This is a genomic window from Micromonospora chokoriensis, from assembly GCF_900091505.1.
GTDB classification, from domain to species: domain Bacteria; phylum Actinomycetota; class Actinomycetes; order Mycobacteriales; family Micromonosporaceae; genus Micromonospora; species Micromonospora chokoriensis.
In genome coordinates, this window is sequence record NZ_LT607409.1 from 686,706 (window position 1) to 744,376 (window position 57,671).

Below are 57,671 nucleotides of genomic sequence, written 5' to 3' on the forward strand. Positions count from 1 at the left end.
ACTACCCGGCTCGACCTGCGTCGGCGCTTCGGGACGGCGTATGAACACTGAACCCACTGTCGATGACTACTCCCTCGCCGTCGACGTCTTCATCGAGGCCTTCTTCGGCCCCGCCAATCCGGTGTGGTCGGACCGCGATCCGAACTCGGTCATCGGCCGCCGCCTGGCGCCGTACCTTCAGGTCCTTCGGCACGGCAGCGGCGTCCCTATCGTCCTGCCGCGGCAAAACCCGCAAACGCGCCAATGGGTCGCCTACGTCATCCCGCGGGATGCGCGTCACGCCGGCGCAGTGTCCGAACTGCTTCAAGCATTTGTCGGTCCTACCTACGCACGCTTCGACGGCCTACCCACGCAACTGGCTGACGAGGACCCGATCGACCAAGCCGTAGTGCGTTTCGCTGGCCACCGCCTTATATTCGTCATCGAAAGCCCGCGAGCCGTCGAAAAAAGGATGTGGGATGCCCTACGCCTGCTGCAACAGACCCTCGCTGTACGGCCGCACCGATCGTGGCATGCACCAGTTCCGGTAGGGCGACTCCTGGCACAGTTTGAGATCGCACTGGCCTCAGGTGCCAACGCCGCCTCGGCCGCGATCCTCGACCGGCTCACCGCGACCGGTGGGCTGAACGCCACCAACCTCAGCCATCTGCGGATCAAACGGCTCGCAAAGCTCGGACGAAGCAGCGAAATGCTGCGGTTGCCCGATCTCGTCGACGTGGCCACCACGAGGCCACCCGCCCCCGTACGGGACGCGATCCTCGGCGCGGTCTACGCGACGGCACTCGCTGAGCCGCTATCCACCGGCGACTTGGAAACGGCAAGATCGCGCCTCATCCACGCAGGAACCATGGTGCCAGCCCTGATGGAAGGGCCCCTTACTGACCTCAGACCACAAGCGCTAACGGTGCTCGCCATGGCCGCCTGGGTCGCCGACAGCACACCCATTGGCGAACTCCTCCGCCAGAGCCCAGAAATGCTCGCCGCGGTGGAGCAGTTGGCTCCCGACCTCGCTGCTCATTACCGGGAACCCGCGCCCACGGCCAAAAGCGACGGCCTGCCCGATGGCGACCAGCCTGAGTCGGCCGATACCCCAGCCGGCCCCAAGTCCTGGCTGGAATGCGTCACCAGACTTGCCGATAATGACGCAAATCGCGAGATCCTCGACCAGGAGTTCTGGCGTTCCTGGGCCCCGGCGGCCGACGCCGACAACGACATAGCCGCAGCCCTCCAGCAACTCGACGACGAAGCGGCCGGACGCGTCTGGCACCTGGTCGGCGCCTTCGTCGATTCGGATCAGTACCGCCGACCAGCCGCCGAAACAGCCCGTGAGTTCCTCAGCAACGCCCTCACACACAACCGCTTCAGCCCAGGTGATCTCGCGGGCATCGTTGCGCTGGCCGAGATATTCCTCCGGGCGAGCCCAGACGCTGAGACATACGCACGGCTGCTCGACGACCTGGCCGCCGAAGCGACCCGGTGGGTCGGGCCCGACCGCGCCACCGTCGTGCTCGACCTGGCCGACCTCCTAGCTAGCGCCTCCTGCCCAGACGAGGAAGCCAGGCTTCGGCTTGCTTATCAACTTCTACGGCCGCTCTCCGACCATCCCAAGCGGCTCGACGCCGATCAGTTGACCTTCGCGGCGCGGCTGAGTACAGAACTAGGCGCAAGACTGACCTGGCCTCAACAGGATGACCTAGGCACGGCCAGCAATTTGCCTGACATACCGGCACAAGATCTGCTGTTGTACTCCCTTGACGAAAAGGTCCTCGACCGCGTGCGCGCGGAACTCCAACTGCAAGCCCCCCAGGTCAGCGTTACCGTAAGTCACGACCACGTCGGCAGCCGGCAGCTCAAACAGTGGACCCGGAGGGCCGACGCCATCGTCCTTGCCACCCGATGCGCAACTCACGCTGCGACCGGGTTCATTCGCGCCCATTGCAGGCCAGACGCCATAGTGCGAGAAGCAGACGGGAGCGGATCAGCTTCGCTGCTACGCGCCGCCACGATAGCTATGACCCGCCGGTGAGAAGGTCCGTGATACCCGCCGGTGAGAAGGTCCGTAATAATCGAGTACGTCGTAACTGGCCAGCGCCCCGCAAACGTGAACTGGAAGTGCGAGGAACGGCGCTCCTCCTGACCCATTGCCTTCATCCGAGCAGAGTCGGCTGGGGCCCCGCCTTCAGGGCGATTCACCACCAGCGGCTCCTGACCTTGATCTCGCGTACGGGTATCTCGGAGGGGTGTAGGGGACGTTCGACGACGGGACGCATCGTGTGGGGTGTGATGCGGTCGCGTTCGTGTTCCTCCGCGAACCGGGCAGCCTGCTCGTGTTCGCCGAGGTTGTCCAGGGCCCTGAGGAGGTCGGTTACCAGGATGTCGAGGCGGTGGGTTTCGGCTTCGGCGGCGAGGAACCGTTCGTGGTGGGTGACTGCCCGGTGGCCGCACCACTGGCGTAGTAGTTCGTGACGGGGCCGGTCGTGGCGGCGGTACCAGTCGTACTCCCATTCCGGTGTCGTCGATCGGCTGTCGCGGCCGACGCGGTAGTCGTCGCCGAACTTGCATTTGTGGCGGGACTGGGCTTCCTGCTCGATGACGAGGTCGAGGACCTGGGTCGGATGGGCGCGGCAGGCGGCCTCGACCAGTTGGAGGGTGCCGGCCGGTGACAGGATGGTCCGGCCGTCGTGGTCGAACCATTCAGCCGAGGCGAGGATGTCGTCGACCGGGCCGTTGATGATCTCGCTCAGCCGGGCCCTGTCGTGGATGTCGGTGGCGCATGACACCGGGGACCAGAGCAGTTCGGCTACGTCATCGCTGATCAGGAGGCTGAAGATCTCCTCGACGCAGGCTTCCTCTGTGTGGTCGAGGCTCAGGTCGTCGATGCGTTGCCAGTTGGCCATCAGCGTGTCGAAGGTCCCGACCTCGTTCCACGGCACCCGCAGCCGTGATCCGGGGACCTTCTCGACCCGTTCGTCGGGGTCGTCGAGGAATCTGATCTCGAGGCGGGCGCTGGTCTTCTTCGGCTCGATTGCCAGGATGCGGACGCGTTCGGACGGTGCGTGGTCCGACTGCCGGTACGCCCATTCGTCGCCGACGGTGAAGCGGGAGGGGTCGATTCTCATCCAGCCGTCCTTCGGGTAAGCGTCGCTTGTTGCGTGGTACCGGGTCGTGGTGGCGGTTCGCGCCGCGATGGCGGCAGGTCCCGGCGCAGGCTCGTGCGCATCCGGCCGGAGTGTGGTGACGGTTGGATGCACGTCAGGCGCCGCGGTCGCGCAGCCCGTGGTGCCACGATTCCGCTTGTCGGCGGATGTCGGCGTGGGCCTGCCGGTCGTGATCAGGGCGGTGCTCCTTGCGTGGTCCGTGAGGGCTCCAGTCACCGAGGAACGGGCGCAGGTCGTCGGGTCCGGGTTCGGGCTTGTAGTTGATGTCGGCCAGCACGCGGGGATTATGGGTGGGGTCGATCCGGTCGGCGGCGGCCCTGCCCCACGCGACCCAGCTGGCGAGGTACCCGCCGACGGTCCTTCCCTCGGCCGCCTGTTCGAGGGCGGTGCAGAACGCGCGGATGCCGGCTGCGGTGGTCCACGCCTGGTAGGCGTGGCGGAAGGTTTCCGCGCGGATGGTGTCTGCGGCTCGGACGCGGGCGTCGGCCATCGCGGCGTGCCATTGGGCGAGGGTGGCCTCCTCCTGCCGTCTGCGCTCGGCCGCGGCTTCCTCCTGCCGCCGCCGGTGCTCGGCCGCGGCTTTCTCCCGCGCGGCTTCGGCTGCCCGCCGTTGCTGTTCGTCGGTGGTGACGCCAGCCTCGAACTCTTGGATGATCTGCGCGACGCGCTGTTCCAGACGTACGCGGGCGGTGTCGGTCCAGGTGTCCCGCTTGTCGTGTCCGGCCCGGGCGATCTCCAAGCGGAGCCTGCCGGAGTCGACGACGTCGAACTCCGCGGGTTTCATCCACGGCCGCAGGCGCAGCACCTTCAGCTCCTCGGCGGTGGGTTCGTGCGGGACCTGGTCGCGTTCCTCGGTCAGGGTGACCGTGCGTCGAACCTGCCCGGCCTGGAGGAACACCTGCGGGTGTTTCGCCTTGGTGTTGACCCCGAGCCGGTGCCCACGCCGGGCCGCCTCGCTGGCGAGCTGCCGGATCAGCAGCAACGCCCGGGGCAGCAAGCCCGGGCTGACGGCGAGGTTGGTCGGATCGGCTTCGAGAGCGCTGAACGCCAGATGCGGGTCGGTGGTGACACGTCGGGTGTTGAGCCGGATCCGGTTCCAGTCGGTCTCGTCCGGACCGGCACCGGCGTACAGGCGGATGACGATGTCCCCGGCGTCACGGCCAGTGTGGCGCAGATGGTGACCCGACGGCACAAGCCCCTGCTGCTTGAACGCGTGAATGCTCCGCCGGTACCGGGCACGCGTTCCACTGTCGGGACTCTCGATACGGACCATGCCGCCCTCGTGCTGTAGGCGGTCGAGCAGTTCGCGAGCTGATCGCAGCAGCTCCGCCGACGAAGCGCCGCCGGCGATGCCGCCGGGTGCCGGCGTCTCGGAACGCGGGAGGGAAGCGCGGTGGTCGGGATGATCGGGATGGTGGCCATGCTCAAGGTAGAAGCGACCGGCGTCGGTCGAGCACGCCCTCCACACCCCTGCCTTGCGTGTCACCGTCACCAGGTTCCGGTCCTGAAGCGCACGCGCCGACCGCCGGTACTCGACGCCGTCCGAGCCGCTGAGGTCATCGCCGCCGTGGATCCGGCGAAGCAGGTCGAGCTGCCGCTCATTGAGCGAATCCCATCGCTGCACCACACGACAGTAAGGGGCACGGCGTACTCAATGGAGCTGGACACGGCCAAATAAGGCAGCCCGGACCAAAGAACGAACCAAACTGTCGGCGCCGCCTGAAACTGACCCGTGGTTTCGGAACCCCCCGAACGAAGGGGCCAAGGTTAACCCGCGTTGACACCGAACAGGATCGGGCTGCCTGCGATCTACGAGCCTGTAGACGGGTGGCCCCTCGACTCTTTTGGTCGGGAGAAGCGGGCGGGCTCGTCGTGCGCGATCAGGCTGTGCGGTGTGATGAGCGGGGCGACGCTGGATGCAAGTGCGGCGCCGACCTCTGCGGTGGAGGTGGTCAAGCCTTCGTGAAAGTGCGCCACTGCGCGTCCCGCCCCGGCTACGAGGTCGGCGAGTTGGATCGACGGATGATCCCATGAGTCACCCCGTGCCAGCCCTCGCGGCCTGACGCCAGCCCAGACGAATCGAAAGTCTGGGTGACCCGCCGTCATGGCCATCCACAAGATGTCGATGCGGTCGTCGGTCATAACCTTGTGGGCGTCCATGAGCAGGCTGGCCGGGCCGATCTGCCGTGACCACTCGTTGAACACTGCGGGCATCGTCGGGATCAACGGTTCCATCGGTCCGGTTCAAGCATCGTCTTCTGCAGTTCATCAGCCTGCGCGCGGCACCGTAGCAGCATGATCAGGATGTCCGTGACCGCCCGGCGTTGCGATCGGCGCTCGGCAGCATCGAGTACCCGGAACAACTCGGCTACCTCGACCAACGCCTGTCCACGGTTGCGGATGCCGGCGAAGCGGACGAACATTCTGATCACTTCGTCGAACATGGGCGCCCCAAGCGCCCGCGGGCCCTCTTCGATTAGCTTCTGTGCGTACCGGCGAGCCTGATCATCCGCATGCAGGTCGATCCCGTTCTTGTACGCATGCTCTTCAAGCAGCAGGTCAATGATCTTAGCCGCGACAAAGAACCGCTTGTCGATCATGAAGATGCTCGCCCTGCCGGCAAGCATGCCCCCGGGCTCCAGCGCCGTCGCGAGTACCTTAAGCCGCCGCTGGTTACCGCCCCGGGCGAAGTGGCTGAACTTCAGCTCACCAGCCTGCTTGATACCGGCGTCGCGGCGCAGCAGGTCCAGCACCATGCCGGCGTCGCCGTCATCGATGGCAACCGAACCGATGGTCATGTACGGCTCAGTGGGCTGAAAAAGCGCCTCGCCATCCCAGCCGGACTCGTCTGCGGCGATCCACCGGCCGTCCGACCCGCCGTCCGTCGTTGGAGCGCTGCGGGAGTACTTGACGTAATCAGCACCAGAAAGGCCACCTCGCGTGGCTGAGATACCGGGGACCGAATGGACGGAAGGGCTGCCATCGGGGCCGGTCGCATCTGCCGTGCCGGGCGAAACTGCCACGCAGGCCATTCTCGGGCCTCGGTGCAGCATTGAACATCCCCAAAACGCGGAGCAACCTTGCCGAGGAGCAGTAGTCAAGCGGGAAACATCTGCTGGGCAGCACTGCTAAAGAGGTTGAAAGGCCGAGGTTCGAGCTATCTCGGTGGTTCGGGTTCGAGGGTCATGCCGGTGCTGGCGAGGAAGCCGGCGAGGAGGTCGGTCTGTTGCTGACAGGCGCGGAGTCGACGTTTGACGAGTTCAGCGAGGTGGTCGACGCCGTGGGCGGCGGTGTTGGTCAGGCCGCGTTTCATCCAGCGCCAGACGCCTTCGGCGGGGTTGAGGTCCGGGGCGTAGGCGGGTAGCCGGATCACGGTCAGCCACGGCCGGACGGCGATCAGAGCGTGCATACGGTGGCTGACGTGGGTGTTCAGGTTGTCCCAGATCAGCACGATCGGTGCCTGCAGGCGCTGGTGGGCCTGGTCGAGGAAGGCGACGTAGTCGTCCTCGCTGAAGCTGCCACGCTCGCCTTTGCGACCGTGGTGCAGCCGGGTTCGCCACATCAGCCGGCCTCGCTGTCCGGGCTTGAGGCCGACCAGACTGGCGATCGAGACCCGGCCGGAGCCCTTGCCGGGGACCTCGACGAGCGGTGTGTCCGCGCCGGGCCCACGTCCTGGCCACCGGCGGTCGCATGACCTGCGCTGCCTCGTCCTGGAAGCAGATCCAGGCGCCCCGCGCCGCCGCTAACCTCTTACCGACGGCCACCGCCCGCGATGCCAGCCGGCGATCGCTTCCGGAAGGCGTTCGATCGCCCGACGAGTGGGAACCTGCTGGCTGCACCCAAGGCGATGCAGCAGATAGGACAGGCCGCGCAGCGTGTAGGACACGCTGAAACGGCGTCCGATCACCTCCGCCACCCGGGCGAGGGTCCAACGGGCATCGTCCCAGCCGTGCACGACCGGACCCTCATCGAGCACCTCGGCCAACTGTCTCAGCTGCTCAACGGAGAGTTTGCAGTCCGAGCCGTCCGGCCCGACCGACGCCAGCGCCTCCGTTCCGCCAGCAGTCCACTGCCGCCGCCACAGACGCACCGACTTCTCGGAAACCCGCAGCTCAGAAGCATCTGCGCGGTTGGTACGGACTCCTCGAACATGGTCGCGGCCTGGATCCGGACCTTCTCACGCCGAACCCGGGCTGCCGCATTCATGCCACCACCAGCCGGATACCTCATACCACCGGCTTACCGAACCCATCGACGGTCACGTCCGCGCTGGTGGTGTAAGAGACGGCCATCGCGGGATCCGGTTTTGATGTTAGGCGGCGATCGGGCTGGGATCGGCGTGGTCGGTGTCGTGTTGGTCCGGCTCGACGATGACGAGGCGGGCTTTGGCGAGAAGTTCCAAGCCCATGTAGCGGCGTCCTTCGGTCCATTCGTCGGTCTGCTCGGCGAGGACGGCGCCGACGAGGCGGATGATCGCCGCCCGGTTCGGGAAGATCCCGACGACGTCGGTGCGCCGGCGGATCTCCTTGTTCAGCCGTTCCTGCGGATTGTTCGACCAGATTTGGCGCCAGATCTCACGCGGGAAGCCGGTGAACGCGAGCAGGTCGTCGCGGGCGGCGTCGAGGTGCTCGGCTGCGGCCGGGAACTTCGCCTCGATCGTGGCGACGACCCGGTCGAACTGGGCTCGGACAGCGTCGGCGTCGGGCTGGTCGAAGATCGTCCGGACAAGGGTGGCGATCCATGGCTGGGCCGACTTCGGAACCTTCGTGAGCAGGTTGCGCAGGTAGTGGGTGCGGCAGCGTTGCCAGGCGGCGCCGGGCAGGGCGGCGCCGATCGCGCCAACAACACCGCGGTGGGCATCGGAGATGACCAGCTGAACGCCGGACAGGCCGCGGGCGGTCAACGACCGTAGGAACGCCAACCAGCCGGCGCCGTCCTCATCCGAGGCGACATCCACGCCGAGGACTTCGCGTTGACCGTCGGCGTTGACCCCGACCGCGACCAGCGCGTGGACGTTGACCGTCCGCCCATGCTCGCGGACCTTCATCGTCAACGCGTCCATCCACACGAACGGGTAATGCGCGGCGTCCAGCGGCCGGTTACGAAACGCCTCGACCTGGGCGTCCAGGTGCGTGGCCATCTCCGACACCTGCGACTTCGACAACTGCTTGACGCCGAGTTGCTCCACCAGCTTCTCCACCCGGCGGGTCGACACCCCGAGCAGGTAACTCGTGGCCACCACGGAGACCAACGCCTGTTCGGCCCGACGGCGGTGCGTCAGCAACCAGTCCGGAAAGTAACTGCCCTGCCGCAGCTTCGGGATGGCCAGGTCGATCGTGCCGGCCCTGGTGTCCCACTCTCTCGGCCGATAACCGTTGCGGGAGTTGACCCGCTCGTCGCTGCGCTGCCCATAGCCGGCGCCACAGATCGCGTCCGCTTCCGCGGACATCACCGCCTGCACGAACGTCTTGATCATCGCCTGCAACACGTCCGGCGACGCGCCCTCGATCTGCTCGCGCAGCAGGTCAACAGGGTTCACACTCTCAGATGCGGCCATCGCGTTCTCTCTTCCTTCTCTGACTTGGTCGTCTTGAAGGATCGACGCGATGGCCGTCTCTCATCTACGCAACACGCCCATCACGGGCAAGTCGTACACCACTTCCCTGGACGCAACCCCATCGGCGACCCAGATCACGCCAACACGTCGACGGACATCAACCTTTTCAACCTCTGTAGCGCGTCCCTGCCTGGCGACACTCATCCAGGCCAACGCCGTCGATAGTGCTGGCGGTACACGTCCTCCTCGCCGTGGCGGCCTGGCGCCTTGCCTCGCGTACTGGACCACCGCTCGTGCGGTCCGGCGAGGACACGCGGGTGAAGGGCGTGCGGTAGTGATGCGAGTTGGTTGGTTGGTGCAGTCGTGTCGCCCCTTCGCACTGAACAACCCGGTCAAACTTGCGTTCGAGGAGCACGCGGGCCATCTCATGGGGAAGAGCATGAGTGGCGGTACCCCTGGGGACCTGCTTCGTGAAGAGGGCCAGCGGGACCGCAGCCCGGATCCGGCTCCAGGTTGGCGACGGCATCGCCTTCGCCACCACCGGTCACCTCGCCGCATATGCCGGGCTCGCAGCGGTGACCGGAAGATCGGGCAGCAGCATCCGCGGTGAACACCCACCCCACGCCGGGACAAGGACCCCAAACGCGCGTTATTCCTCGCCGCGTTCGCCGCCCTAGCCGATCCCGTAAGCCGGGCCTACTACGACCGCAAACGCGCCGAAGGCAAAGTGCCACAACGCCGCCCTCATCGGCGTCGCCCGACGCCGCTGCGACGTCCCGTTCGCCATGCTCCGCGACAAGATCCCCTACTATCCCGCCCAGCCAGAACCATCGCCGCTTGGCGGAACCCAGGGAGAAACCCCCATGATTTGCGTTGCCAAGCGGCAGATGTGCCGTGATACGATTCGCGGCTTGCTTGAGCCGGAGGGAGGGGGATCGGATGGCTAAGGAACGGGAAGGTCGTACCGAAATCCGCGCCAAGCTGCAGGCTGCCGGCTATCGGCTGGTCCAGCTTGATCCCAAGGTCGACCGTTACTCCAACCGCCGCCTTGACGCACTCGCGTACGCCGCGAACGCTGACGGCGACCTCGTCCCGTGGCTCGCCGTTGAGGTTAAGAACGGCGCAAACGTCAAGCCGGCGGTGATGCTCTCACAACTGCGCAAGTGGCGTGAACTGCTCGGCACGGTGGAGCACTACGGGGTTATCAACGGCCAGTGGTTCCGTGCCGACCGCAGTATGCGTTCAATGGATCCGGTGGATGGTCCGGTGAATCCCGCCTACGGTGACTTTGGGTTCCTGACGGATCCTTCACTGGCCACATCACTCTTAATGGATCGTCTATGGTTCGAGGCGGAGAAGGCCCGCGACAAAGGTCATCCCGTCGACTTCTTCTTCCCGCCGGCCGACTTGCTGGCGGAGACACCGGTGCCCGGGATCGAAACCGCCGGCGGCGATTTCCTTCCGGTCCGTCACGACGTGCTTTGGCAGGCTCGGCGTCGAGCACTAGCGTCGTTCGCGCTGAGGGCGCCGCACCCCGGAGAGCACACGACCGCTCCGGTGATCGCCGACGCTGTCGGTAGCCTCACAGGCAAGAAGCTCGGCGGCACAGTCCTTGATCCCTTCTGCGGCACAGGCAACTTTCTCTGGGCCGCGATGGATCGCGCACGGGAACTGGACGGCCCGGTCGAATTTGTTGGTCAGGAGATCAACACCCAGCTAGCCCAGCTTGCCGAGCAAATCGCTCGGACTGCGCCGGCGCGGGCCAGGATCACCACTGGTGACTCTTACAACATGGAGCTCCCCGAGGCGGACATCATCGTGACGGCCCCGCCATTCGGACGCCTTCAGCAGCCATGGACCCTGCTGAGTGGGGTGCCCGCGCGGGAGCTTGAGGTTGCAGCGATCGACCTGTGCCTGCGCAAGCTGCGCCCCGGTGGTCGCGCGGTGTTCCTGCTGCCCAACAACATCACCTTCAGCCAGCCGCTGGAGTCGTATCGCCGATACCTTGCAAGTGAGTACCGCGTCGGTGCCTTGATCGGCCTCCCGGCGGGTGCGCTCGAGGGCACCATCATCCGCGTTGTGCTGCTGGTGATCGACCGTGCCGAGCCAGGGGAGACGTTTGTCGCCCAGCTTGGCGAGGACTGGGCGGCTCAGCTTTCTGAGTCCGGCGCTGCCATGAACGCGGCGCTTGAGCACCTAGACGGCGAGTAGATCGCCATGTTCACCAGTGTGATTCTCGATTTGCGGCTCGAGCGGAACTGGGAGCCTGGTCGCCTCACCGCCGAAGCGTTCCGCTGGCCCACCGCTGAGCAGGCGGTCCCGCTCCGCGGCCTCGCGACCCGTCTCGCCCCCCGGTCATTTGCGGCCTCCGGATCACCGGTGGTGACCCCTGCGAGCGTTGACCCTGTGAGCGGCGGTATCCGGCGACGAAGCAAGAAGTACCAGGGTTCCGTCTTCCAGGTTGGTGCCGAGCTACGTGCCGGAGACGTGTTGGTGCCTCGCGTCGGCCTAGGCCCGGCCGTGCTGGTTTCTGAACACCTCCGCGGCGCGCTAGTTGCCGCGCGCTTCACAGCACTGCGTCCGCTCGACTCGGAGTTCGGCTTGTGGCTTTGGGGCGTGCTGAGCAGCGAGAGCGGGCGTCGCCTGCGGGCCAATCTTTCGCAGGGTGCGGCCATCGCTGCTGTCGAACCGTCGTCGCTTCTTGATGCCATCGTCCCAGTCCCGTCGGTGGAACGATTGCGCCGGGTTAACGGCCCTCTCTGTGCCGTTGAGGACTCGACCCACGTCGACGAGGAAGAGGCGGTCGAGACCTGGTGGCAGACGACAGATCTGCGCGCGACCGAGTGGCGCATGGCGCTCGCGACGCCAGACCCGTCGATCCTGACCGCAGGCGAGCCGCTGGCGGACTTCTGCGGCGAGATCCTGCATGGCAGGAACACCCGCGGGCTCGCCATTGAGGAAGAGGCACCAGGCTACTTGCCCGTCGCCGACATTACGATGCTTGGCGGAAAGGCTCCCCGTCGGTGGGTGCCGGAGGAAGAGGGGAACCCTACGGTCGCGCAGCCGGGTGATCTCCTGGTGGCGGCCCTCGGGAATCTGCCGCACGCTCGCATTGCCGATGCTCGTGTGGTCGCTGACACCAACGTCCTGGTACTCCGGCTGCGAAATCCCTCGCATGGTCCCGCGTTGGCGCACTACCTCAACGGGCAGGATGCGTACCGGGTGCGACAGGTGTTCACCGTCGGGGCGACGGTCCCGTGGATTTCTGCGACCGACCTTGGGCGCATCCCGGTGCCTGCGGCGGCTCTGGAGCCGGGCGAAACGCCGGCGGTCGTCCTTCCGCTGGCCCAGCGTCTGGAGCTGCTCCTGTGGGAGAGCTGACCTGCCAGCTCTCGCCGCTGGTTTTCGCCGAGCTCTATTACCTGCTGTTGGCGGACGGCAACCTCGGTGGCGAGCTCGGCGAACGCCTCGGGGAGATCGGATGCGACCTGGAGTGGCTCGAGGCCCGGGCACAGGACTACGACGCCAAGTGGTGCTTCGATGCGCCCTCGCTCGAGACGGAGGCTGCCGACGACTTGGCCTTGCCCGTGGAGCACTCCGTACTCGCCACCTGGCTGCTCGCCGGCCTCCGAAACACCGGGTTGTCCGATGAGCTCTCCTCGAATCTCGTAGACGCGGTCCAGCGGCGCATGGACGCCGATGCACCCCAGCTGGACGTTCGTCCCCAGTCACTCTCACCCATCATTCGCGGGTGGACGCTCGGCATGGTGGCCGGCACGCTCGATCCGGCATTGCCGATGGTGCTGGCCTGGTATCCGGCGGACCCGCACATCAGAGCGGCCTATAAGGGACTTGTTGAGCAGGTCCTACACCTTCAGGACATCCCCGAGCCCTGGCCGGAGCTGGCAGGCACCGCGCTCTACGTGCGGACCGGCGGCCTCGCCGAGGCGCTCCGGCCCGCCCCCGAACCGGCCGCGGGTGGGCGAAAGCGCGGCCTCCAATACTCTATCGACCTGCTTATGGTCGAAGCCAAGCCGCAAGCGCCACCCCATGTGTGGGACCGCCTTCGAAGCAACTGGATGAACTGGGTCACCCGGCGGAACACTCTCACGCATGTCAAACCAAGCGAGGACTCCACCTCGACGTTCGAGGACCACGCGGCTCAGGTACGTACCTGGTATGAGATTTACCCAACGGTTCTTGGGATCACGCAGTTCACCTGTCAGGAGGTCTCGCTCGAGCTCCAAGAGACCATCCCGCCCAGTCTGCGTACTAGCGACCCGTGGGAGTACCTGCAATACGACGTGAAGACCACGTGGGACTGACGGGCGGATTCTGGCGGACGAGGGAACCCGCATGGACAAGGGAGGTTATTACTGCAGGGGGCACCGGGAAGCAATGCAAAGTCCTTCCCCAGCACTTGGTCGGGGCTATCGCTGTCGCGAAGTCGGCGTCAGTATAAATTCGGCAAGCCTAGCTACCGCAGGAGCCGAGCAACGGTCAGACCGCGGATCCCGCGCAAGCGAGCACAGCAAGCTCATATGCGACCAGCGCACGAGAGGCGACAACCAGGAAAGCCGCAGATAATCGGCCATGCGGGCGCATATAGAGCATCGTCTTAGGAAACCGATGCTCTATCCCCTGAGCTACGGGGGCGCGAGGGCCCAGTCTAGCGACCTGGGGGTCGACCTGGGGTGGCAGGGAGTGGCCCACGTTCCCCGGACCGCCGTTGTCCCAGCCCAGGACCACAGCCGGAGCACACGAACCCCGGTTTGCGACCGGCGGTCGACGCGGTGACCCGCGTTGGCCGCGGTTCGCCCTGGTTGGCATCCGCTGGAGGAGTCTCTACGCGAGTTCGCACAGCGCCACCTCTGCCAATCTTGGCTGTTGGGGCTGGTAGGGGGTCTTGTCGCGGATACAGGCCCAGAGGACGTTGAGGCGTTGTCTGGGCAGGGCGGCGGTGGCTTGGCGGTGGGTCTTTCCTTCGGCTCGTTTCTTGTCGTAGTAGGCGCGTGATCGTGGACAGTGGGTCAGGGCGGTAAAGCTGGACATGCTGAACACCCGGCGTAGGCCCCGGTGGTAGCGGTGCGGTCGGATCTGGTGACCCTGCCTGCGTCCGGAGTCGCGGGAGATCGGGGCGAGCCCGGCGTGGGCGGCGAGCGCGGCGGCGCTGGGGTAGGTGGTGAGGGTGCCGGCGTGGGCGAGGAACTCGGCGGCGAGGGTGGTGCCGATGCCGGGCAGGCTGGTGACGATCTTCCCCAGCTCGTGCTCGGCGACGATGCCGGCGATGGTTTCCTCGATGGCGACGATGCGGCCGTTGACCGCTTCCAGGTCGGTAGCCATCTGCGCCACGATCCCGGCCGCAGTGGCCTCCCCGGCGACGGCGACGGTCTGCGTCCGCGCGGAGGCGAGGACCTTGGCGGTGAGTGCCTTGGCGGCCCGGACGCCGTGCTGGCGTAGGTGGGCCAGGATGCGGGCCTCGCCGGCGCGGCGCAGCCCGGCGGGGGTCTGCCACTGCGTGAGGAGCCGCAGCGCGCCCTTGCTGCGCAGGTTCAGCGTCTTCTCGAGCGCGGGGCTGATCATGGCCAGCAGGTCTTGGATGCGGGCGGTGAGGCGGACCCGGTCGGCGACCAGGTCGAGGCGGCGGGAGACGAGCAGCTTCAACTGCTGCTGCACCCCGTCCGCGAGGGTGAGGGTTGGTAGGTCGGCGCGCATGCGCAGGGTCTGGGCGATGACGTAGGCGTCGTGGGCGTCGGTCTTGCGTTCGCCGTGGAACGCCTCCGCCATCCGCGAGGTGACCATGCCGCTGACGTAGCGGACGTCTGCACCGCGGTCGAACAGGACCGCCAGCAACAGCGACGCCGGTCCGCCGCGCAGGTCGACGGCCCAGCTGATCGGCTTGCGGCGCTTACCGAGCCGCCCGACGATGCCGGAGATTGCGTGCTGGTCGTTGGGGATCTTTTCGGACATCACCACGGTGCCGTCGCCGTCGATGACGTACACGTGGTGGTGGGTCTTGCCGACGTCGACGCCGGCCCACAGGCTGCCCATCGGGCATCACCCTCTTCGGTTGTCTGGTCAAGGGGCGTGGACCCGCCGCGGTTCAGTAGCCACAACTTCGAAAGAGGGCGATCTGTCGCAAGTCTCCATCCAGTGCTGATACAGCGGTCGTCAGCGAGGGCCGGGGCGTCCTACTCCAAGCTGACCATGACATCGGCAGCACACACCCAGACAGTCACCCGGCCCACCGGGTCCACACGGCAAACGACACACCTCGATGTCCGGTCGCGGGTTCCGACGGGACACCCGGAGCCACCACGGCCGACGTCCGGGGCGTCGCGCCGAGGACGCCGGGGCAGTCCATGATCTTGCGCGCGTCGGTGATGATCGTCGGGCGGCGAACCATGCCGTCAGGTTTCGAGGCCTGCGAGGTTGAGGCGTTCGAGCAGGCTGGGCTTGCGGGCGTGCGCCGCCCGTAGCTCGGCCAGCCCGTGTTGGAACGACGAACTGTCCCCGTCGCGTTCGCTGAGGTCGTGCAGGTCGACGAGGAGTTGAACGGCGGTGTCGTACTCGCGGGGTTTCTTCGTGGCGATGAGTTCGTCGACTCGCTGCCAGACGGCGGGTTGGTCGACTGCAAGGGTGTCGAGGTGGCGTTGCCGGGCGGCTGCGGCGGAGCGTTCCCGACTGACCTGGTCGCGTTCGCGCTGCTCGGCGTCCCGTCGTTCCCGTTCGGCGCGCAGGTCCGCAGCGGTGGCGAGCAGTTGCCCAGCGGTGCGGGCGGCTGCCGGGGTGGGGGTATCGGTGGGGTGTGCGGCGCGGTAGCGGCGCAGCAGTTGGCTGCGTAGATGGCTGTCGCCACCGGTGATCAGGTCGCTCAGGATGGCGTCCTTGTCCCGCGCGGGCAGTCCGACGACCCAGGTCCGTAGTTGCGCGGCGGTCGGTTCGCTGGCGGCGGGCGGTGCCGACCCGGTCGTTGCGGCCGCGATCAGGTCGGGGTCGATGCGCAGAAACTCGGCGACGGCGGTGAGAGACGCGTCGAGGGTTCCCATGCCGGCGGGGACGGGCGGTTCCGGCTCGTCGTCGGCGATCTCCTCGGACGGTATACAGCGCAGCCAGGCCAGGTACAGCAGACGCAGATCGCCGGCGGCGAGGCCCGCCCGGACCGGGATGATCGAGGTGAGCAGGCCGTGGCCGTCGAGGTCCCACTCGTCGGTGCCGTCCTCGTCCTCGTCGTGGAGGTCGATGATGACGTGCTCGCCGGCGGTCCACGCGGACGCGCTGTCACCCTGGCAGTACTGGGCCACCGTGCCGGAGTCGAGCACGTGTTTCGGTAGCCGGAGCATGAGCCGACGGCTGCCCCAGTTCGCCAGGTACAGATGCGCGTCGAAGTACCGTTCCATCAGCTTTCGCGGGTCGGCCTTGAAGTTGCCCCACTCGTAGGTGTTGGCGAAGCTGGTGGCGGTAATGTTGGCCCGGGTCGACAGCGACCGCAGCTCGGCCCGCTCCCGGCCGGTGAGGGGCCGGTCGACGGCGCTGAACTCGTAGTACTGGTACTCGCTCACCGTGCCTACCGTCCGGCCCAGTGGCGGTAGGCGTCGATCCATGCGGCACCTTCCGGCGCCGGGGTGGGTAGCGGCAGGTCGAGAAGGCCGACCCGTTGCCGGTGGCGGCCTCGGGCGCAGACCGCGACGATGCTGTCCGCTGCCAACTCGATCTTGCCTACGGTGACCTCGACGCCGAGGACGGTGGTGGTGAACGGCACCGCCAGATGCTCCTCGAGCATGGCGAACAGGCCGGTGCGCTCGTCCTCGTGACCGTCCGTGTCGACGGTGGCTTCCCCGATCATCGCCTCCAGCGCGGCGTTGCCCTTCGATGCCATCGGCGGAGGATAGCGGACCGGCGCCGGGGTGTTCGGGGCCCGATGCGCGAGGATGGTCGGCATGGGTTCGGTGGCCGAGTTCGTCGAACTTCGGCGGGAGGTGGAGCGGTTACGGGCGGAGAACGCCCGGCTGGCACGTCTGCTGGAGCTGCGCGGCCAGGACACGTCTGCGGTGCCGGAGCAGTTGTCCGCCCCGGTTGAGCCGCCGGGACTGGTCACCATGGCATCGCCGACCCGGGACAAGCTGGCGTTGTTCGCCGACCGATTCCGGGCCCGAGTCGACGTGTACGCCGTGGGGTGGAACAACGCCCGTACCGAAGGCTGGCCCTCGACGAGCCCCGCAACACCCAGATCGCCGACGATGTCGCCGCGGCCCTGACCCGCGGTCGCAACTGTCTCGTGATGACCCGCCGGGTCGTCCAGGTGGAGGCACTCACCGCGCTGCTCGCCGCGCGCGGACATCAGGCGCTTGTGCTCCAAGGCGCGATGAGCACGCGCGAACGGCGGACCATCGTTGACCGGCTCGACGGCGCCAAGACCGGTGAGGGCCTGCTCGTCATCGGCACCACACCGTTCATCGGCGAAGGCTTCGACGCTCCCGCCCTCGACACGCTCTTCCTCGCCGGCCCGATCTCCTACGACGGCCTACTCGTCCAATGCGCCGGCCGCGTCATCCGCGCCGCACCCGGCAAGGACCTCGCCGAGGTCCACGACTACCACGACCTGGCCACCCCCATCCTCGCCGCCTCACTCCCACGCCGCATGCCCGGATACCGCACCCTCGGCTTCACCAGAACATGAGCGCATCCCATCGTGATCACCATGACTGGTCCGCCGGCTCCAGAGATATGACGAAAGCCAAGCGTGTTGGGCCAAGCCTAGTAGGCTAACGACCATGGGCCGGTTCTCCGAGGATGAGCTGCACGCGGTTGTCTCCCGGTACGAGGCGACGCGGGCGCAGGCGCTGACCGAGCGGGACGAGCAGCTGCGGGCGTTTCACGCGGCCGGCTGGCGGCCGGTGGATCTGCAGCGGGTCACCGGATACAGCCGGGAGACGATCCGTCAGGCGTTACGGCCGGAGGTCCGGCGGGCGACCAACATCAGCCGACGCCGGACATCACCCCAACCGCCGGCGGACTACCGCCCCTACGGCGACCGGAAGCCCTACGTAGTGGCCGAAACCCTTACCGCGCTGCGCGGCCCGACCGAGGGCACGGTGACGCTTCCGCGTCATCTCGACTGGTCCGGGCACGCCGAGTACGACCTTGACCGGCCCGCGCGCCTGGCCAGCATGTACAAGGTGGTCCTCACCGGAGCCAGTACCGTCGAGGACCTAAACACCTGGCTCGACGCCGACCTCCTCCGGCGACTCTGGCCCACCCTCTGGCTGCCACCCCTACTCCGCCAACGCTGGGAAGAAACCTTCCCCGAACTCGCCGCGACCGGCAGCAACGCGGCATAGCGGTGGACCCCTTCCACGAATGTCCCCGCTCATGTGGTCCGCATATCGAACACCAGATCACCGCATAGCGAACGCAGCTAACGCCGCAAATCGAAAGATCGAGCCCTCGCAGATCGAAAATGCGTCCGTTATCATGACACCGTGCCCACCTCGCACCTGATTCCCCGCCGCGCCGCCGCGCAGGTCAATGCTGCTCTGGCGGACACCCGCGTCGTCTTGATCAACGGGCCACGCCAAGCAGGCAAGAGCACCCTGGTACGCCTCGTTGCCGGCGATCGTCTAGCCGAACGCCGCGATCTTGATCGGGCTCAGGACCGGGCAGCGGCTATCGCCGATCCAGTCGGGTTCGTGGACTCCTCCGAGCTCCTGGTCATCGACGAGATCCAACGCGCTCCGGAACTCCTGTTGGCCATCAAGGCTGCGGTCGACGAGGACCCCCGTCCGGGCCGGTACCTGCTCACCGGATCGTCACGGCTGTTCGGCATGGTGGCTGCACCGGACGCGTTACCCGGCCGGATGGAGACCGTGGAGCTCTGGCCGTTCTCCCAAGGCGAACTCGACGCAGCGCCGGACGGATTCGTCGACGCCGTCTTCGCGCTCGGCGCGGACCTGCGCCACGAGTCGGACGTGACCCGCTCCGACTACGCGGCCAGAATCGTACGCGGCGGCCTACCCGAGGCCACCACCCGCACCGACCCACGCCGCCGCCAACGATTCCTCGACGCCTACGTCCAGGCGCTCATCGACCGCGACGTCCGGCAACTGTCCGACATCCAGCACAAGGGCGAGCTCCGCAAGCTGGTCCGCCTCCTCTCGGCCAGATCCGCGAACATCATCGCCGCCAACTCCCTCGAATCCGCCCTCGGACTGAGCCGGCCCACGATCGCCCGCTACCTCCAAGCCCTGGAAGAGATCTTCCTGGTCAAACGGATCCCCGGCTGGTCCCGCAACCTGGGCACCCGCACCACCGCCGCGCCCAAACTGATCTTCGTCGACTCGGGCATCGCCGCCAACGAGACCGCGACCGACGCCCGGGCACTGCTCCGGCCGGGCGCACCGTTCGGCCCACTCCTCGAGTCATTCGTCCTGTCCGAACTCTCCCGCCAGCTCACCTGGTCCGAGCAGCCCGTCGACCTCTCCCACTACCGCGACCAGAGCAGGTACGAAGTCGACGCGGTGCTCGAGAACAGATCTGGCCAGGTGGTCGGAATCGAAGTCAAGGCAGCCACCACCGTCCGGCCCGACGACTTCCGCGGGCTACGCCGCCTCGCCGACCGGCTCGGCGAGGACTTCATCGCCGGCATCGTCCTCTACACCGGAACCTCCACGCTGCCGTTCGGCGACAGGCTCCGCGCAATGCCGGTCAGCGCCCTCTGGCAGGTTTCCGCCTCGACAACAGACTGAGCCCGCTTACCAAGTCGCTCCTCAGCCCCTCAGGGCTACCGAAGACCGAGAGGCGTGGCCTGCTGATCTTCGACAAGCGATCGCAGCGAGCCCGCGAAGCGACCGGCACGCAACAGGGGACGACAGGAAAGCCGCAGGTCATCGGCCTGCGGACACCGGCGGAGCGTCGTCTTAGGAAACCGATGCTCTATCCCCTGAGCTACGGGGGCGCGAGGGCCCAGTCTCGCGACCTCGGCGTTCACCTGGGGTGGCAGGGAGTGGCCTACGTTCACCCATGTTTCCCGGACCGCCGTTGTCGCAGCCCAGGGAGTGGCGGCGGTGGCCTAGCAGTGGGCTTTCTTCCCGTCGTAGAAGGTGCGGGATCGTGGGCAGTGGGTCAGTCCGGTGAAGCTGGACATGCTGAACAACCGACGTAGGCACGGTGGTAGCGGTGAGGTTCGGACCTACGCGGCGACTGCGTCCGGGTCGCCCCGGTGGGCCAGGTCGAAGACGTCGTCGATGGTGAGGGCCGCCTTCCCTACGGCGGACCGAACCCGATCGATGGTGGCTCTGGTGGAGGCGACCGTCTCGACGCGCCCGCGTCGCCCGCCGGTGCAGACCATGTCGCCGGGGGCGAGCGGTAGGTGCCCGATCTCGGCGAAGCCTGCTGCCATCAGCGGGGTGACCGCCTTGGTGATCGTCACCTGGGACAGGCCGGTGGCCCACAAACCCCACGGGTGGCGCTGACCGGCCTTGATCCGCGGCGGCGCTGCCGGGTGCGGATCCGCCCGGAGACCGGACCGGCCAGCCGACACCAGGTCGCCGACCCCGCCTGGCTCAGCGAGGCCGAGCAGGGTGTCGTCCTGTCCGGCCGGGTGCTCACCCCGGGACAGGGTGCCGCTCCCCTCGCTCAACCCGGGTCAGGCGATGCTGCTGGAACTGACCGCCGCCGACGACTGAGGGACGCGGCCGGCCCGGTCCGCGCGAGGAGGACCGGGCCGGGCATCCGCCTACTGGCCAGCGATGATCCGGTCGATGTCGGGGCTGTGGCCACCGGCCGCGTCGATGGTCCCGCCGGCGCACGGGACGGCCCGTCGGCGGCGGCTCGCGGTGGGTCTCAGCGGGCCGCCGCCGGGCGGCCGGCGACGATGGCGACCGCCTCGACCAGGCCGTCGGCACCGGCCAGGCCACGCTCGCGCAACTCACCGGGGTCGGCCCCACGGGCCCGGACCGCGTCCGCGAAGTGCTCGATGTCCTTGCGCATCAGCGACTGCAGGTGTGGTGCGACATCCGGGGTGATCTCGGTGTTCAACGCTCCCAGGACGAAGCTGGCACCGCTGCTCACCGAGATCGCCTGGACGAGCGCGGAGATGTCCACGCCCAACTGCTCAGCGACACGGAGCATGTCGGCCGCGTTCTTGAGGTTGCTCATCGTCATGGAGTTGTTGAGCAACTTGGTCAGCTGACCGGTGCCCACCGCGCCCATGTGCACAACGGTGCGGGAGAACGTCGCGAAGATCGGCTCGCACCGCTCGTAGGCTGCCCGGTCGCCGCCCACGAAGGTGGTCAGCGTCCGGGCGCGCGCGCCCGGGCCGCCGCCACTGACCGGGGCGTCCAGGTACGCCACCCCGTGCGCGGCGAAGCGTCGGGCGATCATCTCGTTGACGCCCGGGTCGCCGGTGCCGTGGTTGGCCACCACGCTGCCGGGGCGCAGCCCGTCCAGGAGCCGGTGGTGTTCCAGCAGATCGAGGATGTCGTCGTCGTCACGCAGGCACAGCAGCAGAACGTCCACCGCACCGGCGAGCGTCGCGACACTCTCCGCGACGGTGAACTCGGTGGTGTCGAGTGCCCGCAGCGATTCCGGGCGGCGGGCCCAGACGTGCAGGTCGTACCCGCCGCCGACCGCCCGCGCCATCGGCGCGCCCTGATCGCCGAGGCCGATGAAACCAACGGCGCTCATCGGGCACCGCCCGACGTCGTCACGCCGGCCGTCATCAGGTCCGACGCCACGTTCCAGAGTCGCTCGGCGTTTCCCGGGTCGACCGCGTACGCGGCCACCCCGCTGTAGTCCGCCGGCCGCTCGGTGACGACCGCGGCCTCGGCACAGTCCTCGAAGTAGCGACCGCCGATGCCCTCGAGCAGCGGAGACGCGGCGAGCAGCACCGAGGTCGCCGCACCCTGCTGCGGGGTCTTCTGCCGCTCCTTCGGGGTACGCAGCCCACCGGTGTGCTTCTGCAGTCCGGTGGCGATGGCCCCGGGGTTCAGCGCGTTGGCGTAGATCCCCTCACCGGACCAGCGGCGCGTCACCTCGACGGCGAGCAACGCCTCGGCGCTCTTCGACTGCCCGTACGCGAGCAACGGGTCGTACGGGCGGAACGCGAAGTGCAGATCATCGAAGACCACCGGGGAGAACAGGTTGCCGCTGGAGCTGACCGACACGACCCGGGCGCCCCCGGCGGAGGCGAGCGCCTCGTGCAGGCCGACGGTCAACGCGAAGTGCCCCATGAAGTTGGTCGCGAACTGCATCTCCCAGCCCTCGGCGGTGCGCTCCAACTCCGGCAGCGCCATGATCCCGGCGTTGTTGACCAGGATGTGCAGCGGCTCGTCCCAGTCGGCGACGAACCGGCGTACCGAATCCTGATCGGCCAGGTCCAACTCGCGGACGGTGACGCGGTCCGCGCCGATACCGGCCGCGATGTCGGCGGCGGCCTGTTCACCGGCGGCGACCCGGCGTACCCCGAGCACCACCTCGGCCCCGGCGGCGGCCAACGAGCGGGCGGTCTCCACGCCGATCCCGGCGGCCCCTCCGGTGATCAGGGCCCGCCGACCGGTCAGGTCGACCCCGGCGATCACCTCGTCGGCGGTCGAGGCGAAACCGAATGGGGTCACGATTCGCTCAGTCATCTCAGTCCCATCTTCCGATCACGCTTACGCCAACCACTGTCACCCAACCAGCGGGCGGTGTCCGGGTCCTGGTTTTCCTGGTAGTGGCAGGACCAGGATGAGCCGCCGAACATCAACCCGGGCTTGCCCCCCAGCGGACCTCGGCCGTACGTTTCATCGATGATCCTCAACAAGGAGCCTCACCGAGACGTCAGCCACGGCGGTCTGCGGCCCGAGGATCTCGGTGGCATCGCGTACCTGCGAGGGCTATCCCGGCGGGGCTTCCTCACGAGCGCGGCGTTGGCGGCCTCCGGGGTGTCGGCCGCCTTCGGCCTGTTACCCGGCTCCGCGCAGGCTGCCGGCAGCTACCTGCGGCCGTGCGGAAATGTCCGGATCTCCAGCTCTTGGCAAGATCACCGGAACCGGACGCCTCCGTCGGGTGAGCCGGGCACCGACTATGCGGTCGGCACGGGCACTCCCGTCCAGGCGTCGGCGAACGGCACGATCCGGTACGTGAAGACCGACACCTCCACCGCGACCGGACGGGTGGTGGGGATGGCCCACGACGACGGCAACTACACCCGCCATCTGCACCTGTCCTCGATCACCGTCTCGACCGGTCAACGGGTGTCGCGGGGCCAGACGATCGCGTACTCCGGCGCCTCGGCGAACGGCAGCAACTCCGGTGTCGGACCGCACGTGCACACGAGCCTGTGGCTGAACACCGGCAGTCCGACGAACTTCGGCGCGACAGTGGATTTCGAGACCTACGTCGGAGACGTCACCAACCCGAACCCGCCCGACCAGGAGGTAGACGACGTGTTCATCGCGAACGTGAAGGGCAACTGGTATCTGGTGGTCCCCCAGGGCACCAGCAAGCCGCGAGCGGTGGTCCTCGGCGGCGACAGCAACGCCGCCGCCTCCGGCATCCCCGTCCTGAACTTCAGCTGGGACCCGTCGATCAACGCACTCCGGGCAGCGGTCGACGGCATCGGCTGACCTGTTCGCCCCCGCGGTCGCACAGGTCCGGTCCCGGATCCGAAGCGGACGGCATCGACGGCCTCGTGCATGGCCCCCGAGGCGGTTGGATACGGCAGCGAGTCCGGCACGGAGAACTGTCCTCCGCGCCGGACCCGCTACACCGGTTGAGGTCAGGCGGTCACGCAGGTGGCCGTCGTACCCGGGCCGGTGCCGGTGCCCTGGAAGCCGAAGTTGGTCGACTGCCGGCCGAGGACGCGTCCGTTGTAGCTGACGTTGCGGAACTGGACGGATCCGCTGCTGCCGCTGGCCTGGGCATTCCAGGTGCCGGTGACCGCGGCGCCGCCGGGCAGCACGATGGTCACGGTCCAGCCGTTGATATCCGACTGCCCGGCCGTGACCGTCACGCTCGCGGTGAACCCGCCGGCCCACTGGTTGATCGCCACGTTCGCGTAGCAGCCGTCACCGGTCGGCGGGGTGCTCGGCGGGGTGGTGGGTGGGGTGGTCGGCGGGGTGGTGGGTGGCGTGGTCGTCGGCGGGTTGGGCGCGCCATTGGCCAGGCTGAAGGCCAGGTCGGGCTGGAACGAACCGGCCGTGTAGCGGCAGCCGTCCGCCTCACCCGGCGGCTTCACCCACAGGTACGCGTCGATGTTGGCGTCCCCGGTGTTCGTCGTCGGGTACTGCCCGATGCGTCGGTCGGTGTTGTCGTCGCCGCACCAGTCGCCGCTGGCACCGCCGTTGCGGCTGGTGTCGATGACCTGCCGCTTGCCCGAGAGGCCCATGCCGTTGAGGGAGGAGATGACCGCCCGGCCGAAGTTCGCCTCGCTGGAGGTGGAGTTGTAGTTCGACACGTTGCTGAAGAAGCCGTCGGCGTACTGCACGCCGGCCGCCCGCAGCCGGTTGGCCGTCTCACCCGCGCTGTTCCAGGTGGAGTGGCCGGCGTCGAGGTACACCTTGGCGTTGGGGTTGGCCGACTTGATGGTCCGGGTTGCCGTCGAGATCGCCTGGTTGCGCGCGGCGAGCTCGCTGCTGTTCAGGCACGTCAGCAGGGCGAGCGAGTCGGTCTCCAGGATGATCAGGACGGTCTGGTTGCCGAGCCCTCTGGCGAAGTTGGACACCCACGTCTGGTACTGGTTGAGGTCCGGTGCGCCACCCGCGCTGGCCCCGCCGCAGTCCCGGTTGGTGATCTCGTACACCGCCAGCACCGGGATCTGCTGTGCCGCGTTGGCAGCACCGATGTGTTCGGAGACCTCGGCCTGCACGGTGGACGGGTTGAAGTTGGCGAACCAACGGGCCTGCGGCTGACTCGCGATCTTGTCGCGAATCACCCCGACACGTGAGTCGCCGGGGTTGGCGGCGACCCAGCGGACGACCGCCGAACTCGGGTCGCGGTAGAGCGATCCGGACACCGTGCCGGCGGACGCGCCGTTGACGGCGAAGCAGACGCCTGCGGCGACGGTGCCCACGATGGCCGCGACACTGACGGCCGATCTGCCGCGGAGCGGGGAGAGGATAGCCACGACGTGTTTCCTCCTGATCACATTGACGTTTCCAAGTTTGTGGGAGCGTTCCCATGGACGGTAGCGGAGGCGTGAGCCGCTGCCAAGGTGTGCAGACCTGTCGATGCGACGGTGGCCCGTCACAGGTTCGTGGCTGGCGTACCCGCGTCGTTTCCGCACCTGTGGGGCCCGGAGCCGCGCGGCTCCGGGCCCTCCTTCGCGCCCTCGGTCAGGAGCTGGCGCAGGTGACGTTGCTGGGTGCGGTGGCGCCGTTGCCGGTGGCGGTGAACCCGAAGGTCGTTGACGCGTTCGGACCCACTGCGCCGTTGTAGGGGGCGTTCCGGACGGTGACGCTGCCCGAGGTGCCCGTGTTGACACCGCTCCACAGGCTGCTGATGGCCTGTCCGCCGGCCAAAGTCAGGCCCACAGTCCAGCCGTTCAGGGCCGCCGTGGAGTTGTTGGCCACCGTCACCTCAGCCTGGAAGCCGCCGGGCCAGGTGTTCAGCGTCCGGTAGGTGGCGGTGCAGGTCCCCGGCTCACCGGTGGGCGGCGGAGTGGTCGGCGGCGGGTCGGTGGGCGGCGTCGTCGTCGGCGGGGTGGTCGACGCGAACTGGCTGAAGAACCTCCAGATCTCGCCCGAGGTCCACGTCCGGGAGTCGTTGGGGCTGCCCGACCCGTCGACCGGGCTGGGTGTGTGGTCGCCGTCGAACGCGGCCCACTGCACCGGGTACCCGGCTCGGCAGCCGGAGTAGGCGGTGGTGATGTGGGAGAGGCTGCCCCGGCTCGGCTCGCGCGGGCTCTGCGCGGTGCAGCCGTTGTTCCGCACGAACGTGTCGCGCAGTTGCCGACCCTGCGAGATGTTCAGCACGCTGTCGAAGGTGCCGTGGATGCCGAAGTAGGCGACCGGTTGCGTTCCGCCGTTACAGCCGCTGAGGTTGGCGCCGGAGATGACGGTGACCGCGCGGATGACAGTGGGCCGGGCACACGCCACCGCGTAGCTCATCGCGCCGCCGTAGCTCCAGCCCAGAGCGAAGCGCTGGGTCGTGTCGACGCAGAGGTCGTTCTCGACCTGCCGGGAGATGTCGTCGAAGAGGGTCAGGTCCCGGCCGTTGGTGTTGGCCCAGCCGGCGTTGAGACCCTGCGGAGCGACGAAGATCGCGCTGTTGTTCGACAGCGGCTGCAACCCGTAGTAGCCGGCCGACGTGACGTTGTTCGCCGAGCCGTTCAACCAGTGGAAGCCGAAGATCAGTCGGTAGGGGCGGTTCCTGTCGTACCCGTCCGGAATCCGCAGGTTGTAGGTACGGCTCTGCCCGCTGCTCTGGATCGTGCGCGTGCCGCTGGTCAGCGTGGGGGCCTTGCCGCAACCGGCGGTCGCCGCGAGTGTGCCGTACGTCGAGGCCACCGCGGCCCCGCCGAGGCCACCACTGAGCGCTCCGCCGGTGGTGACCGCGAGGAGAAGCGCCGCGGCCGCGATGGATGGGAAGAGGTGCCTCCGTTTGAGCATTGCTTGGCTCCTTGCCGGTGGGCGTCTGGTGCTCGTGACTCGGCAGCGGCACAGCGTGCGCGCGTCCGCCATCCGTCGACGCCGGAGGGTCGCCCGTGGTGGGGCTTCGGAGCTGGGCGTGCGACCGGGCGGAATCGTCCGGCGATCAACCGCGGTCGCCTGACGTCGACGGGGCCCGGACTGGTCACCGACCGGAAGAGGTGTGGGAGAGACGTGCCCTCGGCCTGTCTCCGCCGGCTGTCGAGGTGACCGGGAGCGTGCCCTTCACTCCCGCGTGAAAGATAGCATGTTATCGATAAAGGCGAGACGGGCCGGGCCCGTGGAACGGGCTGCGGCAGGGGCGGGACGCCGGTGCGGGGTCACGAGCCGCGCGGACCGGCCACCCATTCCGCGGCCACCTCCTGCGGGTCGCCCGTCCGGAACAGCGGCGGCTCGTGCAGCAGGAAGTCGCGGTGGCTGATGTTCCAGGCGTACGCCCCGGCCATCGCGAACACCAGCACGTCGCCCACGCCGATCGACCCGGCGGTGGCCGAGAAGGACAGCACGTCCTTCGGGGTGCAGAGCTGCCCGACGACGGTGACCGGCCCGCCGTCGGTACGCGGGCCGTCGACGTCGTGTCGCCGGTGCACGGTGAACGGCTGCGCGTGGCCCTTCGCCGCCGGTGTACGCAGGTGGTGGGTCCCGCCGGCCACCACCACGAACCATTCGCCGTAGGAGCGCTTCACGTCGACGACCTCGGTGAGGTACGCCCCGCAGTAGGCGGTCACCGACCGACCCGGCTCGATGCGCAGCCGCACGCCCGGGTACGCGTCGAGGACGTCCGCCAGGGCCCGGCCGTAGCCCACCCAGTCGAATCGGGCTCCCGGGTCGGCGTAGTCGACGGCCATGCCCCCGCCGACGTCGACCTCGGTGGCACCGACCTCGGTGACCGCCCACTCGACCACGGCGGCGGCGACCGTGCCGGCGAGCGAGGCGTCCAACCCGCTGGCCAGGTGGGCGTGGATTCCGCGTACGTCGATGCCGGCGGGCGGGCGACGGGCGCAGTCGATCGCGTCGGCCGGGTCCATGCCGAACGGGCTGGGTCCCCCGCCCATGACCAGACTCGCGCCCGGGGCGTCGACCGGCAGGTTCACGCGCAGCAACACCTGGGCCGAGGTGCCCGAGGCGGTGGCCAACGCGCCGAGTCGTCGAAGCTCGGCGGGTGACTCGACGTGGATGCGGCGCACGTCGGCGGCGAGAGCCGCAGCGAGGTCCGCGTCGGTCTTTCCCGGTCCGGCGTACGCGGCGGGGGCCCGGTCCGGTGACAGCTCGGCGAGCCTGCGCAGCTCGCCACGGCTCGCGGCCTCGAATCCGTCGACGATCGGGGCGAGGGTACGCAGCACGCCCGGATCCGGGTTGGCCTTGACCGCGTACAGCAACTCCACCTGCCGGGGCAGCGCCGCCCGGATGGCGCTGACCTGGGCGGCCAGCGCGTCGAGGTCGTGGACGTAGACGGGTCGGGTCATCGTGGCCCACCCATCGGGTTCGGCACCGCCACGAAGGGCGCCGCCCGGTCCGCGTCACGCCGCCACCGGACCAGGAGGTTCGCCTTGGCGGGCAACGCCTCCCCGTTGAGCAGCGCGCGCAGCTCGGGCGGATCGTCGAGGTCGGTCGCGACCGCGTCGAGGACGCGCCGTAGCTCCTGCCACAGCCTCCGTTCGATCCCGGGTCGGGCGTCGGCCAGGGCACCGCAGATGCCACCGAGGTGGTTCACGAACAGGCAGTAGACGATCCGGCGACGGGCGTCCCGGGACCCGTACCGGACCTGCGGGGGGACACCGTCGGGCCAGCCGACCAGCCGGTCGGCGTCGAGCTTCACCCCCTCCAGGTCACGCAGCAGCATGCGGACCGGGCGGTGGTCACGGTCGAGCACGACTACCACGTTCTGCAGGTGCGCCTCGTGCACGACGCCGTGGCGGAGCCAGCACCGCAGCACGGCCGGCACCAGCAACCCGATGTACGCGCGCCACCAGTGCACCGGGTCCGGCGTCACCAGCGGTGTGGCGGCCAACGCCGCCGCCAGCATCGGGGTGTCCCCGGGACGCAGGTGCGGGCGCAGGCCGGTGCGCACTATCGTCCCGTACGCCTCGTCCGGGCCGGGAACGTCGACGGTGCGGTAGGCGGGTTCGGTGAGCAGCCCGACGCCGGCCGGCATCGGCACCCCTGCCAGCAGGTCGGTCAGCGCCACCGCCCCGGTGAGCTCGTAGCGGGCGTTCTTGCGCAGGCAGTTGGTGATCCGGACGTGCAGGCTGGTCTTGACGAACAGGTCGGCCGTCGGGGCGTACAGGGTGCGGACACTCGCCGTCGGTCGCACCGGCGTGCCGGCCTCACCCAGGTCGCGCAGGCGCGGGTGCGTCGGCGGGAGCAGGGACAGCTGCCACGGATGCACCGGCAGGACGCGGTGCCCCGCCGGGGGTCGGGGCGGGTCGAGGGCGGCCACGAGCGCGTCGAACGGGCCGGCGCCGACGACCAGATCGTCAGGTACGGCGAGCCAGCGCAGCCGGAACGACGTGCGCAACTCCGGCGCGTACGCCCGCCAGCGGTCGGGGTCGCCGCTGCGCCACTTCGGGGTGGGGTGGTGCGGGTGACCGAAGACCAGTGACTGTTCGGAGTCGACGTACGCGTCGATGGCGGGCTCGCCGGTGGGGTCCGGGTTCTGCGCCGGCCGGTCCGCCAGCAGCCGGGCGACGGTGTCCCGGCTGGCCTGGACCTGCTCGACGAACTCGTCGTTGACCAGGCCGGTACGGGTGGTGAGCTCGGCCGCGACCAGGCGGGCCAACCCGTCGGCGTCGAGGTCCGCCCACCGGCCGCTGTCGGTCGTCCGTTGCACCGGGCCGACGTAGCGGTGTGCCCCGAGCGGCGAGTTCCGCGCGACCTCGCAGCGCACCGTGACGTCGAGGTTCGGCAGCAGGAGCTGTGCGGCGCCGTCGACCACCCTCGGGGTGCCGTCCGGCGGGGCCAGCTCACGGATCAGGCAGCCGAAGACGGCGTGCGCGGCGGCCAGGTCGGCGACCCGACCGGTGTCGGTGGCCGGCCGGGAGCGCAGCTGGGCGCCCGTCATCGTGTCTCCCGGAGGTAGTTCGGGCCGGTACGCAGGTAGTACTTGTTGATGTCGGCGCAGCCGAGCCGCTGCTTGGGCAGCAGGGTGCCGGCGGTGAGCATCCCCTTGACGGGCAGGTGGGCGGCCCGCAGGACCCGCTCGGTGAAGGTTCGCGCCGCGGGCCCGTCACCCCATCGGTCGCGGGCGGCGGCGAGCCGGGGTGCCAGCGCCTCGGCGGGCGACGGCACGGACAGCCCTCGGGCGGCCAGCGCGACCAGGGGCGCGGCGGCGGCCAGGTGCAGGGTGATGGTGACGAAGACGTCGGCCAACTCCTGCGGGTCGCGCGCCCACATCCGGTCGTCGTCGAGGACGAGCCCGCCCGGGCCGCCGTGCCGCGCGTCGAGTCGGGCCCCGTCGTTGTCCTTGTAGAGCAGCCCGACGGTGCCGTCGGGGTGCACCAACAGGTGGATGTTCTGCGGGTGCGCCTCCAGGGCGATCCCGTGCCGGAGCCAGAGGTGGACGTGCCAGTCGAGCAGCAGGTCCAGGTAGGACCCCAGCAGCGTCACCGGCTGCTCGGGGCGGATTCGTTCGAGGACCGTTCCCGCCTCCGGGTCGGCCGCGGCGAGGGCCGCCACCGGCACCACGTGCACGTCCGCGAGATCGCGCGGGAACCGGCGCAGGAGGAAACTGCGCCGCTCGTCTCCGTCGACGTGCGCCCAGGTGCCCTCGTCGACGTGCCGGATCCGCCCGGCGAAGGTGGGTTCGGCGTCGGCGATCCGGTCGAGCAGCGCGGCGACGGCCGCGCCGTCCGCGAGTGAGCCCGGGCGCAGCGTACGTCGGTTGCGGGCGCCGAGGCTCGCGGTCGGCAGCGGCAGCTTGAGATGCAGGTACGGGTCGCGGTCCAGCGCGACCGTCCGCATGGAGAGGGTGGGTCGTACGGTGATCGCCGGCAGGTCCGTCACCGGTAGCGCGTGCCGTGTCGCGGTGACCGGGTGCACCGGGAACAGGACCTGGTCCGGTTTCTGCGCGGGCGGCCACCAGGACGGGAGGTCGCCGCTGAGCCGGACGCCCTCGGCGGGGGCGGCGTGCCACCGCAACGTGAACCGCGGGTGGTGTTCCGGGGCGTACCGGAGCAGTTCGTCGTCGTCGAGACCGTGCCGGCACCGGTCGGTGGGGTAGACCGGGTGGCCGTGGTGGGCGGCGAGCACGTCGTCCAGGAGCGCCGCCGGCAGACCGGTCGGAGTGACCGCGCGGTCGACGGCCACCTGAGCGAGCACCCGGGGCCGGTTGCCTGCGGCGAGCCGCCGGGCCCGCAGGTCGGCGCGACACTCGTCGCCGAAGTCCCGCCAGCCGGCCGCAGCCTCGGGGCTGCCGCTCGGGGCGAGCAGCGTCAACAGTCCTTCCAGCGTGTCCGTGCGGTGGGTGCCGCCGTCACTGTCGAGCAGCAGCACCGACGGCGCGGCGCTGCGGAGGGCCTGCTGGAACCCGTCCGCCCGCACCGGAACGCGTAGCAGACCGGCGGGGTGCGGCACCTCCCACCAGTCGGGGCCGTCGGGTCGGCCGGTGCGCAGCAGGCCGAGGTGATCCTCCCGCAGCAGCGCGTCGAGGACTCGGGTGAAGAGCTCCCGCTCGCAGTCGTCGGTCACGCGGCGATGGTCCACTGAAGGTCTCTGCGGAAGGCGGCCAGCGACTGCCGGACGGCGTGCTCGTCGGGGCCGACAGCGTGCAGCACCGCGAGGTAGTCCCGGTTCGTCCCGGTGTGCTCGGCGACGCGGCCCACCTCGCGCAGCGGATGGCAGGCCAGCCGGACGTCGCCGTCCACTGCCTCCACCCGCCCCGGCGCGGTGACCAGGCGGCCGGGGCGGTCCGCGCAGACGTACTCGACCTGGGCGTACCTGTCGACAGTGGCAGGCAGGTCGAGTGCGCTCAACGGCTCACCCAGGTGCAGGCGGATGACGTGCTCGAACAACGGCACGCCGAGCAGCTCAGCGAGGATCAGGTCCATCCGGTCGCCGATGAGCCGGTAATTGACCTCGATCAGCCGGACCCGGCCGTCGGAGACGACGTACTCGGTGTGACAGGCGCCGAAGCCGACCCCCAGCGCGTCGAGGCACGCCCGCAACCGGGTGCTCTCGCGCTCCGCCGGGGGAGACCAGGCGAGGCTCTCCTCGGTGAAGGTCGGCGGCGGCCCGAGGCCGGTACGCCAACCGCCGATCGAGGCCAGCGCGACTCCGTCGCCGAGGGTCTCGAAGGTCCGCAGCTCACCGGCGAGGTACTCCTCGACCACCAGGGCCACCTCCGGCCGACGGCCACGGATCTCGGCGACCCGGGCGGTCAGCTCGGGCCGGTCGACCACCAGGTACGCGTCCTCGCTGGCCACCCCCGAGCGGGGCTTGACCACGGCCGGGAACATCCCGGCCGGCACCTCCGGCACGGCACCGGGATCGATGGTGACGGTGCGTACCAGATCGAGCCCGGCAGCGGCGATCGCCCGGCGGGCCGCGGCCTTGTCCTTGCACAGACGGGCGGCGTCGGGGTCCTTGCCGGGCAGGCCGAGCTGTCGGGCGGCGATCGCGGTGGCCTCCTGGAGGTGGTCGCTATTGGACAGTAGCGCCACCGGCCGGGTCGGTGCGGTCGCCGCGACCACCGCAGCCGGGTCGCGGACCGCGCAGGCCGCCACCGGCACGTCCGCCGGCCACTCGGCGGGTCGGTCGGTCAGCACGGTGGCCGAGAGCCCGAGCGCCGACGCCGCCGGGAGGAGCCCCTCCACCACGGCGTCGGTGGGGTTGAACGCGGTCAGGTACAGCCGCAACGACGCCTCCGTCGACCGCCGACAGTGGTCACGCCACGACCTTCACACCGTCCGCCGTCGGCTGCGCCGCCGAGTCGGGGGCGGCACCGGGAACGGGCGGAAAGCGCCGCTGGTGGGCCAGGCCGAGGACGACCCCGGCGACCACCAGCACGATGGCGGCGACCGCCACCGCCGGGTAGCCGACCCGGTCGGCCGCCGCGAGGCCGATGGACGCGGCCACGAACGAGCAGACCAGACCGAACGACGACAGGACGGTGAAGTCGGTGCCGCCGGTGTCGGGGCGCGAGTAGTCCATGTTGACGGTGTAGAGCACCACGTTGGCGATCGTGTAGGCCACCATGAAGCAGCAGAGCGCGACGACCGTCGCGCCCAACGGCGCGCGACCGTTCATCAGCGGCAGCAGGAGCAGCGTCGACACCGTGAGGGACGCGCCGCCGACCACGAGGACGCCGCTGCGCCCGAACCGTCCGATGCCCAGACCGGCGACCAGACCGGCGACGATGGCCGGCGCGCTGATCACCACCCCGGTGACCACGCCGATCCGGCCCAACGACCACCCGGCGTCGACCAGGGCGGGCGTGACCAGCGCGTACGCCATCCCCGCCCCGACGTAGACGAGCGGCACCACACCGAACGTCCACCACCGGCAGCCCGGCTGGCCGAACACCGACAGCAGCGCCCGGTAGGCGGTGCCGATCCCGGCCACCCGATCGGTGCGGGGTGGCTCCCGGAACCGCCACACCACCAACAGGCCGACCGCCGTCATCGCGGCCAGCAGGCCGATCGCCGGCACCCAGCCGAACCGGTCGTAGACCAGGACGCAGGCGCCGCCGCCGAGCAGGTTGCCGAGGTAGCTGGCGGCGACCTGGATCCCGTTACCGGTCCCCCGGCTCGACTCGGCGAGCATCCGGACCGCGACGGCGTCCACGGCGATGTCCTGCGTGGCGGAGAAGAAGACGTACGCGGCGCAGATCGCGACGATCGGGCCGAGCGCGTCGGCCGGGTCGGAGAACGGCAGCAGCGCCAGCAGGGCGAGCACCAGGGCGCTCTGGAGCACGAGCAGCCAGGACCGGTAGTGGCCGCGGTGGCGCGAACCGTAGCGGTCCAGGATCGGCGCCCAGAGGAACTTGACGGGCCAGATCAGGCCGACGATCTGCAACAGGGCCAGGGTGTCCAGCGAGGTGCCGCCGTCGCGCAGGATGGCGGTCAGACCGACGGTGATGAAGCCGACCCCGAGGTACTGCGTGACGTACAGCGCGGTCAGTGTGCCGAGCTTGCCCCTCATGCGGCTTTCCAGTAGCCGAGGGAGGTGACCCGGTCCTTGTCGACACCCAACGTCCGCCGGATGTGTCGGGTGATGCCACGGGTGGTGGCCGCCTCGCAGGCCACCCAGTAGTGCCCCGCGCCGCCGGTCGGCAGGGCCGCGCAGACCGTGTCGACGAGGTGTTGGCCGTTGTCGCGCCGGGGCACCCAGGTGACGTCGTGGTGCGCTCGGGCGCGCAACGCGAGGGCCTTCTCGCCGTCGTGGGCGTACTCCAGCCATACCGTCGCCGGAATGTCGGCGCCCGCGTCGAGCAGGCTGTTCACGGCGGGCAGGGACGCCGCGTCACCGACGAGGTAGAGGTGCTCGGGCGCCGGGTCGGGCAGCTCGAACGCGCTGCCCTGGACCGTCGCGGCGATGGTGTCGCCGATCTGGGCGGTGGTGGCCCAGCGGGCGGCGCAGCCGTCGTGGATGGCGAATTCGACTGTGAATCGGCCGGTGACCGGGTCGGGGTCGACGAGTGTGTACGCCCGCTGGTGCGCCCGGCCGTCGTTGTCGAACCACAGCCGGATCCACATCGTCGGGTGCACCCCGCACGCCTCCAGCAGGCCGCCGCCGTCGAGCAGCAGCCGCTGGTAGTGACCGTCGATCGACTCGGTGCCCAGCACGGTCAACCGAAAGTCCCGGCCGCCCATGGCCTTGAGGACCAGGGCCTCCCAGTTCCGTTTCACGCACCCCTCCAGGTAAGGTCATCCTTGGTTAGGGGAGGTTAACCTAAGTTAGGCAGTGGAAGGAACAGAGGACAGCGCCCGATGACGTACCTGGAGAAGATCGCCGGTCTGGGCGAGCTGTCATTGGTGACCGTGGACCCCGACCGCCACGCCGCACTCCTGCACGGCTGGGTGACCCTTCCCCGCAACTCCTTCTGGGGCATGGGGTCACACACGGTGGACGAGGTGCGCGAGATCTACGCCTTCGTGGACAGCCTGCCGACGCACCACGCGTACCTGATCATGGTCGACGCGGAACCGGTCGGCCTCTTCCAGACCTACCAGCCCGAGGCGGATCCGGTCGGCGAGCGCTACCGCGTCCAGCCCGGCGACGTGGGCATGCACCTGCTGCTCAGCCCGGACCGGCGCCTGGCCCGCGGCCTCACCAACGTCGTCGGCCCGGCCCTCGCCCGCTTCCTGTTCCGCGACCCGTCCGCCCGGCGGATCGTGGTCGAGCCGGACGTCCGCAACCACCTCGCGCTACGCCGGCTGGAGATCGAGGGGTTCACCTTCGACTCGGAGATCGACATGCCCGACAAGCGGGCCCAGCTCGCGTTCCTGACGCGCGACCGGTTCGAGGCGAACCACCCCACCCCGGCCTGAGCGCCTGGACGGCGGGCGTCAGCTGTTGGCGCTCCAGAAGCCGATCAGGGTCGCGGTCCACCAGCCCACCTGGGAGACGGTGGCCGCGCCGACGCCGGCCAGCAGAGCCGACCAGGGCGGCGGGCCGTCCACGGCGGTGAGTCGGTCCCGGACACGGCCGAGGAACAACCCGTTGACACCCACCGCCAGCACCGCGAACAGCTTGACCCAGACCAGCCCGGACGACGTGTCCGGGCCCAGGGCCGCGCCGCTGACCAGGAGACCCACCAGGCCCAGCCAGATGAGCAGGTGCACGCCGCGTGCGGCGGTCAGCACGTTCCCGAGCGACTCCCGGCGGAACAGCCAGCGGAGGCTGATCCAGTCCACCGTCAGCACCGCGCCGAAGCCCACCACGAGGCAGGTCAGGTGGCAGAAGAGGGCGACCATCCGCCCACCCGGGGAGAGGGTGACGTGTGGCGCGACCAGGATCGCGAACAACCACCCGGCGCTCATCGCCAGGATCGAGGCGACGATCGCGGTCCGCCCGGCGGCGCGACGGTGACCGCCGCGCCACCGCACGGTCGGCGACGCCTCGGCACGGTGGGCCGCCGGTGACACCCGGGTCGGGGTACGGACGGCGGTGCGCAGCTCGGACACTCAGTCGACCCGCGGAGCGCCGGGCCGGCCGTCCAGAGCGCTCAGCTCGGCGGCCCGTGCCTGCTGCATCCGGCCGGCGAGCGCCTTCAACTCCGGGCTACCTCCGGCGGTCTGCTCGCCCCGGCACAACACGACCGTCTGCGCGAGGTGCGCCCGCAACAGGGCAGCCGCCCGGGACGGCACCTCGGCGTCGGGCGTGGCCCGCAACTCGTCCAGACTGGCAGCGGTGACCATGCCGGGCATCTGATGCCCCTCGTGGATGTTCAGCTCCGGAACGTTGCCTGCGGCGAGGATTGCGCGCAGGTCCCGCAACTCGGCCCGGTGCGCCTGCCGGAGGTCGCCGAGGAGGCCCCGCAGTGACGGGTCGGCCCCCGTCGGCCGGGTGTCGAGGTGGTCGATCAGCGCGAGCGCGCCCTCGTTCATCGGGATCAGCAGTTGGATGAAGGCGTCGTCGGTGCCGTTGAGCACCACGGGCACGGTCGGCACGGCAGCGGGCGGGGCGGCCGCCGTCGACGGAACGGCGGCCGACCGGTCCGCCGCCCGGTCGGCACGGCCCCAACCCTGGCTGAGACCGACGGCCAGCGTCGTCGCGACCAGGGTCGCGACGACGCCGACGATCCGCCGGACACGGCCGTCGACCCCGGAGCGTCCGACGGTGACCGGCGGCTCCACCGGCGCGGGCCCGCTCAACGGGCGGCCTGGAAGGCGCGGCCGACCGCTGTCGTCCGGGTTCCGCTGCTGAACAACCCGGACCGGTCCTTGTCCGTCGCCGGCAGGCCGAACCACGCGTAGCGCTGGACGTAGGAGAGCTGACCGAGCATGGCGGTGGCCGCCGTGAGGAAGGCCGCCTGCTGTTCCTGGCTGGGGAACTGCGCACCGCCGCCGTCGAAGCGGATCAGGGCGAACTCCGTCAACCAGATCGGTTTGCGGTACCGCTGGTGGACAGCCTGGAGGTACTGCCGCAGTTGGTCGACCGCGGCGGCGGTCGCGAAGTCGGCACCGAACCAGTGCACGGTGATGAAGTCCACCCGGTGGCCTCGGGCCTGGGCGCCGGTCATGAACCGGTCGAGCCAACCCTGCGGGTCGGGCGCGCCGACGGCGACCGCCGGGCTGCCCAGTCTGCTGCCCGTCGCCATCAACTGTGGCCACAGGTCGAGCGCCTGCTCGACGGTCATGTTCGCCTGCTCGGGCATGTCCGGCTCGTTGAAGGTGAGCAGATCCGGCCCCGCCGCCTTCGCCTTGGCCAGTTCCGGGGCCGTGACGTTCTCCGCACTGCGGATCATGGGCACGAACGTGACACCCCTCGGGGTGCTGATCCCCGGGTGCTGGGTGCCCCAGGTGTAGTACCAGCCGGCCTTCGAGGCCGCGAGCGCCTGGCTGGCCCCGGCGAAGTTCCACACTCCGACGCCCTTGCGGGCGGAGCTGACCGCCGGGGCGACCGGGGCCTTCGACGAGGGCCGTGCGCTCGGCGACGGGGCGACGCTCGGCGGGGCGGCGACGGTCGGCGCCGCGGACGGCGGAGCGGCCCAGGACGGTGCGGACGGATCGTCCGGCAGGATCACAACCGCCGTGGTGATGGCCAGGACGGCCGCGGCCACACCTGCGGTCAGCGATGGGATGAGACCACGGGGGCGGTTCATCGCGAGGTCGACGACGCTGGGACCGCCGCCCGCGTCGGAGGGCGCGGTCGGCCCGGCACCGGGTGCGGCCGTCGAGCCCGGAGGCCCGACGACCTGCGCGGCGGCGGTCGGCGCGGCCGCGCCCGGCACGTGGGCGCTGAGGCCCGCCGGCAGCGGCAACATCGGCAGGCCGGCGAGCAGCCGGTCGATCGGCAGCAGCGTGGCGCCGAGTTGACCGCACACCGCGCAGTCGCGGACGTGCCGGGCCAGTCGTTTGCGCCAGAGCGGGCTGGGCGTGCCGTCCCACTCGGCGGTCACGGCCCGCAGGTCCGGGCAGCCCGGTCGGGCACGCAGCGCGCGTACGACGCCACGGGCGCTCTGGATCTGCTCCTTCATCCGGTGGACGCGCACCGCGACGTGCCCCGGTGACAGTCCGAGCGCGTCGGCGACCTCGTTCCGGGCGATCTCGCCGGTCTCCTCCAGCCACCACAGCGACAGCAACTCCTGGTCGTCCGGGTCCAGCCAACGGGTCGCCTCGGCGACCTCCCGCCGCTGGTCGGTGAGGCCGAGCCGGAGGATGGTCATGCCAGCGAAGTCGGAGGCGGGGTCGGGCACGTTGTGGATCGCGTCCAGCCCGGCGTCGCGGTTGAGCGCGACGCGTCGGCGCTGTTCCCAGTCGCGCACCTGGCGGATGGCGATCGCCACCAGCCACGATCGGTACGCCGCCGGGTCGTTGAGCGCGGGCAGGTGCCTGATGACCCGTACCAACGTCTCCTGGACCACGTCGTCGACGTCGGCGTGACCGCGCAGCGCACGCCCGACGATGTTGTAGACCAGCGGTAGCGAGGCCGCGACGACGTCATCGAGGGCGCGCTGGTCGCCCTGTCGGGCCGCGACGACCAACCCGGCATCGGGTAGTGCTCGACCGGCTGGCGACATGTGCGTCACTCCTCGTTTGCTCGTCCGCGCGGCGCGTCGGCCGCCCTCAGGATCGGAGACTGGCAGCGTCCGGTCGGATTACAGAATTGTCGGGTCGTCGGCGGGCCGAGGGCCACCCAGGGCCGTGAGCAGCGCTTCGAGCGACAGCCAGCCGAGCCACCTCATACTTTCGGCTAGTAATAGCTCAATCTTTCGGGTAGCGTGCACGTCATCAAGTGAACGACATGACGCGGTGGTGAGGCCCGTGCTCGTGGCCTTGCGACAGCGCACCCTCGCCCGCACGTGCGCACCGGCGGCAGCCGGTTCGGAGATCTCTTCCGGTCGTCCCGATCGACGGGCATCTGCGGGAAGGACCATCACATGTCCAGCATCGCCGGCACAGCGACCAGCACCCTCCTCCGTCAGCGAGGCGGTGACCAGAGCCCGGACGACCTGTTGGCCACCATGGCGGCGACCCCGGCCGACGACCCTCGCCGCCCAGCCCTGCGGGACCACGTCATCGAGGCATGGTTGCCGCTCGCCCGGCACCTGGCCCGCCGCTACGCCGGGCGAGGCGCCGCCGACGAGGACCTGACCCAGACCGCGTCGGTCGGGCTCATCAAGGCCGTCGACAACTTCGACCCCAGCCGGGGCATCGACTTCACCGGGTACGCCATCCCCACGATCATCGGCGAGATCAAGCGGTACTTCCGGGACCGCACCTGGGCGGTGCGCGTTCCCCGCCGCCTCCAGGAGCTACGTCTGTCGATCAGCGCGGCGAACAGCACCCTGACCCAGACCCTGGGCCGCTCGCCGACGGTGGCCGACATCGCGTCCTACCTCGACCTATCCGAGGAGACCGTGCTGGAGGGGTTGGAGGGCGCCCGCGCCTACCGGGCCACGTCACTGTCCACCCCGATCGGGGTGGACGGCGACCGGGAACTCTCGGACACCCTCGGCGGCGACGACCACGAGTTCGACCTCGTCGAGATCCGGGTCGCCCTCGGCCCGGCCCTCGCCACGCTGCCGGAGCGGGAACGCGAGATCCTGAGCCTGCGCTTCCACGGCAACCTGACCCAGGCCCAGATCGCCGACCAGGTCGGTGTCTCGCAGATGCACGTCTCCCGACTGATCACCCGATCGCTGGCCACGCTGCGTCGCCACCTCTCCGACGACAGCGTTTCCTGAGACCGCTCAGAGCTGGACGACGCGGCCCACCCGCGGCGGCGTACGGCCCGCGAGCACGTCGAGCCACGCCTCGCGGAGGGCCTCCGGGCCCACCCCCACCTGGACGTCGAGCCACCCGCCCACGACAGCGGTGAAACGTTGCCAGGCCTCGGTGAACCGTCTGTCCAGACCGTCGCGGCCCCAGTCCTGGCTGCGCTTACGCATCTGGACCGGCGCGAAGAACACCTCCTCGGCGGCGTCGGCGTTGGGTGTCTGGTTGGTGAGCCCCACCGCGATGTCCCGGACGAGCCGGTCGCCGAGGTGCCGGCGCAGGGTGGCGCGGGTCGAGGGCGCGCCGGACAGGTCGAGGTAGACGGTCGGAACGGCGTCGACACCCTCGATGTCGTCGTACGGGACGACCTCGTCGTAGCAGCCCAGCGATCGGGTGAAGGCCAGGTTGCCGGGCGACGTGAGCCCGACCAGGCGCGGCCCGCGACCGCGCAGCTCGAACGCGGCGGCGTACGCGGTCTTGCTCGACGCCGACGACACGAGCAGCGACTCGGCGCCGTAGAAGTCGTTGTCGACGACCTGGTCGGCCAGCATGAACGAGGTGAAGAACAGCGGCCGGAACAGGATCAGCAGGTCCTCCTGGTCGGGCTGGTACGCCGGGTCACCGCTCGTCGACCGGTACGCGTTGTACGGCGACGGCAACTCGGCCCGGTGCGGGCTCGCGTCGCGGAAGCCGGAGGCGTCCACGCGGTCGGGACGTACCAGCAGATGGCCGGCGGGCGGCAGGTATCCGTAGACCCGCTGCCCCACCTCGACGCCGGCGACCGCCGAGGCGACCACCTCGGCGAAGCCCCAGAGCGGCGGCAGACCCCACTGGGGCGCGAGCCCACGGGACGCCGGCGGGAAGAACTCCCAGTAGCGCATCGCGTCGCCGAGCACCGCGTAGGTCACGTTGTTGGCGGTGACTCCGACGCGATCCACCCGCAACACGGCTTCGCCGTCGGCCGCGACCGGCGCGGCACCGTCGACGAGCGTCGTCTGCCCGAGGTCGTCACGCATCACCGCGAAGGTCCATGAGTCGGCCATGAGGTGACGCTAGACACGACCACGAGGGGAGACAAGTGCACTGCGAGTGCAAAATCCCACTGGCACGTCCGCCCTCAGGGTTCGAGCACCACCTTGCCTGCCCGACTGCGGGTCTCGGCGAAGGCCAGGGCGGTGGCGACCTCGCCGAGCGGGTAACGGGCGGCGACCTGCGGCACGATCACTCCCTGCCGTAGCAGGTCGAGCACGTGGCCGAGGTCGCCGCGCAGACGACGCCGGAACGTGGCGCGCCGAGTGAGGCTGCCGGCCCAGAAGTTGTAGAAGCCGACCCGATGGCCGTTCGGCAACGCGTTCCAGGTGAAGAGGCGGGCCAGCAGCTTCACGAAGACCCACAGCACCGACTGCCCGGTGCCCACCGCGGCGGCGTTGCCGTAGACGACCAGCTTGCCGCCGGGAGCGAGCAGGCCGTACGACGTGCGGACACCGGGTCCGGCGACCGGGTCGAAGACCGCGTCGACGCCGCCCGGCGACAGCTCACGGACCCGTGCGGCCAGGTCCGGATCGCGGTAGTCGAGCGGTTCGACGCCGAGGTCGCGCAGGCCGGCGTGGTGCCGTGCGGCGGCGGTGCCGATGACCCGCAGGCCGAGGTGGCGGCCGAGTTGGACGAGCACGGTTCCGACGCCACCGTTCGCGCCGTGCACGAGGATGGTCTGCCCGGCCCGCAGGTCTGCGCCGCGCAGCATCTGCCAGGCGGTCACCCCGTTGACCACCACGGTCTCGGCCTCGGCGGGATCGAGGCCCACCGCTACGGGGGTCAGGACGTCGACGTCGACGAGCGCGTGGGTGGCCCAGGCACCGGTCTTGGTGACCGCCGCCACCCGGGTGCCGATCAGCGAGTCGTCACCGCCGGGGCCGACGGCCCGGACCGTGCCGACGAGGTCGTAACCGGGCACGAACGGGAACTTCGGCTGGCCGGGGTAGAGGGCCCGGCGCATCTGCTGCTCGGCGAACGAGATGCCGGTGGCCTCGACCTGGACGAGGGCCTGCCCGCGTCCAGGTACGGGCATGGCGCGTCGGTGCAGCTGGAGCCCGTCGGGCTCGACCACACCGGGCAGCACCACTTCGGTGATCGTCGTGTCGGTGGTCATCGCCTTCTCCTCTTGTTTGTAAGTGTGCACTCACACAGTTCTGAAGGTCGAAAAGTGGGCCGCCAGCGCGCGGCCCGGGTCGAGAGGCGGATCAGGGGTGCCGGATACCGGCGGTCAGAGCGCGAGCCCACGGCTCAGGCACCTGCTCCAGCCCTGCGGTCACGATCAGGTGGCAGAGCTGCCCGTACGCGAAGAACTGCTGCACCTGCGCGTCGCTGGCACCGGCCCGGTCCTGCACGAAGGTCGCGACCCGGCGGTAGCCGGCGCGGACCGCCTCGGCGATCTCGGGAATGTCCGTGACGGCCTGCGCCTGGACCTGGAAGAGCAGCAGATCCCGGTCGGCGATCAGCTCGGCGTAGGCACCGCCCATCGCGTCGAGCACCTCCTCCGGGCCGCCACCCGCGGCGCGCTCCGCCCCCGCCTCGATCGCCGTGGCGATCCGTTCGAAGCACGCATCGGCAGCCGCCACGAACAACCCGAGCTTGCCGGAGAAGAGCCGGAAGACGTACGCCTCGGAGATGCCCGCGGCGGCGGCCACGGCGGTGACCGGCGTGGCGTGGAAGCCGGTGCGCGCGAACGCCGACACGGCGGCGTTCAGGACGGTGACCCGGCGGGCCTCGGCGGTCGATCGCATGTTTGTAAGTGTGCACTCACAAACAATGTCTCGTCAAGCCGCGCTCACTCCAGCGGGTAGAGACGGGCCGGAGGCCGTCCGCGACCCAGCCGCGCCTCCGGATGGCGGAGTCGGCACACCACGCCCTCGCGGCGCCGCCCGCCACCGGCGACAGCGGTCGCTCTGGACGCAGTCGCCGCCTGCCCGGTTCTAGTGTTCGTGGGGCCGGTTACGGATCACGGTGAGCGCGAGCACTGCGGTCACCAGGAAGACGATGCCGTTGATCCGCAGACCCGCCTGGACGCCAGAGGTCAGCGCCTCGGCCAGCGCCGACCGGACCGGGTCGGGCAGTGACTGGTCGCCGGTGGCACCGGTGACCACCGCCGCCTGCACGGCCGTACGGGTCGGCTCCCCCACCTGGTGGGCGGCGAGCCGGTCCGGGAGGTCGGCCAGCATCGTGGTGGTGAGCAGCGTTCCCAGTAGGGACGAGCCGATCACCGAGCCCACCTGGCGGGCGGCGTTGACCGCGCCGGAGGCCATGCCCGCCTGGGCGGGCGCGACGCTGGCCAACGCCGCCGCCGTGGCCGGGGCCACCACCATTGCACTGGCTGCGCCGAACAGCGCGAGCAGTGGCCAACGCTGGCCGAACGGGGTGGTCGGGCCCTGGGCGGCCAGCCCGAAGCTGGCCAAAGCACCGAGGACGAGACCGGCGGTGAGGGGCGCCTTGAATCCGGTACGACGGATCAGCCGCCCGGCGCCGAAGGCCGCAACCACGTAGACACCGAACAGCGCCAGCATCCGCCAACCGGTGTCCAGCGGGCTGAGCGTCTGCGCGCGCTCGTGGAACAGGACCAGCAGGATGGCCACGCCGGTGAAGCCGAACAACGACACCGCGGCGACGACCATGACGGCGCTGAACGACCTGTTCCGGAACAGCCGTACGTCGAGCATCGGCACGCCGGCGCGCAGCTCGACCAACACGAACCCGACGAGCGCCGCGGCCGCCACCACCCAGGCGACCACCAGCACCGGGCTGGTGTAGCCGTCCTTGCCACCCTGGATCATCGCGTAGACGGCGGCGGCGATGGCGACGGTGCCGAGCAGCAGCCCGGGTACGTCGAGTCGGGCCGCACTCGGCCGGGACTCGGCCACTCCGACGGCGGCGACGACGAGGGTGACCACGCCCAGCACGATCGTCGACAGGTAGACGCTGTGCCACTGGTAGTGCTGTAGCAGCGCACCGGCGATGAGCGGGCCGACCGCGAGCCCGATGCCGGAGGCCGCGGACCACGCGGTGATGACCTCGGTGCGCTGATGCGGGTCGGTGAAGGTCGCGCCGAGGATCGCGAGGCTGTTGGGCAGGATCAGGGCCCCTCCGAGGCCGGCGACCAACTGCCCGACGATCACCCAGGCCGCAGTGGGTGCACCGGCTACCACGGCACCGCCAACGATCATGGCGATGACGCCGGCGCCGAACATGCGCCGCCGTCCGTAGCGACTGCCCAGCGTGGCGGCGGACAGCACCATGCTCGCCACGACCAGGGTGTAGGCGCTGGGGATCCAGATCACGGTGGTGGGATCGATCCGAAGGTCACGCTGGATGGTCGTCAGGGCGGAAACCGTCGCGGTGATCTGCAGGAACGTGATCATCGCGCCCAGACACGTGGCGATCAGGGTCATCGGGCGAGAGCCGCGGAGCGACGGCCGCGCGATGGCCGGCGCGGCTGCGGCCGGGGCCGTGGTGTTGGTGGTCACTGGCATCCTCGATGCTCGTCGGTCTGACTTGCGTACGCATAAGTCAGCAGCGTCCCAGTGAAGCACCTGGCTAGCCCTGACGCAAGTCAGGTAGGCTGGACCACATGGAAGACCTACGAGACGATCGCGACTCCTGGTCGACTGCGAACTGCTCGGTGGCCCGGGCGATGGACATCGTGGGCAGCAGGTCGACCGTCCTGATCATGCGCGAGGCGCTGCTCGGCACGCGCCGCTTCGACGACTTCGTCCGCCGGGTGGGCGTCGGCGAGCCCGCCATGGCCGCCCGCCTCAAGGAGATGGTCGCCGCCAACCTGCTCGAACGGATCCCCTACCGGGAGCCGGGGCAGCGCACCCGCCACGAGTACCAACTCACCCGCAAGGGCCGCGAACTCCTGCCCGTGATCACCGCACTGCGCAACTGGGGCGACACCTGGGCCGCCGACGAGGCCGGCCCGTCCGTCACCTCCACCCACCGCAACTGCGGAGAGCCGGTACGCGCAGTGCTCCGCTGCGCAGCCGGCCACGACGTGGAGAGCGGCGACATCGACATCAACACCGGGCCGGGAGCCATCCGACGCGTCTGACGCCTCGGCCCAGCCGCCTCGACCGCTGCCACTCCGCATCGATCATGGCGACTGAATTTAGTCGTACACCTGTTCTAGTCTCTGGCCCATGGTTGAGGAGTTGGCGCAGGCGGACGACGCGGTCGCCGCCTGCGTCGACGCCGCCGTCTGGTCCCTGCCGGAGCACGACCTGGTCGCCGCGCTCGACGCCGCGCACCGCCTTCAGCAACGCCTCGCCGCCGTCACCCTGACCCTGGTCCGCGAGATCGACGGCCGCGGCACCGCCCGCACACACGGCGCGTCCAGCACCGCCGTGTGGTTGCGCGAACGCCTGCGGATGACCGTTCCCGCCGCCCGCCGCCTGGTCGACCTCACCAGCACCCTGGACACCGGCAACCCTGGCATCCGGCAAGCGCTGGCCCACGGCGCCGTCACCCTGGACCAGGCCCGCGTCATCGCCGACACGGCCGCCACGGTGACGACGTCGGCGGGCGTCGAGGTGGCCGACAAAGCCGTCGGCGTGCTCGTGGAATGGGCCGGGCAGTTCGACCCCACCCTGCTACGTCGCATGGGCACCCGGATCCTCGACCACGTCGCCCCCGACCTCGCCGACGCCGCCACAGCCGCGGCCCTCGCCGCCGAGGACGCCCACGCCACCCGCGACCGACACCTCACCATCTCCGAACAGACCGGAGGGCGACTGCGACTCACCGGCACCCTCGACGCCGAAACCGCCGCCCTGCTACGCGCCGCCATCGACCCACTCAGCGCACCCACCGGCCCCGACGACGGGCGATCCCCCGGGCAACGCCGCCACGACGCGCTCGCCGACGTCTGCCGACTCGCCCTGCGCACCGGCGACCTACCCGAGCACGGCGGCGACCCCGCCCAGATCGTCGTCACCACCACCTACGACGCGTTGACCCGGCAGCTGGGCTCCGGCGCGCTCGACATCGGCCTGCGGCTCACCCCCGACACCGTGCGCCGCCTCGCCTGCGACGCCACCATCCTGCCCGCCGTCCTCGGCAGCACCAGCCAGGTCCTCGACGTCGGCCGACAACGCCGCCTCGTCACCGGCCCACTGCGGCGGGCGCTGGTGCTACGCGACGGCGGATGCGCCTTCCCCGGCTGCGACCGACCACCCCGCTGGTGCGCCGCCCACCACATCCACCACTGGGCCAACGGCGGCCCGACCAGCCTCACCAACGCCGTCCTACTCTGCGGCCACCACCACCGACACCTCCACCACAGCCAGTGGACGGTCCACCTCGGCGACGACGGACGGCCCGAGTTCATTCCGCCGGCCTGGCTCGACCCGGACCAGCTCCCGCGCCGCAACCACTACCACCGGCGGACGTAGGCCGATCGCGACCCAGTAGCGCAGCGGCTTCAATACCTGCCTGCCGTCAGGATGCCGCCGAGCGCCAGGCGCCGCCGCATGACCCTGCCTGCCGTCGGGATGCCGCCGAGCGCCAGGCGCGGACCAGTGCTGGCACGTCGGCGTACCGAGCGGCGGGCATCGAAGACGACGAAGGCCGCCTCGATCGACGGCACTGACAACCGACGCATCCACACCCCGAATCAGCTCCCAAATGACGCGCAAAGTACCCGTTGTGTTACGAGCTTGTTTCCGACGTTACGGCCAGGTTACGGGTGCTTCTCGATGATCGTCACCGCTCCTAGGTTTCGGCCACCGTCATCAGTCGTGGCGGCCGGCACCGAACGTGGAGGCAAACGACGTGCCACAAACGAACGCACATCGGACCGGACGGGCCAGGCGCGGGGTCAGCATGCTGGCTGCCGTGGCGCTGACCGCAGCCGGCCTGACCAGTCTGCCCGGCAGCGCCGCCGCCGCACCGACGAGCAGCGGACCGACCGCCCGTTACCTCGTCCAGCTCGACGAGGAGCCGCTGGCCACGTACACCGGTGGTGTTCCGGGTATCGCGGCGACCAAGCCCACCGACGGCGCGAAGCTGAACCGCACATCGGGCAGCGCCACGGCGTACCGCGATCACCTGCGCCAGCAGCGCACGTCCGTGCTGGACCGCGTCGGCGTGCCGGCCGAGCGCACCCGCGTCACCATGGAGACCGCTTTCAACGGCTTCGCCGCCGACCTGACCGGGCCGCAGGCCGCCCGGCTGCGCGCCACGCGCGGGGTGCGGGCGGTGTACGAGAGCCGGAAGGTGCACGCGGCAACCTCGCACACCCCTGACTACCTCGGCCTGACCGGCAAGGGCGGGGTGTGGAAGAAGGAGTTCGGCGGGGACTCCCGCGCGGGCGAGGGCGTCATCATCGGGGTCATCGACAGCGGTTACTGGCCGGAGAGCGCGAGTTTCGCGCCGCTGCCCAGCCCTCGCCCCGACCAGGCGATCATCGACGCCAAGTGGAAGGGCACCTGCGACGTCGGCATCGAGGCGCCGGTCACCTGCAACAACAAGGTGATCGGTGCCCGCTGGTACAACGACAGCGGCATCGCCGACGGGTTCCCGGACGACTACTCCTCGCCCCGTGACCGCAACGGTCACGGCACCCACACCGCCAGCACCGCGGCCGGCATCCACGGCGTACGGGCGACGTCGGGCACCCAGGACCTCGGGATGATCTCGGGTATGGCGCCGGCTGCCCGGCTCGCGATCTACAAGGCGCTGTACGACAACGGCGCTGGTGGCGCGACCGGAACCGACATCGACATCGTGCACGCCATCGACGACGCGGTCGCCGACGGTGTCGACGTGATCAACTACTCGATCGGTGACGACACCGAGCAGTTCGGCGCCGTCGACGCGACGTTCTTCAACGCCGCCGCCGCCGGGGTGTTCGTCGCCGCCGCCGCAGGCAACTCCGGACCATTCGCCAACACCGTCGACAACTCGACGCCCTGGCTGACCACTGTGGCCGCGAGCACCACCGACCGGCAGAACACCCGCAAGCTCACCCTCGGCAACGGCACGACCATCGCCGGCGTGGGCATGGGCGAGACCGGTGTCGGTCCGGCCCGGCTGGTCTTCGCGAAGGACAGCGCGCTCGACCCCGACGGCGCGTACGGTGCCGGCCTCTGCGCCGACGACACGTTGGACCCGGCCAAGGTGAAGGGCGCGATCGTGCTCTGCGTACGCGGGGAGATCCCCCGTACCGACAAGAGCATCGAGGTGGCCCGGGCCGGCGGGGTCGGCATGGTGCTCTACAACGAGGAACTGAACTCCCTCAACGCCGACGTGCAGACGGTGCCGACAGTGCACATCAACGAGGTCGATCTGGCCACCGTCACCGCGTACGTCGCCAAGGGCAACGCCACGGCCACCATCTCGCCGAGCAGCCTGGAGACCGTCGAGGCCCCCGCCGTCGCGGCGTTCTCCTCGGCGGGCCCGTCGAACCTGAACGCCGGCGAACTCCTCAAGCCGGACATCAGCGCGCCCGGTCAGGACATCGTCGCGGCGTTCTCCCCGTCCATCGGCGGTAACGACTTCGCCCTGGAGTCGGGCACCTCGATGGCGGCACCGCACATCGCCGGTATCGCCGCGCTGCTGCTGGCCAAGCACCCCGGATGGTCGCCGGCCGCGGTCCGCTCGGCGCTGATGACCAGCGCCGTCGACAAGACCGACAAGGGCAACCCGATCAAGATCGGCACGTACGACGCGACCCCGCTGAACTACGGTGCCGGCCAGGTGGAGCCGGGCAGCGCCTTCGACCCGGGCCTGGTCTACGACTCCAACCAGCAGGACTGGATCAAGTACCTCTGTGGGGTGTCCGCCGACCGGGGCAGCGACTACGGGCTCGGCGACCTGGACGGCTGCGACACGATCGGCGCGATCGACACGGCGCAGCTCAACTACCCGTCGATCTCGCTGGGTCGGATGGTGGGCAAGCAGAGCGTGACCCGCACGGTCACCAACGTCAGCGACAAGACCAGCACCTACACCTCGTCGGTGCAGGCCCCGCCGGGCTACAAGGTCAAGGTCACGCCGGCGAAGATGCAGATCCGTCCCGGCCACAGTGCCCGCTTCACGGTCGAGGTCACCAACACCGGCGGCGCGTTCGACACCTGGGCCGACGGCTCGCTGACCTGGCGCGACCAGTTCAAGCACGAGGTACGCAGCCCGCTGGTCGTGCACAACGCCGGACTGGTGGCCCCCGACTCCATCACCGGCACGGGCACCTTCGGTAGCGTCCGGATCCCCGCCGAGGTCGGCTACAAGGGTCAGCTGATCACCCAGGTCTCCGGCCTGACCTCAGGCACCAGCACCGCGGTGACCCTGAAGGGTGACGGACCGAGCTGGGACTGGAGCACGTCGAACAACCTGCCGGTGCCGCTGCCCGCGTCGATCAGCAGGACCACCCTGCACGTACCGGCCGGCACCCGCAGCCCGGAGATCCACGTGACGTCGGCGCGACCCACCTGCTCCCACATCGACTGGGAGGACGAGGAGGGCGTGATGGAGTGCACCGAGTTCAGCCTCAACGTCTACGACACGTCCGGGAAGTTCGTCACCGCGACGGTCAGCACCCGGATCGGCGCCAAGGTCAGCCTGCCGGACGGTGCCGGTGACTACATCGTGGTGGTCGAGCAGGAGTTCACCGAGAACATCAAGGACGACGCCAACGCGTACACCATCACCACTTACCTGCCGGGGGCGCCCGGCACGTCCACCGGCCGGTTCACCGTCGACCCGAAGCAGCGTTCCGTGCAACCGGGTGCGACGGCGAACCTGACAGCGCGCTGGTCCGGCCTCGTCCCGGGGCTGCGCTACGTCGGCGTGGTGGAGTTCCGCAACGGTGACGGCTCGCTGAAGACCGTGCCCGTCACCATCCAGTCCTGACCGCTCCCCCCACCCGGCGGATCGGCGTGTGACCCAGGTCACCGCCGGTCCGCCGGATCATCGGCGGCGTCCGCGGGTTTGATCTGCTCGGCGCACGGTGATCGACGGCGACGACGACAAGACGCGGGGCGGCGGGGGCCCAACTCCCGTCCGCCCCGAACGTCTGCGTGGACCCGTCGAGTTCGTCGGCCGAGCGGCCGAACTGGCCCAGCTGCGCCGGCTCGTCGACGCCCCACCGTGCCTGATCCTGCTGGAAGGTGAACCCGGGATCGGCAAGAGCAGGCTGGTCGCCGAACTGCTCACCGGACTTCCCGGGCACCACGTGGTCGGCGAGTGCGACGACGTACCGGAACCCTTCCCGCTCGGCGTACTCCTGGACGCGATCCGCGGCAGCGCCGACCGACTCGGTGCGATGAGCCCGGTCGCCGGCGCCCTCGCGCCGCTGCTCCCCGAACTGGCCGACGTGCTACCGGCCGCACCGCCCCCGCTGACCGATCCGGCGGCCGAACGACACCGGCTGATCCGGGCCGTCGCCGCGGTACTCGCCGCGCTGAGCCCCGCCACGCTGCTCCTCGAAGACCTGCACTGGGCCGACCCGGCGACCTGCGAGTTCCTCGGCTACCTGGCCACCCGTCCGGTGGACGGACTGGCCGTGGTGCTGACCGTCCGCACAGCAGTACCCGGAGGCAGTACGCCCATCCACGACGCGTTGGCCCGGACCCCACCGTGGAGCGTCACCCGGGTGTCGCTCGGTCCACTGGACGCCGACGACGTACGCCGACTGGCCGCCCGGACCCTGCGGCTCGACGACCCTCCGCAGCAGCTGACCGCCACTCTGCTCGACCGGACCGCGGGCATCCCGTTCGTGGTGGAGGAGGTGCTGCGTACGCTCGCCGAGCGCGGCGGTGACCCGTTGGCGGACGACAGCGTCCCGTTCGTCCTGCGCGACGTGCTGCTCTGGCGGTTGCGTCCGCTCGACGAGGGCACCCGGGAGGTGCTCGGGGCCGCCGCCGTGCTGGGGATGGCACCGGACCAGCGCATTCTCGCCTCGGCACTCAGTCTGGACCGGGTGACTGTCGGCGCGGCGTTGACCGCCGCCCACCGGGCGGGACTGCTGCACGACGGCGGCGACGGTCTGCGGTTCCGTCACGACCTGGCCCGACAGGTGGTGTACGACCTGGTTCCCCGGCCGAATCGGGAGTGGCTGCACCTGCGGGTCGCACGGGTGCTGGAACAGGAGTTACCGAGGCCTGTCGCGCAGCTGGCGCACCACTACCGGTTGGCCGGCAGCGGGGCCGACTTCGTCCGCAACGCCGAGGCTGCCGCCGACCTGGCCACCGAGCGCGGCGACGACGCGACCGCCGCCAGCTTCCTGCTCCAGACGATGGACGTCGCCGAGCTTCCCCGACCGGTGCGGGTTCGGCTCGCCGCGAAGCTGGGTCGGTCGGCCATCGACGGGCTCAGCCAGGCGGAGGCGATCCCGGTGCTGGAGCGGCTGCTCGCCGACCGACGGCTGCCGCCCGGCGCCCGGGGCGAGCTGGGCCTGGTGCTCGGGCGGATGCTGCGTCAACAGGGCGAGGCGCTGCGGGGGTACACCGAGATCGAGCGGGCCGTGCCGTACCTACGCGCGCCGCGCCGCAAGGCCCCGGCGCTCGCGGTGCTGGCGGCCCCGGACACCGTCGTCGGCCGGCACGTCGACGACCACCTGGCCCGGTGTACGGAGGCGGAGAGCGCCGCGACGGCCAGCGGCGACCCGGCGGCACACCTCGCGGCCCGGATCGCCCGAGCGTCGCTGCTGCTGGAGTTGGGCGACCCGGCAGCCTGGTCGATCATCACCGAACTGCGCGCGTCCGCCGAGTTGGCCGACCGACCCAGGGAGCACGCCCGAGCCTGCCTGAACTGGGCGCAGGGCGCGTTGCACGCCGGGCATCCGGAGCAGGCCGAGACCCTGCTGGCTGCCGGTCGGGCGTTGGTCGACGAGACCGGGTACGAGCGGCTGACCGCTCTGGTGGAGGCGACCGAGTTGTCACTGAGCCGGGCCGCCGGGAGGTTCGACGGGCTGGCCGAGCGGCTCACCCGGCTGGTCACCACCGCCGAGCGGATGCCGGTCACCCTGCTGGACGCGCGGGCCGAACTGGCCACCGTGCTGGCGCTCACGGCCGTGAGCTGCGACGACGTGGAGATCGCCGAGCGGGCGCTGCGGGAGGTGGTGGCGGACGCCCGTCGGGTGGGCGCGATCTGGCCACTGGTGCAGACACTCACCGCGGTGGCCCGGCTGACGCTGGCCGACCGGCCGGACGATGCCGTCCGCCACGCGGCCGACGCACTGTCGCTGGTACGCGGAAAGGGCATCCTGGCGTGGGCCGCCGAGGCGGTGGTGGTGCTGGCCGAGGCGGCAGCCTCAGCGGGTGAACCGGCGCGGGCGGCAGACGCCGTCGCCGAGTTGGAGGCCGGGATCGTGGGCCGGGACGCGCCACTCGCCCTGGCCGCGCTCCACCGATGCCGGAAACTCGTCCCCGCCACGTCGGCCCACCACGTCCACTCAGGACATCGGGCGGAGCTGACGCTGCCGGACCACGAGCCGGGCGGTACGGTCCGCTGACCGGGTGACGGGCGCGCCCGCCGCCGCCCCGCGGATCGTTTGGAGGAGCGAGATGGAGCTGACCGAGCCGACCGTCTGGAGCACCGACCGGTTGGAGCTGGGCGAAGGGCTGCGCTGGGTCGACCACCGCCTGGTCCTCGTCGATCTGCTGGCCGGACGCCTGCTGGAAACCGACAGCGACGCCCCCGCCCCACTGCGGGAGGTACGCCGTCTCGACGTTCCGCTCGGCGCGGTCGCCCCGGTGGCCGGCCGGCCCGGTGACTGGCTGGCCGCCGCCGGAACCGGCGTCACGGTGCTCACCGCCGCCGGCGACCCCCGGCCGGTCGCCGACCTGGTCGCCGACGCACCCGAGCCCACCCGCATGAACGACGCGGTCGCCGACCCGCACGGCCACTTCTGGGCCGGCAGCATGGCGTACGCGATGACGCCCGGCGGGGGCACGCTGTTCCGGCTCACCCCCGGCGCGGCACCGGTGACGGCGGTGACCGGACTGACCATCCCGAACGGGCCGGCGTTCGACGCCACCGGCACCACCATGTACCTCGCCGACACGCCGCGCGGCGAGATCGACCGGTTCAGCGTCGACCCGGCGACCGGGGAGCTGAGCGGGCGGGAGCCGTTTCTTCGGCTGCCCTCCGCCGACGGCGGCCCGGACGGCATGACCGTCGATGCCGCCGGTCACCTCTGGATCGCGCTGTGGGGCGGCGCGGCGGTACGCCATTACCGGCCGGACGGGACCCTGGAGCAGGAGATCCGGCTGCCGGCGAAACAGCCGGCCGGAATCTGCCTGGGCGGTCCCGACCTGCGTCGGCTCTTCATCGGCACCGCCCGCGTGGGGTTGAGCACCCCCGGCCCGGAGGACGGAGCGCTGCTCGCTGTGGACGTCCCCGTCCCCGGTCTGCCGGCCGCCAGGGCCGCCGCGCCGGTGGCCTGACCGAGACCCGGACCGGCCCGGCCCGTCCTCCCGGCCCCGCCGCCCCCTCCCGGCTTCGCCGGCCGGCCACGCATACCGGACGTCCGGGCGGGAATAGCAGCAGTGGAGCGGACATCCGGCGGATCGGCAGGGGGCGGGCGATGAGCACCGTGGGGCGGGCGTCATGAGTGGGCCGGTCGGCGACGAGCCGGTGGGCGAGTTGGAGCTGGTGCACACCTTCACCGGCCCGATGCCGACCGGAGTGAGCGTCTCGCACTCCGGTCGGATCTTCGTCAACTTCCCCAAATGGGGCGACGAGGTGCCGGCGACAGTCGTCGAACTGCGCGACGGTCAGGAGGTGCCCTACCCCGACCAGGCGTGGAACGACCCGTCCGGCGACGACGACGCGGGCGCGTTCGTGTCGGTGCAGAGCATCGTGGTCGATCCGGCCGACCGGCTCTGGGTTCTGGACACCGGCAGCCCGATGTTCCGGCCCACCAAACCGGGCGGCCCGAAGCTGGTCCGGGTCGACCTGGACACCGACACGGTCGGCCAGGTGATCACGTTCCCGGCGGACGTGGCGCTGCCGACGACGTACCTCAACGACGTCCGCTTCGACCTGCGCCGCGGCGAGGCCGGCGTCGCGTACATCACCGACTCGGCACTCTCCGGGCCGAACGGGATCATCGTGGTCGACCTGGCCAGCGGGGCGTCCTGGCGGCGGCTGCACGACCACCCGTCCACCAAGGCGGAGCCGCTGACGTCGTTCCGGCCGGTGGTCGAGGGCCGACCGTTCCTCGAACGGCCGGCGGACGGGCCACCGAAGCCGGTGGGGATGGGCTCCGACGGCATCGCGATCTCCGCCGACGGCGGCCGGCTCTACTACTGCCCGTTGACGTCCCGGCGCTGGTACAGCGTCTCCACCGAGGCGCTGGCCGACCCGGGCGTCACCCAGGAGGCGGCCGCCGCGACAGTTGTCGACGAGGGCGACAAGGGCACCGCCTCGGACGGGTTGGAGAGCGACGACGCCGGGCGGCTCTACCTGACCTCGTACGAGCACAACGCGGTGCTGCGCCGACTGCCGGACGGCGAGTACGAGACGCTGGTCCACGATCCGCGACTGCTCTGGCCGGACACCATGTCGGTCGCCACCGACGGGCACCTCTACGTCACGGCCAACCAGCTGCACCGGCAGCCGCAGTACCAGCGCGGTCAGGACCTGCGGCGCAAGCCGTACGCGCTGTTCCGTACCCGCATCGACGCCGGCCCGGTGCTGCTGCGCCGCTGACCTCAGGCGGCGGGCAGGGTGCGGTGCAGGAGGTCGAAGAGGGCGACCCAGTGCCGCTCGGTGGCCTTCTCGTCGTACATCGGGGTGTCGGCCATCGTGTAACCGTGGTGGGCGCCCTCGTACACCTCGGAGCGGTAGCGCACCCCGGCGGCGTCGAGCGCCTTCTCCAACGTGGCGATCTGCTCGGGTGTCATCGACTGGTCGGCATCAGCGTGCCCGAAGTACACCTCGCCGGTGATCGAGCCGACGCCCAGGTGCGGGCTGTCCGGCGCGTCGGTGACGATCCGCCCGCCGTGGAAGCTGGCGATCGCCGCGATGCGGTCCGGGTGCGCCTCGATGGCCCGCAACGCGTTCGTGCCGCCCATGCAGTAACCGGTGATCGCGACCGGGCCCGAGCGGACGTCGTCCCGGGCGGCCAGGAAGTCGAGGTAGGCGGCGGTGTCCCGGCTGACCACGTCGGGGGTCAGCGCGCCGATCAGCGGCATGATCTTCTCGAACAGGGCGCCCCGCTGATCCGGCTCACCGAGCCGGGACAGGTCGAACAGGGGTGCCCGGCCGGCCCGGTAGAAGAGGTGGGGAGTCAGCACCAGGTAGCCGCGCTCGGCGATCCGCTCGGCCATCTCCACCAGGCGGGGGCGCGGCCCGAAGGCGTCCATGAACAGCAACACCGCCGGGAACGGCCCGTCGCCGTCCGGTCGGGTCAGTGACGCGTCCGCGATCCCGTCGTCGGTCGGGATGTCCACCGTCGTCGTCTCCACCACGCCTCCTCGTACGCCGATCTTGGTCTGTCCAGAACGCTACTCGTCGTGTCGGCGTGCCCGTCGGGCAGCCGCGTGAACGCGACGTCAAGAAATGGCGGTGGCCCGTCGCAACGGCGTATCGGCGGGCGCTTCGCCGTCGTTCGGTGGTGACGATGGGTCCATGAGTCCTTGGCGGATGACACGCTGGGAACGCGGAGACCTGCCTCCCGGCACCGACGGCGACAGCGGTGAACCCGCGCCCAGCGCGGACGGACCGCGGCGGCGGCACGAGGCGCTGGTCAGCGTGCGGCTCGGCCGGTCCGCGCCCGGCAGCCACCTGGTGGAGTACCTGCGGCACGAACCGTGCGCTGTCGACGCGTGGTGGATCGCCGCCGACGTCGACGCCGTGATCCGCCTCGCCGCCGACAGCGTCACGGTGCTGCACCGCGCCGTGGCCGACCTGCGCCTGCGTGCCGGGGTGGAGGTGGCGGAGGCCAACTACATCCTGCGCGCGCTCGACCTGCACGCGCCGGCGGATGCGCGTACCCCGGAGTGGGCGGGGTCCGCCGCATGAGCCACGCAGTTGGCCAACCGCGACCTCGAACGATTCAGCCGATGACCGCCACCTCGGCGGCACGTGTGGAAAGGACACACCCGACCATGGACGAGGGCCCGACAATCTACGCCGTTCCGGTGCGTGACCTGCCGGGACGGATGGTGCGGACGGTACGGACCGGCCGTTCGCCGCAGGGGCAGCGGGTGGGCATCGCCTTCACCCGGCCCGAGCTGCTGGTCACCGCGATGGGCGCGGACCAGCAGTGGGAGGAGCTGTGCGAGTCGGCGCTGCGCGGCATGCTGTGCCCGCTCGGCATCGACGTGATCCAGGTCGACCCGTTGCTGGTGGCACCACCGCTGGACCCGACGACCGCCGCCCGCCCGACGACCGCCGCCGGCCCGATCAGTCAGGCGCGGACGAAGCGCACCGCGTCGGCGATGACGTGGCCGTCGGTGTCCTCGGTACGGATCAGCACGCTCCCCTCGGTGCCGGCCGTGAACGGGTAGGTGCCCAGCGGCACCCACTGGCCCCCGGACTGCCGCTGGTCGACCGTCCGGGTGGCCAGCCCGCCGGAGTACGCGATGTCGACCGGCACGTTGCTCGCCCGGTTCGGGTCGGCGGTCCAGCGCAGGTGCACCGTCCACGATCCGGAGGTGGGCAGCGTCGGGCGGAAGCGCAGTCGGTTGACGCCCTTGGCGGTGTTGCCGTCGTGCTCGTAGTCGGGGCCGTAGTAGCCGCCGATGCTGGTGCTGCGCAGCCACGTACCGGCCCGGGTGATCCCGCCGGCCGCCGCGTTGTCCAGGATCACCTCGCTGGACGAGCCCCATTCCAGCACCGCGCCGTCCTGCCGCAGCCGCGTCTGGAGGGTGGGCACGGAGACGGCCTGCACGGCGACGTTCCCGGCGAGCGCCAGCGACGCGGCCGTGGCGGCGGCCTGCCCGAGGATCATGAACACCGGTTCCATCCGGATCGACCCGTACGCGATGTGGCTCGCCGAGAGGCAGACCGGCACCAGCAGGTTGGCGCACTGCGCCTGGTGCGGAACGATCGCCCGGTAGCTCACCGGGTACGGCGCCGGCACCCCGATCTGCACGTCGCCCTCGTTGCGGACCTTCCCGTCGACCACCACGCGCTGACAGTTGTGCGAGTCCATCGTGTAGCTGGCCAGCCCGACCGAGTCGGTGGCGCGTACCCGGCCCCGGCAGTCGGCCTCGGTCATCACGTACGCGGAGACCATCCGGCGGGCCTCGCGGATGTAGAGCAGCGGCGGCCAGCCGCCGGTGCCGGTGAACTCGTCGACCGGCAACCCCCACCGGGCGGTCGACTCCCGCACCGACGCGGGCAGCCGTGTGTCGTTGGCCAGGAACCACATCATCCCCTGCTGGTAGCTGCGGTGCTCGGCGATGATGCTCTCCCGGGCGGCCCAACTCGCCGTCGGGTACGCGTGGTTGAAGCCGATGTGGTCGGTGGAGACCGCGCCGTTGTTGTTGGAGTCGGTCTTGCCACCGCCGATCGAGTGGGTGGTGAAGTACGGGCCGGTGTAGCCCGCCTGGATGTGGCGCAGCAGCAGCTCGTACCGGATCGGGTCGTAGTCGGACGGCCTGCCGAACGGAATGCGGTTGGCCGCCTGGGTGAGGCACATCCGGAAGCAGTACGCCTGGATCCGGTCGTCGCCGCTGCCCTGCGGGGCGAGTGGGGTGGCGGAGATGCCCGGCAGCAGACCGCTGGCCGGCGAGCCGGCCGTCACGTACGGGTCGACGGGGTGGACGAACTGGTGGGTGTTACGGGACTGCACCCCGTTGATCGTCTCGCCGTAGGTGTCGTTGGACTCCCGCCCGACGGTGAACCCGACCCCGGCCATGGCCAGCAGGTCACCCTCGTAGGTGGCGTCGACGAACACGCCGCCGGAGTAGACCGAACCGTCCTCGGTGCGCAGCTCGGTGATCCGGTTGCCGCTGCGGCCGAGGCTGGCCAGCCGGGCGTCGACGACCACCGGAACACCTGCTTCGGCCAGCATCTCCGCGAAGACGGCGGTGGCGACGCGCGGTTCGAAGGTCATCCGCAGCGGGGACGTCGGTGTGAGGGTTCCGCCGTGGTACTTCACGTACACCCGGCGGTAGAACTCGGCGGCCAGCCCGCCGATGGACGCCTGGACGCCGGTGTCGGTGGCCCCGAGCCCGGCGGTGCTCAACCCGCCGACGTGGCTGGTGGGCTCGACCACGACGGCGGTGTGGCCGAGTCGGCGCATGGTGATCGCGGCGGCCAGCCCACCGGAGGTGGCGCCGTAGACGACCAGGTCGGCGGTGGTGACGGCGGCTCGGGCGGGACCGGCCCGGAACGGGTCGGAGAGACCGGCCAGGACGAGACCGGCACCGCCGGCGGTCAGCAGTCGACGGCGGGACAGGGGCACTGACACGGCGCACTCCCAGGGGGTAACCGGAGGGGACGGTTACAG

50 protein-coding genes and 1 pseudogene (1 of these 51 only partly in view) are annotated in these 57,671 nt (G+C 70.3%); 21 read left to right on the top strand and 30 right to left on the bottom strand.

The genetic code is table 11. The features are described 5' to 3' along the window. Both dpdK and dpdD read left to right on the top strand, forming a co-directional pair. Positions 1–51, top strand: partial view of a phospholipase D-like domain-containing protein DpdK gene (gene dpdK, locus GA0070612_RS03195; RefSeq protein ID WP_088991240.1) — the 3' portion only. 471 nt of this gene lie to the left of the window's left edge; the window shows 51 of its 522 coding nt (coding positions 472–522); the start codon falls outside the window, past its left edge; it ends in the stop codon at positions 49–51. Further along, positions 41–2,026, top strand: coding sequence for a protein DpdD (dpdD, locus tag GA0070612_RS03200; RefSeq protein WP_088986551.1), 1,986 nt, complete (start codon positions 41–43; stop codon positions 2,024–2,026). The genes dpdK and dpdD overlap by 11 nt, the downstream gene beginning before the upstream one ends. Positions 2,027–2,189: 163 nt before the next feature. Here dpdD and GA0070612_RS31770 read toward each other — a convergent pair whose 3' ends face one another. The 6 genes from GA0070612_RS31770 to GA0070612_RS03235 all read right to left on the bottom strand — a co-directional run bounded on the left by GA0070612_RS31770 (position 2,190) and on the right by GA0070612_RS03235 (position 8,715). After that, positions 2,190–3,374: a hypothetical protein gene (locus tag GA0070612_RS31770; RefSeq protein WP_167393599.1), complete on the bottom strand. Its 1,185-nt coding sequence runs from the start codon at positions 3,372–3,374 to the stop codon at positions 2,190–2,192. A gap of 1,593 nt (positions 3,375–4,967) precedes the next feature. Further along, on the bottom strand, positions 4,968–5,393 hold the full coding sequence (locus GA0070612_RS03215) for a hypothetical protein (RefSeq protein WP_088986554.1): 426 nt from the start codon (positions 5,391–5,393) through the stop codon (positions 4,968–4,970). Further along, a complete protein-coding gene (locus tag GA0070612_RS03220) occupies positions 5,381–6,181 on the bottom strand; it encodes a hypothetical protein (protein WP_157742412.1) in 801 nt (266 codons plus the stop codon). Before GA0070612_RS03220 ends, GA0070612_RS03215 begins: the two co-directional genes overlap by 13 nt. Positions 6,182–6,315: 134 nt before the next feature. Continuing rightward, the gene (locus GA0070612_RS03225; RefSeq protein WP_088986556.1) at positions 6,316–6,720 is read right to left on the bottom strand and encodes a transposase; all 405 of its coding nucleotides are present in this window, start codon (positions 6,718–6,720) and stop codon (positions 6,316–6,318) included. A gap of 180 nt (positions 6,721–6,900) precedes the next feature. Then, positions 6,901–7,248, bottom strand: a complete 348-nt coding sequence (locus tag GA0070612_RS03230; RefSeq protein WP_231924453.1) for a winged helix-turn-helix domain-containing protein — start codon at positions 7,246–7,248, stop codon at positions 6,901–6,903. Between the two features lie 222 nt (positions 7,249–7,470). After that, entirely contained in the window at positions 7,471–8,715 is a 1,245-nt protein-coding gene (locus GA0070612_RS03235) for an IS256 family transposase (RefSeq protein WP_088986557.1), read from the bottom strand. A 488-nt stretch (positions 8,716–9,203) separates the two neighbouring features. Here GA0070612_RS03235 and GA0070612_RS03240 point away from each other — a divergent pair. The 4 genes and pseudogenes from GA0070612_RS03240 to GA0070612_RS03255 all read left to right on the top strand — a co-directional run. Then, positions 9,204–9,530: pseudogene (locus GA0070612_RS03240) on the top strand (transposase); the annotation flags it as partial. A gap of 124 nt (positions 9,531–9,654) precedes the next feature. Continuing rightward, positions 9,655–10,926, top strand: a complete 1,272-nt coding sequence (locus GA0070612_RS03245; protein ID WP_088986558.1) for an HsdM family class I SAM-dependent methyltransferase — start codon at positions 9,655–9,657, stop codon at positions 10,924–10,926. Between the two features lie 6 nt (positions 10,927–10,932). Next, positions 10,933–12,096: a restriction endonuclease subunit S domain-containing protein gene (locus GA0070612_RS03250; protein WP_088986559.1), complete on the top strand. Its 1,164-nt coding sequence runs from the start codon at positions 10,933–10,935 to the stop codon at positions 12,094–12,096. Beyond that, on the top strand, positions 12,084–13,040 hold the full coding sequence (locus tag GA0070612_RS03255) for a hypothetical protein (RefSeq protein ID WP_088986560.1): 957 nt from the start codon (positions 12,084–12,086) through the stop codon (positions 13,038–13,040). The genes GA0070612_RS03250 and GA0070612_RS03255 overlap by 13 nt, the downstream gene beginning before the upstream one ends. A 520-nt stretch (positions 13,041–13,560) precedes the next feature. On the opposite strand, the gene GA0070612_RS03260 is transcribed toward GA0070612_RS03255, so the two are convergent. The 3 genes from GA0070612_RS03260 to GA0070612_RS03270 all read right to left on the bottom strand — a co-directional run bounded on the left by GA0070612_RS03260 (position 13,561) and on the right by GA0070612_RS03270 (position 16,594). After that, entirely contained in the window at positions 13,561–14,766 is a 1,206-nt protein-coding gene (locus tag GA0070612_RS03260) for an IS110 family RNA-guided transposase (protein WP_088986561.1), read from the bottom strand. Between the two features lie 359 nt (positions 14,767–15,125). Then, complete coding sequence (locus tag GA0070612_RS03265; protein ID WP_088986562.1) at positions 15,126–16,277, bottom strand: hypothetical protein; 1,152 nt, start codon at positions 16,275–16,277, stop codon at positions 15,126–15,128. Between the two features lie 5 nt (positions 16,278–16,282). Continuing rightward, positions 16,283–16,594, bottom strand: a complete 312-nt coding sequence (locus tag GA0070612_RS03270; RefSeq protein ID WP_231924454.1) for a hypothetical protein — start codon at positions 16,592–16,594, stop codon at positions 16,283–16,285. 61 nt (positions 16,595–16,655) lie between these two features. On the opposite strand from GA0070612_RS03270, the gene GA0070612_RS31295 reads away from it, so the two are divergent. The 4 genes from GA0070612_RS31295 to GA0070612_RS03285 all read left to right on the top strand — a co-directional run bounded on the left by GA0070612_RS31295 (position 16,656) and on the right by GA0070612_RS03285 (position 19,460). Beyond that, positions 16,656–16,973 (top strand): hypothetical protein, encoded by a 318-nt coding sequence (locus tag GA0070612_RS31295; RefSeq protein ID WP_157742413.1) that lies wholly within the window; start codon positions 16,656–16,658, stop codon positions 16,971–16,973. 23 nt (positions 16,974–16,996) lie between these two features. Beyond that, a complete protein-coding gene (locus GA0070612_RS03275; RefSeq protein ID WP_231924455.1) occupies positions 16,997–17,395 on the top strand; it encodes a DEAD/DEAH box helicase in 399 nt (132 codons plus the stop codon). A 94-nt stretch (positions 17,396–17,489) separates the two neighbouring features. Continuing rightward, a complete protein-coding gene (locus GA0070612_RS03280) occupies positions 17,490–18,056 on the top strand; it encodes a hypothetical protein (RefSeq protein ID WP_088986564.1) in 567 nt (188 codons plus the stop codon). Between the two features lie 141 nt (positions 18,057–18,197). Continuing rightward, complete coding sequence (locus tag GA0070612_RS03285) at positions 18,198–19,460, top strand: ATP-binding protein (protein WP_088986565.1); 1,263 nt, start codon at positions 18,198–18,200, stop codon at positions 19,458–19,460. Positions 19,461–19,903: 443 nt separating this feature from the next. On the opposite strand, the gene GA0070612_RS32055 is transcribed toward GA0070612_RS03285, so the two are convergent. The 3 genes from GA0070612_RS32055 to GA0070612_RS03300 all read right to left on the bottom strand — a co-directional run bounded on the left by GA0070612_RS32055 (position 19,904) and on the right by GA0070612_RS03300 (position 22,343). After that, complete coding sequence (locus tag GA0070612_RS32055) at positions 19,904–20,353, bottom strand: ROK family protein (RefSeq protein WP_088986566.1); 450 nt, start codon at positions 20,351–20,353, stop codon at positions 19,904–19,906. A 203-nt stretch (positions 20,354–20,556) separates the two neighbouring features. Beyond that, a complete protein-coding gene (locus GA0070612_RS03295) occupies positions 20,557–21,399 on the bottom strand; it encodes an NAD(P)-dependent oxidoreductase (protein ID WP_088986567.1) in 843 nt (280 codons plus the stop codon). Continuing rightward, entirely contained in the window at positions 21,396–22,343 is a 948-nt protein-coding gene (locus GA0070612_RS03300) for an SDR family NAD(P)-dependent oxidoreductase (protein ID WP_088986568.1), read from the bottom strand. The genes GA0070612_RS03295 and GA0070612_RS03300 overlap by 4 nt, the downstream gene beginning before the upstream one ends. Positions 22,344–22,502: 159 nt before the next feature. Here GA0070612_RS03300 and GA0070612_RS03305 point away from each other — a divergent pair, with 159 nt between their 5' ends. Beyond that, positions 22,503–23,321, top strand: a complete 819-nt coding sequence (locus tag GA0070612_RS03305; protein ID WP_088986569.1) for a M23 family metallopeptidase — start codon at positions 22,503–22,505, stop codon at positions 23,319–23,321. A 152-nt stretch (positions 23,322–23,473) separates the two neighbouring features. Here the strand turns inward: GA0070612_RS03305 and GA0070612_RS03310 are convergent, their stop codons facing one another. From GA0070612_RS03310 to GA0070612_RS03345, 8 genes are all read right to left on the bottom strand, one after another. Further along, positions 23,474–24,820: a glycoside hydrolase family 6 protein gene (locus tag GA0070612_RS03310; protein ID WP_088986570.1), complete on the bottom strand. Its 1,347-nt coding sequence runs from the start codon at positions 24,818–24,820 to the stop codon at positions 23,474–23,476. Between the two features lie 208 nt (positions 24,821–25,028). Then, positions 25,029–26,303, bottom strand: coding sequence for a cellulose binding domain-containing protein (locus GA0070612_RS03315; protein WP_088986571.1), 1,275 nt, complete (start codon positions 26,301–26,303; stop codon positions 25,029–25,031). Positions 26,304–26,662: 359 nt separating this feature from the next. Then, positions 26,663–27,808 (bottom strand): alanine racemase, encoded by a 1,146-nt coding sequence (locus GA0070612_RS03320; RefSeq protein WP_088986572.1) that lies wholly within the window; start codon positions 27,806–27,808, stop codon positions 26,663–26,665. Then, complete coding sequence (locus GA0070612_RS03325) at positions 27,805–29,403, bottom strand: IucA/IucC family protein (RefSeq protein WP_088986573.1); 1,599 nt, start codon at positions 29,401–29,403, stop codon at positions 27,805–27,807. The genes GA0070612_RS03320 and GA0070612_RS03325 overlap by 4 nt, the downstream gene beginning before the upstream one ends. Further along, entirely contained in the window at positions 29,400–31,028 is a 1,629-nt protein-coding gene (locus GA0070612_RS03330; RefSeq protein ID WP_088986574.1) for an IucA/IucC family protein, read from the bottom strand. The genes GA0070612_RS03325 and GA0070612_RS03330 overlap by 4 nt, the downstream gene beginning before the upstream one ends. After that, complete coding sequence (locus tag GA0070612_RS03335) at positions 31,025–32,194, bottom strand: ATP-grasp domain-containing protein (protein WP_088986575.1); 1,170 nt, start codon at positions 32,192–32,194, stop codon at positions 31,025–31,027. Before GA0070612_RS03335 ends, GA0070612_RS03330 begins: the two co-directional genes overlap by 4 nt. Before the next feature lie 28 nt (positions 32,195–32,222). Beyond that, entirely contained in the window at positions 32,223–33,479 is a 1,257-nt protein-coding gene (locus GA0070612_RS03340) for an MFS transporter (RefSeq protein WP_088986576.1), read from the bottom strand. Next, positions 33,476–34,186, bottom strand: a complete 711-nt coding sequence (locus tag GA0070612_RS03345) for a siderophore-interacting protein (protein ID WP_088986577.1) — start codon at positions 34,184–34,186, stop codon at positions 33,476–33,478. Before GA0070612_RS03345 ends, GA0070612_RS03340 begins: the two co-directional genes overlap by 4 nt. A gap of 81 nt (positions 34,187–34,267) precedes the next feature. On the opposite strand from GA0070612_RS03345, the gene GA0070612_RS03350 reads away from it, so the two are divergent. Next, positions 34,268–34,828 (top strand): GNAT family N-acetyltransferase, encoded by a 561-nt coding sequence (locus GA0070612_RS03350; RefSeq protein WP_088986578.1) that lies wholly within the window; start codon positions 34,268–34,270, stop codon positions 34,826–34,828. An 18-nt stretch (positions 34,829–34,846) separates the two neighbouring features. Here GA0070612_RS03350 and GA0070612_RS03355 read toward each other — a convergent pair whose 3' ends face one another. From GA0070612_RS03355 to GA0070612_RS03365, 3 genes are read right to left on the bottom strand one after another with little or no spacing between them, the layout of a single operon-like run. Next, complete coding sequence (locus GA0070612_RS03355) at positions 34,847–35,464, bottom strand: hypothetical protein (protein ID WP_088986579.1); 618 nt, start codon at positions 35,462–35,464, stop codon at positions 34,847–34,849. Further along, positions 35,465–36,154, bottom strand: coding sequence for a DUF305 domain-containing protein (locus GA0070612_RS03360; RefSeq protein WP_231924456.1), 690 nt, complete (start codon positions 36,152–36,154; stop codon positions 35,465–35,467). Further along, a complete protein-coding gene (locus GA0070612_RS03365; protein WP_088986581.1) occupies positions 36,151–38,022 on the bottom strand; it encodes a sigma-70 family RNA polymerase sigma factor in 1,872 nt (623 codons plus the stop codon). The genes GA0070612_RS03360 and GA0070612_RS03365 overlap by 4 nt, the downstream gene beginning before the upstream one ends. A gap of 360 nt (positions 38,023–38,382) precedes the next feature. Here GA0070612_RS03365 and GA0070612_RS03370 point away from each other — a divergent pair, with 360 nt between their 5' ends. Further along, positions 38,383–39,189, top strand: coding sequence for an RNA polymerase sigma factor SigF (locus GA0070612_RS03370; RefSeq protein ID WP_088986582.1), 807 nt, complete (start codon positions 38,383–38,385; stop codon positions 39,187–39,189). A gap of 6 nt (positions 39,190–39,195) precedes the next feature. Here the strand turns inward: GA0070612_RS03370 and GA0070612_RS03375 are convergent, their stop codons facing one another. The 4 genes from GA0070612_RS03375 to GA0070612_RS03390 all read right to left on the bottom strand — a co-directional run bounded on the left by GA0070612_RS03375 (position 39,196) and on the right by GA0070612_RS03390 (position 43,743). Further along, positions 39,196–40,263, bottom strand: coding sequence for a DUF2855 family protein (locus GA0070612_RS03375; protein ID WP_088986583.1), 1,068 nt, complete (start codon positions 40,261–40,263; stop codon positions 39,196–39,198). Positions 40,264–40,337: 74 nt separating this feature from the next. Beyond that, complete coding sequence (locus GA0070612_RS03380; protein WP_088986584.1) at positions 40,338–41,369, bottom strand: medium chain dehydrogenase/reductase family protein; 1,032 nt, start codon at positions 41,367–41,369, stop codon at positions 40,338–40,340. A gap of 91 nt (positions 41,370–41,460) precedes the next feature. After that, entirely contained in the window at positions 41,461–42,003 is a 543-nt protein-coding gene (locus GA0070612_RS03385) for a TetR/AcrR family transcriptional regulator (RefSeq protein WP_088986585.1), read from the bottom strand. 189 nt (positions 42,004–42,192) lie between these two features. Continuing rightward, positions 42,193–43,743, bottom strand: coding sequence for an MFS transporter (locus GA0070612_RS03390; protein WP_088986586.1), 1,551 nt, complete (start codon positions 43,741–43,743; stop codon positions 42,193–42,195). A gap of 98 nt (positions 43,744–43,841) precedes the next feature. Between GA0070612_RS03390 and GA0070612_RS03395 the strand changes: the two genes are divergently transcribed. Beyond that, positions 43,842–44,321: a winged helix-turn-helix transcriptional regulator gene (locus GA0070612_RS03395; protein ID WP_088986587.1), complete on the top strand. Its 480-nt coding sequence runs from the start codon at positions 43,842–43,844 to the stop codon at positions 44,319–44,321. Positions 44,322–44,409: 88 nt separating this feature from the next. Next, positions 44,410–45,660: an HNH endonuclease signature motif containing protein gene (locus GA0070612_RS03400; RefSeq protein WP_088986588.1), complete on the top strand. Its 1,251-nt coding sequence runs from the start codon at positions 44,410–44,412 to the stop codon at positions 45,658–45,660. Positions 45,661–45,689: 29 nt separating this feature from the next. Here GA0070612_RS03400 and GA0070612_RS31305 read toward each other — a convergent pair whose 3' ends face one another. Continuing rightward, positions 45,690–45,869: a hypothetical protein gene (locus GA0070612_RS31305; RefSeq protein WP_157742414.1), complete on the bottom strand. Its 180-nt coding sequence runs from the start codon at positions 45,867–45,869 to the stop codon at positions 45,690–45,692. Positions 45,870–46,102: 233 nt separating this feature from the next. Between GA0070612_RS31305 and GA0070612_RS03405 the strand changes: the two genes are divergently transcribed. The 4 genes from GA0070612_RS03405 to GA0070612_RS03420 all read left to right on the top strand — a co-directional run bounded on the left by GA0070612_RS03405 (position 46,103) and on the right by GA0070612_RS03420 (position 53,920). Then, on the top strand, positions 46,103–49,117 hold the full coding sequence (locus GA0070612_RS03405; protein ID WP_167393600.1) for a S8 family serine peptidase: 3,015 nt from the start codon (positions 46,103–46,105) through the stop codon (positions 49,115–49,117). A 97-nt stretch (positions 49,118–49,214) separates the two neighbouring features. Then, the gene (locus GA0070612_RS03410; RefSeq protein WP_088986590.1) at positions 49,215–51,719 is read left to right on the top strand and encodes an ATP-binding protein; all 2,505 of its coding nucleotides are present in this window, start codon (positions 49,215–49,217) and stop codon (positions 51,717–51,719) included. A gap of 52 nt (positions 51,720–51,771) precedes the next feature. Beyond that, positions 51,772–52,653: an SMP-30/gluconolactonase/LRE family protein gene (locus GA0070612_RS03415; protein WP_088986591.1), complete on the top strand. Its 882-nt coding sequence runs from the start codon at positions 51,772–51,774 to the stop codon at positions 52,651–52,653. 163 nt (positions 52,654–52,816) lie between these two features. Further along, positions 52,817–53,920 (top strand): L-dopachrome tautomerase-related protein, encoded by a 1,104-nt coding sequence (locus tag GA0070612_RS03420; RefSeq protein ID WP_088986592.1) that lies wholly within the window; start codon positions 52,817–52,819, stop codon positions 53,918–53,920. A gap of 2 nt (positions 53,921–53,922) precedes the next feature. Here the strand turns inward: GA0070612_RS03420 and GA0070612_RS03425 are convergent, their stop codons facing one another. Beyond that, positions 53,923–54,678, bottom strand: coding sequence for a dienelactone hydrolase family protein (locus tag GA0070612_RS03425; protein WP_088991241.1), 756 nt, complete (start codon positions 54,676–54,678; stop codon positions 53,923–53,925). A gap of 163 nt (positions 54,679–54,841) precedes the next feature. Here GA0070612_RS03425 and GA0070612_RS03430 point away from each other — a divergent pair, with 163 nt between their 5' ends. Together GA0070612_RS03430 and GA0070612_RS03435 are read left to right on the top strand one after the other, a co-directional pair. After that, positions 54,842–55,234, top strand: a complete 393-nt coding sequence (locus tag GA0070612_RS03430; RefSeq protein WP_157742415.1) for a hypothetical protein — start codon at positions 54,842–54,844, stop codon at positions 55,232–55,234. 41 nt (positions 55,235–55,275) lie between these two features. Next, entirely contained in the window at positions 55,276–55,722 is a 447-nt protein-coding gene (locus GA0070612_RS03435) for an SAV_915 family protein (protein ID WP_157742416.1), read from the top strand. Here GA0070612_RS03435 and GA0070612_RS03440 read toward each other — a convergent pair. After that, positions 55,623–57,632 (bottom strand): FAD-dependent oxidoreductase, encoded by a 2,010-nt coding sequence (locus tag GA0070612_RS03440; protein ID WP_197699301.1) that lies wholly within the window; start codon positions 57,630–57,632, stop codon positions 55,623–55,625. The genes GA0070612_RS03435 and GA0070612_RS03440 overlap by 100 nt on opposite strands. Between the last annotated feature and the right edge of the window lie 39 nt (positions 57,633–57,671).

Coding starts and splice junctions, on each gene's coding strand:
- GA0070612_RS03395 (WP_088986587.1), top strand. CDS start 43,842: ATGGAAGACCTACGAGACGATCGCGACTCCTGGTCGACTGCGAACTGC.
- GA0070612_RS03400 (WP_088986588.1), top strand. CDS start 44,410: ATGGTTGAGGAGTTGGCGCAGGCGGACGACGCGGTCGCCGCCTGCGTC.
- GA0070612_RS03235 (WP_088986557.1), bottom strand. CDS start 8,715: ATGGCCGCATCTGAGAGTGTGAACCCTGTTGACCTGCTGCGCGAGCAG.
- GA0070612_RS03365 (WP_088986581.1), bottom strand. CDS start 38,022: ATGTCGCCAGCCGGTCGAGCACTACCCGATGCCGGGTTGGTCGTCGCG.
- GA0070612_RS03280 (WP_088986564.1), top strand. CDS start 17,490: ATGGGCCGGTTCTCCGAGGATGAGCTGCACGCGGTTGTCTCCCGGTAC.
- GA0070612_RS03435 (WP_157742416.1), top strand. CDS start 55,276: ATGACCGCCACCTCGGCGGCACGTGTGGAAAGGACACACCCGACCATG.
- GA0070612_RS03260 (WP_088986561.1), bottom strand. CDS start 14,766: ATGGGCAGCCTGTGGGCCGGCGTCGACGTCGGCAAGACCCACCACCAC.
- GA0070612_RS03430 (WP_157742415.1), top strand. CDS start 54,842: ATGAGTCCTTGGCGGATGACACGCTGGGAACGCGGAGACCTGCCTCCC.
- GA0070612_RS03420 (WP_088986592.1), top strand. CDS start 52,817: ATGAGTGGGCCGGTCGGCGACGAGCCGGTGGGCGAGTTGGAGCTGGTG.
- GA0070612_RS03415 (WP_088986591.1), top strand. CDS start 51,772: ATGGAGCTGACCGAGCCGACCGTCTGGAGCACCGACCGGTTGGAGCTG.
- GA0070612_RS03225 (WP_088986556.1), bottom strand. CDS start 6,720: ATGTGGCGAACCCGGCTGCACCACGGTCGCAAAGGCGAGCGTGGCAGC.
- dpdD (WP_088986551.1), top strand. CDS start 41: ATGAACACTGAACCCACTGTCGATGACTACTCCCTCGCCGTCGACGTC.
- GA0070612_RS31295 (WP_157742413.1), top strand. CDS start 16,656: ATGGGTTCGGTGGCCGAGTTCGTCGAACTTCGGCGGGAGGTGGAGCGG.
- GA0070612_RS03380 (WP_088986584.1), bottom strand. CDS start 41,369: ATGACCACCGACACGACGATCACCGAAGTGGTGCTGCCCGGTGTGGTC.
- GA0070612_RS03325 (WP_088986573.1), bottom strand. CDS start 29,403: ATGACGGGCGCCCAGCTGCGCTCCCGGCCGGCCACCGACACCGGTCGG.
- GA0070612_RS03270 (WP_231924454.1), bottom strand. CDS start 16,594: ATGGCATCGAAGGGCAACGCCGCGCTGGAGGCGATGATCGGGGAAGCC.
- GA0070612_RS03390 (WP_088986586.1), bottom strand. CDS start 43,743: ATGCCAGTGACCACCAACACCACGGCCCCGGCCGCAGCCGCGCCGGCC.
- GA0070612_RS03340 (WP_088986576.1), bottom strand. CDS start 33,479: ATGAGGGGCAAGCTCGGCACACTGACCGCGCTGTACGTCACGCAGTAC.
- GA0070612_RS03305 (WP_088986569.1), top strand. CDS start 22,503: ATGATCCTCAACAAGGAGCCTCACCGAGACGTCAGCCACGGCGGTCTG.
- GA0070612_RS03320 (WP_088986572.1), bottom strand. CDS start 27,808: ATGACCCGACCCGTCTACGTCCACGACCTCGACGCGCTGGCCGCCCAG.
- GA0070612_RS03315 (WP_088986571.1), bottom strand. CDS start 26,303: ATGCTCAAACGGAGGCACCTCTTCCCATCCATCGCGGCCGCGGCGCTT.
- GA0070612_RS31305 (WP_157742414.1), bottom strand. CDS start 45,869: ATGCGTCGGTTGTCAGTGCCGTCGATCGAGGCGGCCTTCGTCGTCTTC.
- GA0070612_RS03250 (WP_088986559.1), top strand. CDS start 10,933: ATGTTCACCAGTGTGATTCTCGATTTGCGGCTCGAGCGGAACTGGGAG.
- GA0070612_RS03370 (WP_088986582.1), top strand. CDS start 38,383: ATGTCCAGCATCGCCGGCACAGCGACCAGCACCCTCCTCCGTCAGCGA.
- GA0070612_RS03295 (WP_088986567.1), bottom strand. CDS start 21,399: ATGAGCGCCGTTGGTTTCATCGGCCTCGGCGATCAGGGCGCGCCGATG.
- GA0070612_RS03300 (WP_088986568.1), bottom strand. CDS start 22,343: ATGACTGAGCGAATCGTGACCCCATTCGGTTTCGCCTCGACCGCCGAC.
- GA0070612_RS03275 (WP_231924455.1), top strand. CDS start 16,997: ATGACCCGCCGGGTCGTCCAGGTGGAGGCACTCACCGCGCTGCTCGCC.
- GA0070612_RS03375 (WP_088986583.1), bottom strand. CDS start 40,263: ATGGCCGACTCATGGACCTTCGCGGTGATGCGTGACGACCTCGGGCAG.
- GA0070612_RS03215 (WP_088986554.1), bottom strand. CDS start 5,393: ATGGAACCGTTGATCCCGACGATGCCCGCAGTGTTCAACGAGTGGTCA.
- GA0070612_RS03385 (WP_088986585.1), bottom strand. CDS start 42,003: ATGCGATCGACCGCCGAGGCCCGCCGGGTCACCGTCCTGAACGCCGCC.
- GA0070612_RS03350 (WP_088986578.1), top strand. CDS start 34,268: ATGACGTACCTGGAGAAGATCGCCGGTCTGGGCGAGCTGTCATTGGTG.
- GA0070612_RS03245 (WP_088986558.1), top strand. CDS start 9,655: ATGGCTAAGGAACGGGAAGGTCGTACCGAAATCCGCGCCAAGCTGCAG.